General features: G+C 70.9%; 51 protein-coding genes and 2 pseudogenes (2 of these 53 only partly in view). 20 read left to right on the top strand and 33 right to left on the bottom strand.

Annotation, left to right across the window (positions count from 1 at the left end):
• On the top strand, window positions 1-2,918 hold the 3' portion of the coding sequence (locus AC069K_RS22695; RefSeq protein WP_478619078.1) for an AfsR/SARP family transcriptional regulator. It extends 418 nt beyond the left edge of the window; the window shows 2,918 of its 3,336 coding nt (coding positions 419-3,336); its start codon lies off the left edge, out of view; the stop codon is at window positions 2,916-2,918.
• Between the two features lie 13 nt (window positions 2,919-2,931).
• On the opposite strand, the gene AC069K_RS22690 is transcribed toward AC069K_RS22695, so the two are convergent.
• From AC069K_RS22690 to panB, 3 genes are all read right to left on the bottom strand, one after another.
• Entirely contained in the window at window positions 2,932-3,786 is an 855-nt protein-coding gene (locus AC069K_RS22690) for an ABC transporter permease (RefSeq protein WP_358834613.1), read from the bottom strand.
• Window positions 3,783-4,808: an ATP-binding cassette domain-containing protein gene (locus AC069K_RS22685; protein ID WP_358834612.1), complete on the bottom strand. Its 1,026-nt coding sequence runs from the start codon at window positions 4,806-4,808 to the stop codon at window positions 3,783-3,785. Before AC069K_RS22685 ends, AC069K_RS22690 begins: the two co-directional genes overlap by 4 nt.
• Window positions 4,809-4,939: 131 nt before the next feature.
• A complete protein-coding gene (panB, locus tag AC069K_RS22680; RefSeq protein WP_365112535.1) occupies window positions 4,940-5,818 on the bottom strand; it encodes a 3-methyl-2-oxobutanoate hydroxymethyltransferase in 879 nt (292 codons plus the stop codon).
• 306 nt (window positions 5,819-6,124) lie between these two features.
• On the opposite strand from panB, the gene AC069K_RS22675 reads away from it, so the two are divergent.
• Window positions 6,125-7,147, top strand: coding sequence for an endonuclease/exonuclease/phosphatase family protein (locus AC069K_RS22675; protein ID WP_478619072.1), 1,023 nt, complete (start codon window positions 6,125-6,127; stop codon window positions 7,145-7,147).
• A gap of 18 nt (window positions 7,148-7,165) precedes the next feature.
• Here AC069K_RS22675 and AC069K_RS22670 read toward each other — a convergent pair whose 3' ends face one another.
• From AC069K_RS22670 to AC069K_RS22660, 3 genes are all read right to left on the bottom strand, one after another.
• Window positions 7,166-8,914, bottom strand: coding sequence for an NAD+ synthase (locus tag AC069K_RS22670; RefSeq protein WP_478619069.1), 1,749 nt, complete (start codon window positions 8,912-8,914; stop codon window positions 7,166-7,168).
• A 78-nt stretch (window positions 8,915-8,992) separates the two neighbouring features.
• Window positions 8,993-10,660: a multicopper oxidase family protein gene (locus AC069K_RS22665; protein WP_478619066.1), complete on the bottom strand. Its 1,668-nt coding sequence runs from the start codon at window positions 10,658-10,660 to the stop codon at window positions 8,993-8,995.
• A 66-nt stretch (window positions 10,661-10,726) separates the two neighbouring features.
• The gene (locus AC069K_RS22660; RefSeq protein WP_478619063.1) at window positions 10,727-11,254 is read right to left on the bottom strand and encodes a hypothetical protein; all 528 of its coding nucleotides are present in this window, start codon (window positions 11,252-11,254) and stop codon (window positions 10,727-10,729) included.
• A gap of 105 nt (window positions 11,255-11,359) precedes the next feature.
• On the opposite strand from AC069K_RS22660, the gene AC069K_RS22655 reads away from it, so the two are divergent.
• Together AC069K_RS22655 and AC069K_RS22650 are read left to right on the top strand one after the other, a co-directional pair.
• Window positions 11,360-12,037 (top strand): DUF998 domain-containing protein, encoded by a 678-nt coding sequence (locus AC069K_RS22655; RefSeq protein WP_365112522.1) that lies wholly within the window; start codon window positions 11,360-11,362, stop codon window positions 12,035-12,037.
• Window positions 12,034-12,864, top strand: a complete 831-nt coding sequence (locus AC069K_RS22650; protein ID WP_478619059.1) for an alpha/beta fold hydrolase — start codon at window positions 12,034-12,036, stop codon at window positions 12,862-12,864. The genes AC069K_RS22655 and AC069K_RS22650 overlap by 4 nt, the downstream gene beginning before the upstream one ends.
• Before the next feature lie 427 nt (window positions 12,865-13,291).
• Here the strand turns inward: AC069K_RS22650 and AC069K_RS22645 are convergent, their stop codons facing one another.
• The 4 genes from AC069K_RS22645 to AC069K_RS22630 all read right to left on the bottom strand — a co-directional run bounded on the left by AC069K_RS22645 (window position 13,292) and on the right by AC069K_RS22630 (window position 17,216).
• Complete coding sequence (locus AC069K_RS22645) at window positions 13,292-15,220, bottom strand: S53 family peptidase (RefSeq protein ID WP_478619056.1); 1,929 nt, start codon at window positions 15,218-15,220, stop codon at window positions 13,292-13,294.
• Window positions 15,221-15,475: 255 nt separating this feature from the next.
• On the bottom strand, window positions 15,476-16,108 hold the full coding sequence (locus AC069K_RS22640) for a DUF305 domain-containing protein (protein WP_358834603.1): 633 nt from the start codon (window positions 16,106-16,108) through the stop codon (window positions 15,476-15,478).
• Window positions 16,105-16,764: a DUF3105 domain-containing protein gene (locus AC069K_RS22635; protein WP_365112516.1), complete on the bottom strand. Its 660-nt coding sequence runs from the start codon at window positions 16,762-16,764 to the stop codon at window positions 16,105-16,107. The genes AC069K_RS22640 and AC069K_RS22635 overlap by 4 nt, the downstream gene beginning before the upstream one ends.
• Window positions 16,765-16,874: 110 nt before the next feature.
• Window positions 16,875-17,216 (bottom strand): hypothetical protein, encoded by a 342-nt coding sequence (locus tag AC069K_RS22630; protein ID WP_365112514.1) that lies wholly within the window; start codon window positions 17,214-17,216, stop codon window positions 16,875-16,877.
• A gap of 437 nt (window positions 17,217-17,653) precedes the next feature.
• Between AC069K_RS22630 and AC069K_RS22625 the strand changes: the two genes are divergently transcribed.
• Window positions 17,654-19,015, top strand: coding sequence for a glutamine synthetase family protein (locus AC069K_RS22625; protein ID WP_365112511.1), 1,362 nt, complete (start codon window positions 17,654-17,656; stop codon window positions 19,013-19,015).
• Window positions 19,016-19,090: 75 nt separating this feature from the next.
• On the opposite strand, the gene AC069K_RS22620 is transcribed toward AC069K_RS22625, so the two are convergent.
• The 7 genes from AC069K_RS22620 to AC069K_RS22590 all read right to left on the bottom strand — a co-directional run bounded on the left by AC069K_RS22620 (window position 19,091) and on the right by AC069K_RS22590 (window position 24,757).
• Window positions 19,091-20,359, bottom strand: a complete 1,269-nt coding sequence (locus AC069K_RS22620) for a tyrosine-type recombinase/integrase (protein WP_478619049.1) — start codon at window positions 20,357-20,359, stop codon at window positions 19,091-19,093.
• Window positions 20,360-20,440: 81 nt separating this feature from the next.
• A complete protein-coding gene (locus tag AC069K_RS22615) occupies window positions 20,441-20,689 on the bottom strand; it encodes a helix-turn-helix domain-containing protein (protein ID WP_478619046.1) in 249 nt (82 codons plus the stop codon).
• Between the two features lie 88 nt (window positions 20,690-20,777).
• Window positions 20,778-22,184 (bottom strand): DNA primase family protein, encoded by a 1,407-nt coding sequence (locus AC069K_RS22610; protein WP_478619043.1) that lies wholly within the window; start codon window positions 22,182-22,184, stop codon window positions 20,778-20,780.
• Window positions 22,181-22,357, bottom strand: a complete 177-nt coding sequence (locus AC069K_RS22605) for a hypothetical protein (protein WP_478619040.1) — start codon at window positions 22,355-22,357, stop codon at window positions 22,181-22,183. The genes AC069K_RS22610 and AC069K_RS22605 overlap by 4 nt, the downstream gene beginning before the upstream one ends.
• Before the next feature lie 179 nt (window positions 22,358-22,536).
• Window positions 22,537-23,427, bottom strand: coding sequence for a bifunctional DNA primase/polymerase (locus AC069K_RS22600; RefSeq protein WP_478619037.1), 891 nt, complete (start codon window positions 23,425-23,427; stop codon window positions 22,537-22,539).
• Window positions 23,424-24,080, bottom strand: a complete 657-nt coding sequence (locus AC069K_RS22595; RefSeq protein ID WP_478619034.1) for a class I SAM-dependent methyltransferase — start codon at window positions 24,078-24,080, stop codon at window positions 23,424-23,426. Before AC069K_RS22595 ends, AC069K_RS22600 begins: the two co-directional genes overlap by 4 nt.
• Window positions 24,077-24,757: an SAM-dependent methyltransferase gene (locus AC069K_RS22590; RefSeq protein WP_478619031.1), complete on the bottom strand. Its 681-nt coding sequence runs from the start codon at window positions 24,755-24,757 to the stop codon at window positions 24,077-24,079. The genes AC069K_RS22595 and AC069K_RS22590 overlap by 4 nt, the downstream gene beginning before the upstream one ends.
• Before the next feature lie 104 nt (window positions 24,758-24,861).
• Between AC069K_RS22590 and AC069K_RS22585 the strand changes: the two genes are divergently transcribed.
• Entirely contained in the window at window positions 24,862-25,815 is a 954-nt protein-coding gene (locus AC069K_RS22585; protein WP_478619029.1) for an HNH endonuclease, read from the top strand.
• A gap of 108 nt (window positions 25,816-25,923) precedes the next feature.
• Here AC069K_RS22585 and AC069K_RS22580 read toward each other — a convergent pair whose 3' ends face one another.
• From AC069K_RS22580 to AC069K_RS22540, 9 genes are all read right to left on the bottom strand, one after another.
• The gene (locus AC069K_RS22580) at window positions 25,924-26,529 is read right to left on the bottom strand and encodes a hypothetical protein (protein WP_478619026.1); all 606 of its coding nucleotides are present in this window, start codon (window positions 26,527-26,529) and stop codon (window positions 25,924-25,926) included.
• Window positions 26,530-26,539: 10 nt separating this feature from the next.
• Window positions 26,540-26,728, bottom strand: coding sequence for a hypothetical protein (locus AC069K_RS22575; RefSeq protein ID WP_478619023.1), 189 nt, complete (start codon window positions 26,726-26,728; stop codon window positions 26,540-26,542).
• Between the two features lie 3 nt (window positions 26,729-26,731).
• A complete protein-coding gene (locus AC069K_RS22570) occupies window positions 26,732-27,022 on the bottom strand; it encodes a hypothetical protein (RefSeq protein ID WP_478619021.1) in 291 nt (96 codons plus the stop codon).
• A 141-nt stretch (window positions 27,023-27,163) separates the two neighbouring features.
• On the bottom strand, window positions 27,164-29,401 hold the full coding sequence (locus AC069K_RS22565) for a cell division protein FtsK (RefSeq protein WP_478619018.1): 2,238 nt from the start codon (window positions 29,399-29,401) through the stop codon (window positions 27,164-27,166).
• Between the two features lie 126 nt (window positions 29,402-29,527).
• Window positions 29,528-29,914: an RRQRL motif-containing zinc-binding protein gene (locus AC069K_RS22560; protein ID WP_478619015.1), complete on the bottom strand. Its 387-nt coding sequence runs from the start codon at window positions 29,912-29,914 to the stop codon at window positions 29,528-29,530.
• Window positions 29,914-31,002: a conjugal transfer protein gene (locus AC069K_RS22555; protein ID WP_478619012.1), complete on the bottom strand. Its 1,089-nt coding sequence runs from the start codon at window positions 31,000-31,002 to the stop codon at window positions 29,914-29,916. The genes AC069K_RS22560 and AC069K_RS22555 overlap by 1 nt, the downstream gene beginning before the upstream one ends.
• Window positions 30,999-31,268, bottom strand: a complete 270-nt coding sequence (locus tag AC069K_RS22550; protein ID WP_478619009.1) for a DUF6284 family protein — start codon at window positions 31,266-31,268, stop codon at window positions 30,999-31,001. The genes AC069K_RS22555 and AC069K_RS22550 overlap by 4 nt, the downstream gene beginning before the upstream one ends.
• An 87-nt stretch (window positions 31,269-31,355) precedes the next feature.
• Window positions 31,356-31,802, bottom strand: a complete 447-nt coding sequence (locus tag AC069K_RS22545) for a transcriptional regulator (RefSeq protein WP_478619006.1) — start codon at window positions 31,800-31,802, stop codon at window positions 31,356-31,358.
• Between the two features lie 37 nt (window positions 31,803-31,839).
• The gene (locus tag AC069K_RS22540; RefSeq protein WP_478619003.1) at window positions 31,840-32,070 is read right to left on the bottom strand and encodes a hypothetical protein; all 231 of its coding nucleotides are present in this window, start codon (window positions 32,068-32,070) and stop codon (window positions 31,840-31,842) included.
• 324 nt (window positions 32,071-32,394) lie between these two features.
• Between AC069K_RS22540 and AC069K_RS22535 the strand changes: the two genes are divergently transcribed.
• From AC069K_RS22535 to AC069K_RS22495, 9 genes and pseudogenes are all read left to right on the top strand, one after another.
• Window positions 32,395-32,775 carry a GntR family transcriptional regulator gene (locus AC069K_RS22535; RefSeq protein ID WP_478619000.1) on the top strand — a complete coding sequence of 127 codons (381 nt, stop codon included), beginning with the start codon at window positions 32,395-32,397 and terminating at the stop codon, window positions 32,773-32,775.
• Between the two features lie 129 nt (window positions 32,776-32,904).
• Window positions 32,905-34,089 carry a hypothetical protein gene (locus AC069K_RS22530; protein ID WP_478618997.1) on the top strand — a complete coding sequence of 395 codons (1,185 nt, stop codon included), beginning with the start codon at window positions 32,905-32,907 and terminating at the stop codon, window positions 34,087-34,089.
• A gap of 24 nt (window positions 34,090-34,113) precedes the next feature.
• Window positions 34,114-34,836, top strand: a complete 723-nt coding sequence (locus tag AC069K_RS22525) for a creatininase family protein (RefSeq protein WP_478618994.1) — start codon at window positions 34,114-34,116, stop codon at window positions 34,834-34,836.
• 26 nt (window positions 34,837-34,862) lie between these two features.
• Window positions 34,863-36,311: a hypothetical protein gene (locus AC069K_RS22520; protein WP_478618991.1), complete on the top strand. Its 1,449-nt coding sequence runs from the start codon at window positions 34,863-34,865 to the stop codon at window positions 36,309-36,311.
• Between the two features lie 760 nt (window positions 36,312-37,071).
• Complete coding sequence (locus AC069K_RS22515) at window positions 37,072-38,301, top strand: pentapeptide repeat-containing protein (RefSeq protein WP_478618988.1); 1,230 nt, start codon at window positions 37,072-37,074, stop codon at window positions 38,299-38,301.
• 12 nt (window positions 38,302-38,313) lie between these two features.
• Window positions 38,314-38,547 (top strand): annotated as a pseudogene (locus AC069K_RS22510) (DUF6009 family protein); the annotation flags it as partial.
• A gap of 208 nt (window positions 38,548-38,755) precedes the next feature.
• Window positions 38,756-38,842: pseudogene (locus tag AC069K_RS22505) on the top strand (glutamine synthetase); the annotation flags it as partial.
• Between the two features lie 119 nt (window positions 38,843-38,961).
• A complete protein-coding gene (locus tag AC069K_RS22500) occupies window positions 38,962-39,306 on the top strand; it encodes a VOC family protein (protein ID WP_358832850.1) in 345 nt (114 codons plus the stop codon).
• A 111-nt stretch (window positions 39,307-39,417) separates the two neighbouring features.
• Complete coding sequence (locus tag AC069K_RS22495; RefSeq protein WP_478618985.1) at window positions 39,418-39,777, top strand: 5-carboxymethyl-2-hydroxymuconate Delta-isomerase; 360 nt, start codon at window positions 39,418-39,420, stop codon at window positions 39,775-39,777.
• A gap of 26 nt (window positions 39,778-39,803) precedes the next feature.
• Here the strand turns inward: AC069K_RS22495 and AC069K_RS22490 are convergent, their stop codons facing one another.
• The 7 genes from AC069K_RS22490 to AC069K_RS22460 form a co-directional block, all read right to left on the bottom strand.
• Window positions 39,804-40,826: a TolB-like translocation protein gene (locus AC069K_RS22490; protein WP_478618982.1), complete on the bottom strand. Its 1,023-nt coding sequence runs from the start codon at window positions 40,824-40,826 to the stop codon at window positions 39,804-39,806.
• Window positions 40,823-42,091 (bottom strand): MFS transporter, encoded by a 1,269-nt coding sequence (locus tag AC069K_RS22485; protein WP_478618979.1) that lies wholly within the window; start codon window positions 42,089-42,091, stop codon window positions 40,823-40,825. The genes AC069K_RS22490 and AC069K_RS22485 overlap by 4 nt, the downstream gene beginning before the upstream one ends.
• A 1-nt stretch (window position 42,092) precedes the next feature.
• Complete coding sequence (locus AC069K_RS22480) at window positions 42,093-42,980, bottom strand: alkaline phosphatase family protein (RefSeq protein ID WP_365112499.1); 888 nt, start codon at window positions 42,978-42,980, stop codon at window positions 42,093-42,095.
• Window positions 42,981-43,747: 767 nt separating this feature from the next.
• Window positions 43,748-46,738, bottom strand: a complete 2,991-nt coding sequence (locus AC069K_RS22475; protein ID WP_365112497.1) for a bifunctional [glutamine synthetase] adenylyltransferase/[glutamine synthetase]-adenylyl-L-tyrosine phosphorylase — start codon at window positions 46,736-46,738, stop codon at window positions 43,748-43,750.
• A gap of 100 nt (window positions 46,739-46,838) precedes the next feature.
• Window positions 46,839-47,759: a phosphatase PAP2 family protein gene (locus AC069K_RS22470; RefSeq protein WP_478618974.1), complete on the bottom strand. Its 921-nt coding sequence runs from the start codon at window positions 47,757-47,759 to the stop codon at window positions 46,839-46,841.
• Between the two features lie 155 nt (window positions 47,760-47,914).
• Window positions 47,915-48,937: a LacI family DNA-binding transcriptional regulator gene (locus tag AC069K_RS22465; protein WP_478618971.1), complete on the bottom strand. Its 1,023-nt coding sequence runs from the start codon at window positions 48,935-48,937 to the stop codon at window positions 47,915-47,917.
• A gap of 25 nt (window positions 48,938-48,962) precedes the next feature.
• Complete coding sequence (locus AC069K_RS22460) at window positions 48,963-50,594, bottom strand: glycoside hydrolase family 13 protein (RefSeq protein WP_478618968.1); 1,632 nt, start codon at window positions 50,592-50,594, stop codon at window positions 48,963-48,965.
• Between the two features lie 313 nt (window positions 50,595-50,907).
• On the opposite strand from AC069K_RS22460, the gene AC069K_RS22455 reads away from it, so the two are divergent.
• The 5 genes from AC069K_RS22455 to AC069K_RS22435 all read left to right on the top strand — a co-directional run.
• Complete coding sequence (locus AC069K_RS22455) at window positions 50,908-52,182, top strand: extracellular solute-binding protein (RefSeq protein WP_365114548.1); 1,275 nt, start codon at window positions 50,908-50,910, stop codon at window positions 52,180-52,182.
• Window positions 52,183-52,215: 33 nt separating this feature from the next.
• Window positions 52,216-53,223, top strand: coding sequence for a carbohydrate ABC transporter permease (locus AC069K_RS22450; protein WP_478618964.1), 1,008 nt, complete (start codon window positions 52,216-52,218; stop codon window positions 53,221-53,223).
• A 2-nt stretch (window positions 53,224-53,225) separates the two neighbouring features.
• Window positions 53,226-54,092, top strand: coding sequence for a sugar ABC transporter permease (locus AC069K_RS22445; protein WP_358832877.1), 867 nt, complete (start codon window positions 53,226-53,228; stop codon window positions 54,090-54,092).
• A 634-nt stretch (window positions 54,093-54,726) separates the two neighbouring features.
• Window positions 54,727-56,391 (top strand): glycoside hydrolase family 13 protein, encoded by a 1,665-nt coding sequence (locus tag AC069K_RS22440; protein WP_478618960.1) that lies wholly within the window; start codon window positions 54,727-54,729, stop codon window positions 56,389-56,391.
• Window positions 56,376-56,403, top strand: the start of a protein-coding gene (locus tag AC069K_RS22435; protein WP_478618957.1) for a LacI family DNA-binding transcriptional regulator. Its footprint extends 1,010 nt past the window's final position; only the first 28 of its 1,038 coding nucleotides appear in the window; the start codon lies at window positions 56,376-56,378; its stop codon lies off the right edge, out of view. Before AC069K_RS22440 ends, AC069K_RS22435 begins: the two co-directional genes overlap by 16 nt.

The raw sequence follows: 56,403 nt of genomic DNA, 5'->3' as shown, positions 1-56,403 counted from the left end.
CCGACCGGAGCGGCGAGGCCGCCCGCTGGGAAGCCCGCCGCCTGGACGCCCGCCGCGCCCGGCTCGCCGCGGCCCTCGCCCTGGGCCGGGCCGAGGAGGTGCTGCCCGAGCTGGCCGCGCTCTGCGCCGCCCACCCCCTCGACGAGCCGCTGCACACCCTGCGCATCCGCGCCCTGCGTGCGGCGGGCCGCACCGCCGAGGCGCTCGCCGCGTACGAGGAGGTCCGCCGCACCCTCGCCGACCGCCTCGGCGCCGACCCGGGCCCGGAACTGCGGGCGCTGCACGGCGCGTTGCTCCACACCGACGACGCGCCCCCGGCGGGACCGCGGACGTCCGCCGCGGACTCCGCGCCCGCCCGCCCCGCCCCCCTGGGCAATCTGCGCGCCCGCCTCACCTCCTTCGTGGGGCGCGAGGCCGACATCGAGGCGATCCGGGGGGATCTGGGCGCCGCCCGGCTGGTGACGCTGCTCGGGCCCGGCGGGGCGGGCAAGACCCGGCTCTCCCAGGAGGTCGCCGAGGCCGTCGGCGCGGCCGGGGACGGCTGGCCCGACGGGGTGTGGCTGGCCGAGCTCGCCCCGGTGACCGACCCGGCGGCCGTGCCCGCGGCCGTCCTCACCTCGGTCGGGGCCCGCGAGACCGTGCTGCACGGCGCCGGCGCCGAGGAGCTGCGCGCCGCCGACCGCGCCGCGGGCGATCCGCTGGTGCATCTCGCCACGCACTGCGAGCGCCGCCGGATGCTGCTGCTCCTGGACAACTGCGAGCATGTGATCGACGCGGCCGCCGCCCTCGCGGAGCACCTGCTGGCCCGCTGCCCGGGGCTGACCGTCCTCGCCACCAGCCGGGAGCCGCTGGGCGTGCCGGGCGAGGTGGTGCGGCCGGTGGAGCCGCTGCCGGGGCCGGTGGCGCTGCGGCTGCTCGCGGACCGGGGCGCGGCGGCGCGGCCGGGGTTCCGGGTGGAGGACGACCCGGGCGCGGCGGCCGAGATCTGCCGCCGTCTGGACGGTCTGCCGCTGGCGGTGGAGCTCGCCGCGGCCCGGCTCCGCATGCTGTCGCCACGTCAGATCGCGGACCGGCTCGACGACCGCTTCCGCCTGCTGACCAGCGGCAGCCGGACCGTACTGCCGCGCCAGCAGACCCTGCGCGCGGTCGTCGACTGGTCCTGGGACCTGCTGGAGGACCCCGAGCGCACGGTGCTGCGCCGGCTGTCCGTCTTCGCGGGCGGCTGCGTCCTGGCGGCGGCCGAGGCGGTCTGCGCGGACGGCGAGGGCGTCGCCGCCCGCGACGTCGCCCCGCTTCTGGGCTCCCTCGTCGACAAGTCGCTGGTGGTCGCCGCGCCCGGGGACGGCGGCGAGATGCGCTACCGCCTCCTGGAGACGGTGGCCGAGTACGCGGGCGAGCGCCTGGACGACGCCGGGGACCGGGGCCCCACCGAGCGCCGCCACCTGGTGTACTACCGCGAGCTGGCCCGCACCACCGACCCCGAGCTGCGCGGCTGGGGGCAGCGCGCCGCGGTCGAGCTCCTGGAGCGGGAGTACGAGAACCTGCGCACCGCGCTGCGCAGGGCCGTGGACCTCGCCGACGAGCAGGAGGCGCTGTGCATGGTGCACGCGCTCTCCTCGTACTGGCACATGCGCGATCTGCGCGCCGAGTCCCGCCGCTGGGCCGGGGCGGCGGCGGAGCTCGGCCCCGACCCGTTCGCCCCGCCCGCCGAGCCCGCGCCCCCGGTCTTCGCGCGCTGCACCGACAGCCCGCCGCCCATGGATCCCGAGGTGCTCCAGGAGGCCCGGCGCGGGGTGCGGCTGTTCCTGCTCGCCTCCATGGACCACACCGGCGACGACTGGACGACGCCCGAGGCCGAGGCGCGGCTGCGCGCCATCGTGGGCGTCTACCGGCCGGGGCTGCCGCAGACCTGCCGGATGCCCGGCGCGCTCTGGTTCTTCCCGGTGATCATGACCAGCGACGCCCAGGCGCTCCGGGAGCTGCTGGACGCGACGGTCGCGGCCTGCGAGGAGTTCGGTTACGAGTGGGAGCTCGCCAACGCCCTCCAGATACGGGCCAACGTCCTGGCCAACCGCGGCGACTGGGCCGGTGAGGCCACCCGCGACGCCGAGGCCGGGCTGGACATCTTCCGCCGCCTCGGCGACGACTGGGGAGCAGCCGAGGCCCTGTCGGCGCGCGGCGAGGCCCGCGAGCGGCGCGGGGAGTACGCGCTGGCGGGTGAGGACTACGGCGAGGCCGTGCGGTACGCCGAACGGCTCGGCGCCCAGGGCCAGGTGTCGCTCCTGAAGGCGCGGCTCGCCTCGGTGCTGCTGGAGACCGGGGAGGCCGAGCGGGGCGAGGCGATGCTGCGCGAGATCGTCGCCGCGGGCCGCCAGGCGGGGTACGAGGCGCAGCCCGTCGCCCGGATGTTCCTGGCGATGTGGCTGGGCCGCACCGGGCGCCCTGCGGAGGCGCGCGAGCAGGTCGCGGTGATGCTGGAGGAGTTCAGGGCCAGCAACCTCGCGCTCTTCGAGGGCTTCGTGATCGGCATCCGGGCCTGGCTGGAGAACCTGGAGGGCGCCTACGACAAGGCCCTGGTGGACTCCCGCTCGGCGCTCACCCGGTCCGTGACGCCGATGGCCCTGATGGTCGCGCCCCAGATGGTGCCGGTGCACCTGCTCTCCGTCGCCTGGGCGTGGGCCGGACTGGCCGAGCCCGGCACGGAGGCGGCCCGTGACGCCGCGCGGCTGATCGGCGCGCACGACGTCCTGATGCCGGCGATCCACTTCGCCTCCTCGATGGAGGTGGAGGTGCGGGAGAAGGTGGAGGCGCTGGTCCGCCCGCTGCTCGACGAGGCCGTCTACGCCGCCGCGTACGCCGAGGGCGGCCGCCTCTCTCTGGAGGAGGCCGCCGCCCTGGCGCAGGGGGAGCGGAGCTGACGCCCCGTCATCATCACGTCCGCTTGCGGAACTTGGCGACCGCGAGCGGCGCCGTCACCACGGTGATCGCCACCGCCCAGCCCAGCGTCATCAGCGCCGAGTGGGCGACCGGGCCGCCGTTGACCAGGTTGCGGGCGGCGTCCGCGAGGTTGGAGAGCGGGTTGTAGTCCGTGAAGGTCTGGAGCCAGCCCGGCATGGTGGTCGGCTTGGCGAAGATCGACGAGCCGAACTGCAGCGGCATCAGCACGAGCATCGCCACTCCCTGGACGGCCTGGGCCGTCTTCATGGTGAGACCCAGCAGGATGAAGATCCACATCAGCGAGGCACCGAACACCAGCGACAGACCGACCGCCGCGAGCAGTTCGAGGACGGAGGTGTGGATGGACAGACCGAGGATGAAGCCCATGATCAGCAGGATCGTGGTGGCGACGATCATGCGGCCGATCTCGACCACGATCTTGGCTATCAGCACCGACGACCGCGCGATGGGCATGGTCCGGAACCGGTCCATCACCCCCTTCTTGAAGTCGTCGTTGATGCCGGTGCCGACCGCCATCGCGATGTTCAGGCCCTGCATCGCCATCAGGCCCGGGATCAGGTAGTTGACGTACGCGTCCTGGTTGCCCTTGCCGGAGACCGCGCCGCCGAACACGTACACGAACAGCAGCGTGAAGATGATCGGCATGAACACGGCGTCGAACATCGACTCCGGGTCCTGCTTGATCTGGAGCGCGTTGCGGCGCACCAGGGCGCCGATGTGCCGCAGATTGGCGCGCGGGCCGATCCGGGCGTCGGCGTCCATGACGGGCGGGCGGATGCCGGTCGGCTGCTTCGCGGGGGCCGCCTGGGCGGTGGTGGCGGTGCTCATGCCGCGACCTCCTCGGTCGTGTCGTCGCTCTCGGAGTCCTGGAGGGTGGGCTTCTGGCCGGTGATGGCCAGGAACACCTCGTCCAGGCTGGGCAGGTGGGTGCCGATGTGGGCGATGGCGAAGCCGCGGGCGCCCAGCAGGCCGACCACGGCGGTCAGCTGCTCGTCGCTGAGGATCGGCACGTTCAGCAGGCCCTCGTCGGGGACCGCCTGGGTGCCGGAGACCCCGTCGAGACCGGCCTCGGTGATGGCCCGCGCCATCGCGCCCAGCTGCGCCGGGTCGGCGGGGCGGATCTGGAGGGTGCGGCCGCCGACCTTCGCCTTCAGGTCGTTGATGCCGCCCTTGGCGACGACCTTGCCGCGGTCGATGACCGTCAGCTCGCTCGCCAACTGCTCGGCCTCCTCCATGTACTGGGTGGTGAGCAGCACGGTGGCGCCCTCGGCGACCATCCGCTGGACCTCGTCCCACACCTCGTTGCGGGTGCGGGGGTCGAGGCCCGTGGTCGGCTCGTCCAGGTAGAGCACGGCCGGCTTGCCGATCATCGAGGCGGCGAGATCGAGCCGGCGGCGCATACCGCCCGAGTAGTTCATCGCGGGCCGCTTCGCCGCCTCGGTGAGCGAGAAGCGCTCCAGCAGCTCGTCGGCGCGGGCCCGGGCGTCCCTGCGGGACAGGTCGAGCAGCCGCCCGATCATGTACAGGTTCTCCCAGCCGGACAGCTTCTCGTCCACCGAGGCGTACTGCCCGGTGAGGCCGATGGTCCGGCGCAGCTGGCGGGGCTGGCGCACCACGTCGTACCCGGCGACGTGGGCGGTGCCGGCGTCCGGCACGATCAGGGTGGACAGGCAGCGGACGAGGGTGGTCTTGCCGGCGCCGTTGGGGCCCAGGACTCCGAGGACCGTGCCCTCGCGTACGTCCAGGTCCACGCCGTCCAGCGCCTTGGTGTCGCCGAAGTGCTTCACCAGCCCCCGCACCGTGACGGCGTTGGCCGCGCCGCCTTCGGGGTTGTCGTCGATTCGCGTCATGCCCACAAGGTGCCAGGCCCCACCGACAATCCACCGACATCCCGCCTACAGACGCCGACAGCCCGCCGACAGAAGATGCCGACGGGCTGCCCTGCCCTCGCGGGCGGCGCGGAACGGTCACGCGCTCGCGTCTAGTGGAACGTGTGCTCCTCCGCCGGGAACCGCGCCCCGATCACCTCGTCGGCGAACGCCTTCGCCGCGTCGCCGAGGACGCCGCGCACGTTCGCGTACTGCTTGGTGAAGCGCGGCACCTTCCCGCCGGTGAGCCCCACCATGTCGGTGTACACCAGCACCTGCGCGTCGCACGACACCCCGGCGCCGATCCCGACCGTCGGGATGTGCAGCGAGCGTGTGATCTCGGCGGCCACCTCGGCCGGGACGAGCTCCAGGACCACCGCGAACGCGCCCGCGGACTCCGCGGCCTTGGCGTCGCGCAGCAGCTGGTGGGCGGCCTCGTCGGAGCGGCCCTGCACCCGGTAGCCCATCGCGTTCACGGACTGCGGGGTCAGGCCCAGGTGGGCCATGACCGGGATGCCGGACTGCACGAGCAGCTCCGTCTGGGCCAGCGAGCGCTCGCCGCCCTCCAGCTTCACGGCCCCGACGCCCGCCTCCTTGACCAGGCGGGTCGCGCTGCGCAGCGCCTGCACCGGACCCTCCTGGTACGTGCCGAACGGCAGGTCCGCGACGACGAGGGCGCGCCTGGTGCCCCGGACGACCGCGGCGGAGAGCATGGCGATCTCGTCGAGCGTGACCGGGACGGTCGTCTCGTAACCCAGGTGGCAGTTGCCCATCGAGTCGCCCACGAGCAGGACCGGGATGCCGGCCTCGTCGAAGACGGACGCGGTCATCGCGTCGTACGCGGTGAGCATGGGCCACTTCTCGCCCCGCGCCTTGGCGGAGGCGATGTCGTGGATGGTGACGCGGCGCGTGGAGGTGCCCCCGTACAGCGCCTTGCTGCTGTCGGAACGTTCTGCGGGCGGATTCTGCGCAGCCTTGATCTGTTGCGTCATCGCAACGGCTCCTGTTCGTCATCTCGAAGCGCCCTGACGGCGTCTCCGGACCACTTCCATGGTGGCATCCCACCCCCGTCGACGGGAAGTGGGTGGCACGGTCACGTAATTGGATGAGCTTTAAACCACTCTGGGCCGCAAATATGCGCGTTTTGTCACAGCCGCCCCCCTGGCCGTGACCCGCGGGAACCCGGCACGGCGTGCGGTCGTCATCGAGGCAGTACGACAGCAGGGAAAGGCACCCTCCATCGCCTAGGGTCATCAGAGGCGACGGTGTGCGAACAGCAAGGCAGTGAGGACAGCGGTATGACGCGGGCGTACGTGGCGGAGACGGGGAGCGGCAGCGCGGAGGGCGAGCGCTCCGGATCCCGGGTCCGGCGCCTGCTGGACGGCTGGAGGAACGATCCCGGCATCTGGCGGCGCGGCCTGGTCCTGGCCGGGGCCGCGGTGCTGATCGCCCTGGTCATGCTGGTGCACGCCAAGATCCCCAACCGGATCGGCAACCTCGGCAGCCTGACGGAAACCTTCCTGCCGTGGCTGGGCCTCTTCGTCCCGGTGCTCCTCGGCCTCGCCCTGTGGCGCCGCTCGGCCACCGCGCTGATCGCCCTGGTGCTGCCGGCGGTGGTCTGGCTCAACCTCTTCGGCGGGCTGCTCACCGACAAGGAGAGCAAGGGCGGCAACCTCGTCGTCGCCACCCACAACGTGAACGCCGACAACCCCGACCCGGCCGGCACCGCCCGCGAGCTCATCGCCTCCCGCGCCGACGTCCTCGCCCTGGAGGAGCTGCCCGGCAACAGCGTCGGCGCGTACGAGAAGGCGCTGGCCGCGGCCTATCCGCACCACTCGGTGCAGGGCACGGTGGGCCTGTGGTCCCGGTTCCCGCTGAGCGACGCCGAGCCGGTCGACATCAAGATGGGCTGGACCCGCGCCATGCGGGCCACCGTCAGCACCCCGGCCGGACAGGTGAAGGTGTACGTGGCGCACATGCCCTCGGTCCGGGTGAAGCTGAGCGCCGGGTTCACCGCGCGCCAGCGGGACGCCAGCGCGGACGCCCTGGGCGACGCGATCGCGGGCGAGCCGCTGAGGAAGGTGGTCCTGCTCGGCGACCTCAACGGCACCATGAACGACCGCGCCCTGAACAACATCACCTCGCAGATGCGCTCCACCCAGGGCGCGGCGGGCAACGGCTTCGGCTTCACCTGGCCCGCGTCGTTCCCGATGGCCCGGATCGACCAGATCATGGTCAAGGGCGTCGAGCCGAAGTCGTCGTGGACGCTGGGCCGCACCCCCAGCGACCACCTGCCGATCGCGGCCAGGCTGAAGGTCTGAGCGGCGCCCCGCCCCGGGTCAGACCGACTCGCGCCACCGGTTGGTGATCGGCAGCCGCCGGTCCTTGCCGAAGCCCTTCGCGGAGATCTTGGTGCCCGGTGGGTACTGCCGCCGCTTGTACTCGGCGGCGTCCACCATCCGCAGCGTCCTCGCCACCAGCTCCGCGTCGAACCCGGCCGCCACGATCGCCTCGCGGCCCTGGTCGCGGTCGACGTACAGGGACAGGATCGCGTCCAGGACCGGGTAGTCCGGCAGCGAGTCCGTGTCGACCTGGCCCGGGCGCAGCTCGGCGCTGGGCGGCTTGCTGATGGAGTTCTCCGGGATGGGCGCGACCTCGCCGCGCTCCTCCGCCGCCCGGTTGCGCCACCGGGCGAGGCGGAAGACGGCCGTCTTGTAGACGTCCTTGATCGGCCCGTACCCGCCGACGGAGTCGCCGTACAGCGTCGAGTACCCCACCGCCAGCTCGGACTTGTTGCCCGGCGCGAGGACGAGATGGCCCTCCTGGTTGGAGATCGCCATCAGCATGGTGCCGCGCAGCCGCGACTGGAGGTTCTCCTCGGCCAGCCCGGTCAGCCCCAGCGAGTCCATGTACGCGGTGAACATCGGCTCGATGCTCACCGTGCGCAGGTTCAGACCGGTGCGGCGGGCGAGCTCGGCCGCGTCGCCCTTGGAGTGCTCGGAGGAGTACGCGGAGGGCATCGACACGCCGTACACGTTCTCCGCGCCCACCGCGTCGCAGGCGATCGCGGCGACCAGCGCCGAGTCGATCCCGCCGGAGAGCCCGATCAGGACGGACCGGAAGCCGTTCTTGACGACGTACGCGCGCAGCCCCGCGACCAGCGCCGAGTAGACCTCCTCGTCGTCGTCGAGCCGCTCCGCCTGCCCGCCGGTGTGCTCCGGCTCGTACGCGGGGACGGGCTCGCCCGACAGCGTCACGTGCTCGATCCGCAGACCGTCGTCGACCGTCCCGGACGGGACCGGGCCCGCCGCCGGCAGCTCCAGGTCGAGCAGCACACAGCCCTCGGTGAACTGCGGGGCGCGGGCGACGACCTCGCCGCGTCCGTCGACGACGATCGAGTCGCCGTCGAAGACCAGGTCGTCCTGGCCGCCCGACATCGCCAGATAGGCGGTGGTGCACCCGGCCTCCTGGGCGCGCTTGCGGACCAGCTCCAGCCGGGTGTCGTCCTTGTTCTGCTCGTACGGCGAGGCGTTGATCGAGAGCAGCAGCCCGGCCCCGGCGGAGCGGGTGGCCGGGACCCGGCCGCCGTCCTGCCAGAGGTCCTCGCAGATCGCCAGGGCCACGTCCACGCCGTGGACCCGGATCACCGGCAGGGTGTCGCCCGGCACGAAGTAGCGGAACTCGTCGAAGACGCCGTAGTTGGGCAGATGGTGCTTGGCGTACCGGAGCACGACCTCGCCCCGGTGCAGCACGGCGCCCCCGTTGCGGGGCGCGCCCGCGGGCTGGCCGTAGCGGGCGCGGTCCGGGGACCGGTCGAGATAGCCGACCACGACCGGCAGCTCGCCGAGGCCCTCGGCGGCCAGCCGCGCCGCCAGGTCCGTCAGCGCCCGCCGGGACGCCTCGACGAACGAGGACCGCAGGGCCAGGTCCTCCACGGGGTAGCCGGTGAGCATCATCTCGGGGAAGGCGGCGAGGTGCGCGCCCTGCTCGGCGCAGTGCCGGGTCCAGTGCACGATCGCCTCGGCGTTCGCGGCGATGTCGCCGACGGTCGAGTCGATCTGATTCAGAGCGAGACGTAGGTGAGGCACCCCGCCAGTGTAATCGTCAAAGCGACGCGATGGGGGGTGGAGCGCGGCGCGGCGCCCCACTCCCTCCCCCTCACCGGCCTACTTCCGGTAGCCCAGGACCGTCATCATCCCGGCCTCGGCGTGGTAGACGTTGTGGCAGTGGACCATCCACAGCCCCGGGTTGTCCGCGTCGAAGTCCACGGTCAGCGTCTTTCCCGGCAGGACGAGCGCGGTGTCCTTGCGGGCCCCGGCCGCGCCGCCCGCGCCGCCGGCCAACGCGAAGGTGTGGCCGTGCAGATGCACCGGGTGCCACATCGCGGTCGTATTGGCGAAGACCAGCCGCACCCGCTCGCCCGCGCGGACCGGATGCAGCGCGTCGGGCCGGTAGGGCCGTCCGTCGAAGCCCCAGTCGTACCTCGCCATCCCGCCGGTCAGCGTGAGCCTCACGGTCCGGTCCGGCGCCTTCGCGGGCAGCGCCACGGACGCGTCCGGCGCGAGCCGGTCGGCCGTGAGCAGCCGCCCGGTCAGCTCCTTGGGGCGTACGGAGGCGTCGGGTGCGGCGCCTCCGCCCGTGCGCAGCACCGCGAGCGCCGCCGCGTCCTTCCCCTCGGCCAGCGCCACCAGCGGGAACACCCCGTCGCCGGCCGTGACCAGCACGTCGTACCGCTCGCCCATGCCGATCAGCAGCGCGTCCGTCGGCGTGTGCCGCACGGGGAAGCCGTCCGTGTGGGTCACGGTCAGCTCGTGGCCGCCGAGCGCCACCCGGAAGGCGGTGTCACCGCCCGCGTTGACGATCCGCAGCCGGATGCGGTCGCCCGGCCGGGCCGTGAAGGAGGAAGGGGCCTGCGGGATACGGCCGTTGACGAGGTAGTACGGATACGCGACGTCGCCCGCGTCCCCGCCGAGCAGGGGGCTGGTGGCGCCCATGAGCATGCGGGAGGGGCCGGCGTGGGCCGTCGGGCGGGGTGACGGCGCCGCCGTCCCGGGCATGGCGTGACCGGAGTGGTCCATGCCGCCCATGCCGCCGGTGCCGCCTGTGCTGCCTGGGCCACCGGTGCTGTCCCCGCTGTCCCCGGGGGCGCCGCCCATCCCGGCGCGCAGCTCCGCGAGGACCGCGTCCGGGGTGGAGCCGTCCACCCCGTCCACCCAGTCGTCCAGGACCACGACCCACTCCCGGTCGTACCGCAGCGGCTCCTTCGGGTCCTCGACGATCAGCGGGGCGTAGAGCCCCCGGTCCTGCTGGACGCCCGCGTGGGGGTGGAACCAGTAGGTGCCGGGGTGGGTGACGGCGAACCGGTAGGCGAAGGACGCGCCCGGCGCGACGGGCCGCTGGGTCAGGCCCGGCACGCCGTCCATGTCGTTGCGCAGGGCGAGGCCGTGCCAGTGCAGCGAGGTCGGCTCGGGGAGGTGGTTGGCGAGGGTCAGCGCGAGCGTGTCACCCGCGGTGACCCGCACCTCCTGCCCCGGCAGCCGGTCGCCGTACGCCCAGGACCGGACGGCAGGGCCGCCCAGGTCGAGCGGGGTCGCGGTGGCGGTGAGCCGGACGTCGCGGACGCGCCCGGAGCCGCGCCGGGCCTCGGCGGCGACGACCTCGGGCCCGGCCGGGTCGACGAAGCCGCCGGGGGCGGCCGACGGCCCGGTGCCGTGGCCCGCGCCGTGGTCCATGCCGTCCATGGAGCCGGATCCCGAGCAGGCGGCGAGCAGGGCGCCGCCCGCGACGGCGGTGGTGGCGCCGAGCACGGCGCGTCGGGTGGGGTGTGCGGACATGACGGGGTGCACCTCGTGGTGTGGGTGTGCGAACGGGTAGGGGCGCGTCTCCTGCTCCGCGCGCTCCTACTGGCGCAGTACCGACAAGGCGGCGACGGAACTCCCGTACGGGGGAGGGGGGTCGGGCCACAGGGGGCGCGGGATCCGGCCGCGTGCGACGGCCGCGCCGGTCGTCCGCCCGCGCGCCGACACCAGCCGTGCGGCGAGCAGGGCGAGGCCCCACACGCCGAGAACGGCGAGACACACGGACCCCGGGTCCATGCCGGGCAGGTGGTGGCGGGGGTGCGGGGTGGCGGCGGCGGGGCGCTCCCCGTGCGCCGCGTGAGGGGTCCCGCCGGCCACCGCGGAGTGCTCCACGACCGCCATCGGGAGCGAGGCCATCGAGGGAGGAGCCGACGAGACCATCGGGTGAGAGGCCATGGAGGCGGAGGCCACGGAGGCGGAGACCACCGAGGGGGAGGTCATCGAGACGGAGGCCATCGAGGGGGAGTGCTCCGCCGGATGCCCGACCGTGTGCATCGTAAAGATGCCGAGGAGCAGCGCGGCGCAGAGCAGCACCTGCCCGTACGCCGTGGTCCTCCGCACGCTCCCCATGGACCGCACCTTACCCCCACCCGGTATACGCCGACGTGCGGGGCCGGGGCGCCCCGGTGAGCATGGCCCCATGAGGAGACGGCGATAAGTACCATCGGCGCCACCATGTCCCCAGTCGGTTCACGCGTCCGGCCCGCCGTGATCCTGCTGGCGCTCGGCGCGCTCTCGTACACCGCGTGGGTGCTCGAAGTGGTCCTGCACACCGGGCTCGACCCCGTCCAGACGTACGTGAGCGAACTCGCCGCGGCCGACCAGCCGCTCGGCGGACTCTTCCGGGCCACCGACCTGACGGCCGGGGTCCTGGTGCTGGCCGGGGCGGGGTGGGCGCTGTGCCGGGGAGACCGGCGAATCCTGTTGGTAGCCGGGTGGTCGGGACTCGTGCTGTTCGGCGCGGCGACCGTGGCCGACTCCCGGCTCCCGCTGAGCTGCGCGCCGACCGCCGACCCCGAGTGCGCGGCCCGTGAGACGGCCGGACTGGTCCCGGCCACGCACACCGCGCACACGGTGAGCAGCGGCCTCGCGATGACCGGCGCGCTGGTCGCCGTCGTGGCGCTCACGGTCGCCGCCCGCCGCTACGGGCGCTGGGCGCCGCTGGCCCGGTCCGGGCCGTTCCTGGTGGCGCTGGAACTGGCCGCCACGGTGTGGACGCTGGGGGCCGTCGCCGCGTTCGAGGCCGGGCGCGGCACCTGGTGGCTGGGGGCGGGGCAGCGGGCGCAGGTGCTGGTCGTGGCGGTGTGGCTGGGGGTGCTCGCGTACGCGGTCGCGCGCGAGAATCGGGTATGACCTTCGTACGGATCGACGGGGTGCCGCACCACGTGGTGGTGGCGGGGGACGGTCCGCCCGTGCTGCTCAGCGCGGGCCTGGGCATGGCCTGGTTCGACTGGGACGAGGTGGCCGCGCTGCTCGCCCCGCACCGCACGGTCGTCCGCTTCGACCGCCCCGGCCACGGCCTCTCCGGCTCGGTGCCCGCGCCCCCGACGGCCTCGGGGGAGGCCGACCGGATCGCGGCGGTGCTGGACGCGGTGGGGGTGGCCGGGCCGGTGACGGTGGTGGGCCACTCGATCGCGGGCTTCCACGCCGAGGCCTTCGCCCGGCTGCACCCGGACCGCACGGCCGCGCTGGTTTTGGTGGACTCCAGCGTGGAGCCGGACGTGCGGGTGCCGGTGGCGGCGGGGGCGCGGGTGGCGTCGGCGCGGGCGGCCGGGGCGGTGCTGGCGGCGTCCGGTATGCCGGCGGCGGTCGGCCCGCTGCTGCGGCGGGGGGCGGTGCGGCTGGCGCGGACGGGCGGGGGTGATCCGGCGGGGCGGGCGCTGGTGCGGGCGTGTTACCGAACGTCGCGGGTGTGGCGGGGCGTACTCCTGGAGAACGCCCGCTACCTCCACGTAGCCGCGGAACTCCTCACCCTCCGCGACCGCTTCCCGCTGCCCCCCGTCCCGGTGACGGTCCTGGCGGGCGGCGCGGGGGGCCCGCGGTGGCTGACGCGGCAGCGGGAGTTGGCGGATGTGCTGGGCGGGGGGCTGGTGGTGGTGGAGCGGGCGGGGCATCTGGTGATGCTGGATGCGCCGGGAACGGTGGCGGAGGGCGTGCTGCGCCCCTCCCCGCACCCCTGAGGGGTGGGGGCGCGCGCTGCGGCGTGGTGATCTGCGGGCCGGTGGGGCTTGCCCGCGCAGTTCCCCGCGCCCCTTTGAAGCTCGGGGCTGCGCCCCTGCGCGGTGTGGTGGGGTGATCTGCGGCCCGGTGGGGGCCGGCCGCGCAGTTCCCCGCGCCCCTTGAAGCTCGGGGCTGCGCCCCTTGCGCCGTGCTGTGTGGTGATCTGCGGGCCGGTGGAGGGTTGCTCGCGCAGTTCCCCGCGCCCCTCAAGGGGCCGGCGCGTTTGAAGGGGGAGGCCGGGGCGCAGCCCCAGGCCTCAGGGGCGCGGGGAACTGCGCGAGCACCCCCACCGGCCCGCAGGTGAGGACCGGGCCCGATCAGGGGCGCGGGGACCGTGCGGGCGGCCGTGGGCGGCTCGCCGGTAGTGCCCCCGCGCCCCGACCCGAACTACCGGCGGAAGCCGTATCCGTATCCGTATCCGTACGACGCCACATAACCCCGCGACGGCGTACCGACCCCCGTCACATCGTCATAGCCGCGCACCGCGTGCAGCGAACTGTCCGCCCCCAGCGTCCGCACCGACGTGGCGAGGCCACCCGACGCGTCGACCCCGTTGACGAAGTCCACCCGTGCCACCGCGAGGCCACGCGCACCCAGCGGGTGGTCCGTGACGTCGTGGTACAGGGGCGAGCCGTAGCGCGCGTAGATCGACGGGTTCGCGAACCCGATCGGGAAGTGCCGCGCCTGCTGCGCCAGCGCCTGCACACCCGCGATCACCGGCGCCGCCAGCGACGTACCACCGATGCGGTACTCGTCGTACCGCACCGACGCGTCCGGGAACGTCTGCGTCTGGCCGACCAGGAACCCCGTGTTGGGGTCCGCGACCGCCGCGATGTCCGGGACCGTGCGCATCCGCGCCGCCCCGTTCGCCCTGGCGAGCGCGTCGGGCACGACGCCCCGCTGGTAGAACGGCTGCTTCACGGTCGAGCTGGTGCCGCCGCCCGCACCGGAGGTGTACGCCCCGGGGAAGTCCGTCCAGCTCTTGCCGTCGGCCGACAGGGTGGACTTCAGCGTGCCCCAGCCCGTCTCGAACTTGTACGTGTCGCCCTTGCCGACCGCCAGCGAGGTGCCGCCCACCGCCGTCACCCACGCCGAGTTGGCCGGGGTGTCGACCTGCTTCTTGCCGGTGTTGGCGACCTCGTCGCCGTCGTCGCCGGAGGAGAAGTAGAAGCCGATGCCCTCGACCGCGCCCAGCTTGAACGTCTGGTCGTAGGCCGCGGCCACGTCCGGCGTCTCGTTGGCCTCGATGTCGCCCCACGAGTTGGAGACGATGTCGGCGAGACGGTGATCGACGATCTTGTTGAGGGCGTCGAGCAGATCCGGGTCGTTGCAGGACGCGCCCGCCACGTACACGATGTCCGCGTCCGGCGCGACCGCGTGCACGGCCTCGACGTCCAGCGACTCCTCGCCGTACCAGCCGGCCGCGTCGCACGCCTCCACGCTGTTGTAGTCGGCGGGCTTCACCTCGCGGTACTGACCGCGCCTGTACGCCTTGTCGCCGTTGCGCAGCGCGTACCGCTGGGCGTCCTTCGCCATCGTCGGCGAGGCGTACGCGTCGGTGATCGCGACCGTCACGCCCTTGCCGGTGTAGCGGCCCGCGCCGTACGCCGCGCGCAGCTGCTTGCCGGTGTACCCCTTGACCGCGTACGGGACCTTCGTGCCGTACGCGTCCGGCAGGGTGGTCGCGATGTTCGAGCCGTAGTACGTCGAGAACGGCCCGGAGTTCTTGAAGGCGGGGCCGGGCCCGGGCAGCGTCTCGTGGTGCGTCGCCTTGTGCGGGGCGTTGTCCAGGCCCGTCACGGTGAGCACCGCGCGGGCCAGCGCGCCCGGCGCGGAGGCGGTCTTCACCGGGGCGCGGTAGGTGCGGGCGCCCTTGCGGTAGTTGTGCAGCTCGGTGGCGAACGCCTTCTCGGCCGCGGCGACGTCACCGGAGACCGAGACGTAGTGCTGGTTGGTGCCCGTGACGGTCAGCCCGGCCGACTTCAGCCAGCCGGTGACCGCCGCGACCTGCTCCTCGGTCGCCCCGAAGCGCTGCTGCGTCTGCGCGGCGCTCAGGTACTTCCCGTACGACGGCGAGTGCGGGTCCGACACGGCCGCGGCGTACGCGGCGAGCCCCTCGGCGTCGCGGCCGGCGAGGTAGACCCGCGCGTCGACCTTGTTCGTGTCCGCCGTGGCGCCCTGGTCGGCGGCGCCGGTGGCCCACGCGGGCTTGGTGCCCGTGAGGGCGGCCCGCCCGGACGGCACGGGGTCCGCCGCGTGGGCGGACGGTATGCCGAGAGCGAGCGCGCCGGCGAGCAGAGGCAGTGTCGCTGCCATGCTCACGGCACGCCGCCTGGTGCGGCTTGTTCTCAATGTGACCCCCTGCATGAGGCTCTTCACCTGGGAGGCATGCGCAACTTGATCTGCACATGCACAGCGTCACTCTGGTGAGGAACGGTTCATGCCGGGGACATGCGAAGCCCAAGAGAAACCCAAGTCCCGCCACGGTGGCGGGACTTGGGTCCTTTTGGTGGCGCAAATGCCGACTCGGACGGTTTGCGTACGCCGCCAGGCCCGGAGCCGCTCACCGCGTTACGTACGCGGTGCGGCCCCCCGCGCCTTCAGCATCTGCGCCATCAGGTCGATCTCGGACCGCTGGGAGTCGACCATGCCCTGCGCCAGGGCGCGCTCCACCTCGGTCGTACACCGCTGGGCGCACCCCTGGGCCATGTGGACACCGCCCTTGTGGTGCTCGGTCATCAGCCGGAGGTAGAGGACCTCCGCCTGCCTGCCGTCGGCGGCGCGCAGCCGGTCGAGCTCGGTGTTGGTCGCCATGCCGGGCATCAGCGCGCCGTCCGCGCCCGGCTCGGCGCCCATGCCCATCCAGGCCATCGGCAGCCGCTCCGGCTCCGTCTTCGGCAGCCCCCACAGATCCAGCCAGCCGAGCAGCATGCCGCGCTGGTTGGCCTGGGTGTTGGCGATGTCGTAGGCGAGCCGGCGGACCTCCTCGTCCTTCGTGCGGTCGCGCACGATGAACGACATCTCCACCGCCTGCTGGTGGTGGACGGCCATGTCACGGGCGAACCCGGCGTCCGCCGAGGCCGCCACGGGGGTGTGCGCGGCGGGCCCGGAGTCCCCGCCGGTGGCGCTCGCGACCGTGGCCACGGTCGCGAACACCAGGGCCGCCACGACCGCCGCGAGCGACGCCCAGTAGGCGCGGTTCACTTCTGGTCCAGCCCGCCCGTGCAGGCCGCGCCCGGCTCAGGGGTCTGCGGGCCCTGCACGTACTTGGCGAAGAACTGGTTGACCCGCGGGTCGTCCGCGCTGGTCACCGTGACCTGCTTGCCCCAGGCGCTGAGCATGATCGAGCCGGACTGGGCCTTGTACGGGCTCATCAGCGAGTACGGCGTCTTGGAGACCTTGTCGGAGAGCTTCTGCACATCGGCGGCGGGCGCCTTGTCGTTGTACGTCACCCACACCGCGCCGTGCTCCAGGGAGTGCACCGCGTTCATGTCCGGGACCGGCTTCTTGTAGACCTCGCCGCCGCAGTTCATCCAGACCTGGTCGTGGTCGCCGCCGACCGGGGGCTTCATCGGGTACGACACCGTCTTGGTGACGTGGTTGCGGGTGAGCTTCTTGGCGTCCCAGTCCTTCTCGCCCGCGATGGTCGCCTTGGCGTCGGCGGCCTTCTGCGCCTGCTGCTTGTCCTTGTCGTCGGACTCCTTGTTCAGCAGGTACGCGCCGACACCGACGAGCCCGGCCACGATCGCCACGGACGCCGTGATGGCGACGATCTTGTTGCGCCGCTCGCGGGCCTGCTCGGCGCGGCGCATCTCGGCTATGCGCGCCTGGCGCGAGTTCTTGGATTCCTTGGTGGCCATGGTGGCTCAAGTCCTTCTGGTGAGGGAGAGGTCGGGGAGGTTCCGCGGACCCCGCGGGGTCCGGTGCCGCTTCGGGGCGCGGCCGGGACGGCCGGGCCCGCCGTGCGCGCTCAGGACCTCAGCACCTGAAGGACGTGGAGATCGGGGGCCCGGGGCCGGGCCCCGCCGCGTACCGGCGCCCCCGGGGGAAGGACCGTCGCGGCCCGTACGGTGTGGGCGCCCCCCGGCGCCGGGGCGTCGAGCGGCGGCGGAGCCGTGAGGACGGCCGGGTCGGCGTGCGGGAAGAGCCCGCAGTCGCCGCGGTCGTCCGGACAGCTGTACTGCGCCGCCCCGCCCGCCACCAGGGCGTGGTGGGCCCGGGGAGCGGCCGCGTCCGGGCTCGCGCCGCCGCCGGCGGTCAGGCACAGGAAGAGCGCGGCGAGGAGCGTCGCCATGGCGCTCACCAGCGCCATGGGACGTGTGATGCGAAGGCCTCGCACTCGCACTCCCCCCATAGGCGCAGATGCTAGGCGAGGAAGCGCGGCGGACGGCAGGGCGGGGTCGGCCAAGATCCGGCCACCGGGCCGGAACCGGTCCACGGGGGCCGGGCGCCGACCCGGGCGCCCCGGGTCGGCGCCCGGGGCGGACCCCGCCCGTACTCGTGCGGGTGAACGGGCCCGTACCCGGGCAGCCGTGAGAGGCCGTCGCCGGAACGTTTCCGCGGGGGGCGGACGACGCGAGTCCCCCACGGTCTCGCCCCGCGCGGCACCCGGTGCGAGGGTGGGGAGGCGACATGCGGCAGCCGATTCCGGGTGCGTAATGTGTCGGTAATCCCGGGCCCTGATACTGATGTCTCCCCCTCATGCCCGGGCGGTGGTGCACAGACCGTCTGAACTGCAAGGATGTGGCTATGGACAAGCAGCAGGAGTTCGTGCTCCGCACTCTCGAAGAGCGTGACATCCGGTTCGTGCGCCTGTGGTTCACCGATGTGCTCGGCTTCCTGAAGTCGGTCGCGGTGGCCCCCGCCGAGCTGGAGCAGGCGTTCGACGAGGGCATCGGCTTCGACGGCTCGGCCATCGAGGGCTTCGCCCGGGTGTACGAGTCCGACATGATCGCCAAGCCGGACCCCAGCACGTTCCAGATCCTGCCGTGGCGCGCCGAGGCCCCGGGCACCGCGCGGATGTTCTGCGACATCCTGATGCCCGACGGCTCCCCGTCCTTCGCGGACCCGCGCTTCGTCCTCAAGCGCATCCTCGCCAAGACCTCGGACCTGGGCTTCACCTTCTACACCCACCCCGAGATCGAGTTCTTCCTGCTGAAGGACAAGCCGCTGGACGGCACCCGCCCGGTGCCCGCCGACAACTCCGGCTACTTCGACCACACCCCGCAGAACGTCGGCATGGACTTCCGCCGCCAGGCGATCACCATGCTGGAGTCGATGGGCATCTCGGTCGAGTTCAGCCACCACGAGGGCGCTCCGGGCCAGCAGGAGATCGACCTGCGGTACGCCGACGCCCTCTCCACGGCCGACAACATCATGACCTTCCGCCTGGTGATGAAGCAGGTGGCGCTGGAGCAGGGGGTGCAGGCGACCTTCATGCCCAAGCCCTTCTCGGAGTTCCCCGGCTCCGGCATGCACACCCACCTCTCCCTCTTCGAGGGCGACCGCAACGCGTTCTACGAGTCGGGCGCCGAGTACCAGCTCTCCAAGGTCGGCCGCTCCTTCATCGCGGGCCTGCTCAAGCACGCCGCCGAGATCTCGGCCGTCACCAACCAGTGGGTCAACTCCTACAAGCGCATCTGGGGCGGCTCCGAGCGCACGGCGGGCGCGGGCGGCGAGGCCCCTTCGTACATCTGCTGGGGCCACAACAACCGCTCCGCGCTGATCCGCGTCCCGATGTACAAGCCCGGCAAGACCGGCTCCGCCCGCGTCGAGGTCCGCTCCCTGGACTCCGGCTGCAACCCCTACCTGGCGTACTCCCTGCTCCTCGCGGCGGGCCTGAAGGGCATCGAGGAGGGCTACGAGCTCCCGGCGGGCGCCGACGACGACGTCTGGGCCCTGTCGGACTCCGAGCGCCGCGCGATGGGCATCGAGCCGCTGCCGCAGAACCTGGGCGAGGCGATCTCCCTGATGGAACGCAGCGAACTGGTCGCCGAGACGCTCGGCGAGCACGTCTTCGACTTCTTCCTGCGCAACAAGAAGCAGGAGTGGGAGGAGTACCGCTCCGAGGTCACCGCGTTCGAGCTGCGGAAGAATCTGCCGGTGCTGTAGGCGCAGGTCAGCGTACTTTTCCTGCCGAACGGCGAGTGGGGCCCACGGTCGATGACCGCGGGCCCCACTCCCGTCTCACGAGCCCTGGGCCGTCTGTGGGCCGTCCGGCGCGGAACCGGTGCCCTCGTACAGGCTGTCCACGGCGCTCCGGGTCCGCCCCTCACTGCTCGGTAGCAGGTGGGTGTAGACCCGGAGGGTGAACCCCGGGTCCGTGTGCCCCAGGTATGTGCTGAGCGCTTTGATGTGCTCCCCAGCATCCAGGAGCACCGACGCGTAAAAGTGCCTGAGCGCGTGCATGCCGTGCTCGCGTGCCGCTTGGTGGCGCTCGCCCCGCTGGGGCTGGGGAATGACTCCGGCCGCGACGAGAGCGGGCTTCCAGTAGCGCGTGTTGAAGTCCGTTCGGCGTACGGCCCCGTCACCGGCCGGCCGGGCGAACAGCAGCCGCTTGGTCTTCGGCTCACCGTCCGGCCTTAACCAAGGCAACGTGACCTCAATCGGCGGATGCGCCTCCATGTGCTGTTTGAGGACGTGGGCCACCCGATCAGGCAACGGCACGTCCCGCTCCTTATCGCGCTTGGGCGGGGCGAACACGAGTTTCCCGCCAGCGACCTTCACTTGATAGGCGACGTGCAGCCAGCCGGTGTCAAAGCCGATTTCGTCGACGGGGAGCCCGAAGATTTCACCTTGCCGCAAGCCACAGCCGCCTCCGAGGTCGACGGCCGCCTGGTACTGGGACGGGAGCGCTGCACGCACCGCGAACGTGCGCTGGGCCGTCCAGGGGACGACACGTCGATTGTTGGGCGACGGTGCACGTACGGTGCTGGCCTTGCACGGATTCCGGTGCAGATAGTCGTCCTCCACGGCCGCACTGAAGATGGCCGACACGCTCGCGAAAATGACGCGCCGGTACGACGAAGCGGGCACCGCGCGCTCCAGCTCGCTAAGCCAGTCCCGGATGTGCTCCGGCTTGAACGATCCGAGCGGGCGCGGGCCCATGTACGGGATCGCGTGCCGCCGGATCTGTACGTCCACGGAGTCCCGCGTCGTGATGTCCGTGGTCTGGGAGCAGAGCCACTTTTCCGCGTACTGGCGGAACGTGGTCCGGCTCGCATCTGGATCGATGTACCGGCCGCTGTCCATGTCGGACTCGATTTTGGTGAGCCACTTCTCAGCGAGCCGCTTCTGTCCGTCGGGGTAGCTCTTGGACTTCTCTGTCCCGTCTGGGCCGATGTAGCGGGCCCGGTACCTCTTGCCGGTGCCGTAGCGCTCGCTCCGGACGCGGTGAGGCTTGCCGTGGGCGTCGGTCTCGGTCTTGTACCAGCGGTCTTGGATGTGGCCTGCCATGGGGCGGCGTTCCCTTCTGGGCATGGCGAAGGGAGGGCCACGACGTGGCCCTCCCTGGGGGCATTGCGGGGTCCGGCCGAGTCAGGCGGCGGACCGGTCGACGCTCTTGCGTTCGCTGACGTAGGCGCGTACGTCAGCGGGGTCGTAGCGGAGGTGCTTGCCGATGCGGAAGCCGGGCGGACCGGTCCGCTTCTTTCGCCACTGATAGACCGTCTCGATGGGCACCTCGAAGATCTCGGCAATGTCCTCGGGCTTGAGGTACCGGTCGGGGAGACCGCCCCGGAGGATGGAGCGGGGGTCGGCCTCCGTGGGGGCGGGGAGTAAGGCCACTGCGTCCTCCACGGTTGGAGTCACATTGCTCTGAGTCGCGACTCATCGCGACTCAGAGCGGGTTGGCGGGGGCTTGAGTCGCGATGAGTCACGACTCAGGCAAATGTGGGTCGACCTGGTTGAGGGTGATCCCGTTGTAGGTGGCGACCTGTCGGCCGTACTGGTCACGAGGGCGTGTCCGGTTGAGCTGCGGGACGACCGAGAGCAGGTTGCGGCCGAAGACCTGCTTGGTGCCGGCGCGGACGCCGTTGTCCTCGGCCCAGTCGCGCCAGACGGCCCACAGAGTGTCCACAGGCACGCTGCACGTCGGCCCGGTGGTGCAGCGCTCCCGCAGGAACGCGGACGTGGGCGAGGCGGTGTCCTGCATGGTGGTGACCGCCTCACGGCTGGAGACGGGTTCCGTGATGCGCCTTTTGGTCTCCAGGCGGGCCAGTCCGTCAAGGGCCCAGTTGATGATGCCTGGCATCTCCGCGATGAGCTTGTCCGTGAGGGCGGGGTCTTCCTTGCCCAGCCACGAGACCGTCATGTTGAGCAGGATGAAACGGCGGGCGATGACCCCGGAGGAGTCCCCGAAGTGCGGCAGCTCGTTGGACAGAATCATCAGCCGGGTGGGCAGCTTCCCCGTCCAGGGCTGCCGGTACTTGCGGTCGATATCGATCGTGTCCTCACCAGAGATGGTGAGCAGCCGCTCCACGACCTGGCTGTTGTCGTTGCCGGACAGCCGGGCATCGGAGATCACCGCGAGCGGCTTGCCTACCAACGTGGACAGCCCGAAGTTCGTGCCGAGGCCAGCGAGGGTCGGACCAGCCAGGTTCTCCTTACCGACCAGCATCTTCAACACCCGGGCGATGGTCCCCTTGCCGGAGCGGGACGGGCCGACCATGAGCAGGATCTTCTGCTGGTCGGTCCGGCCGGACAAGACGTAGCCGAACCACTCCTGAAGAGCCGCGATGGCGTCCGAGGCGTCCGGCCAGATCTGTCCGAGGAATCGTTCCCAGGTCGGCGCGGTCGCCACGGGGTCGTAAGGGAAGGGCACAGAGACGAGGTTGAAGAAGCCGGGCCCATGGGGCAGTAGCGTTCGGTCCCGGATGCGCAGCAGCCCGTTCTGACACGCGACGATGGGGCCGTAGTCCCGCCCAGTGTCACCCTGGTCATCGATCCACGCTGGGGCGTCCGTGTCGGTCGGTAGGAGCGTGATGGCTCCCAGGGCGTCGAGCAGGTTGCCGATCTTCTGCTTCGTTGGTGCCCAGGCGTGCTCCTCGGGCTTCCCGTTCTTGCCTGGGGTGAGGTAGATGGCGTGTTCCAGGCGGGCGTACATGGCGGCGCGCACCTGCGCCTCGTCCAGCTCGCGCCAGCAGGTGCCGGTCCAGCGCATCCACGAGGCACGCCAGCGCCGACACACGAGGCTCTTGTCTGCGGTCTGCCAGTCCGGCAGGAGCCGCCGCGCGACCGCCAACGGGTTGGACGGGGAGGGCAGTTCCTCCAGGTCGTTCATGCCGCGTCCCTCCCTTCCTCGGGACGTTGGAGCGGGCAGCGCTCCCGGTGGGCTTCGTGGTCGGTGATCAGGGCCAGCACGCGCCGCTTGCCGACGGCGCTGCGGTCACGGCCGCAGTCGCAGCGCGACGTGGCCGTCGGGACCGCGCCCCGGGGCGCGACGATGTGAAGCATGGCGACTATGCGGCGCCCGTCGCTGGTGGGGTGCGGGTCAGGGCGACAGGCTGAAAGGACGCCCTGACGGGCGACGCCCTTCGGCTCGCCCACGGCCGCCGGGACAACCGGTTGAACGGCGGGGTGCAGCGGGCCTGGGGCGGGGGTGGGGCAATCCAGGGCGGGGGGAGTGGGGGTGCTCATGCGGCACTCCGGGGTGTGGCGTGGCTGATGACCCAGTCCAGGGCGCTGCGGATGGTGGTGCGGCACTCGGTCGGCGGCAGTCCCGTCGACTCTCCCGCCCCCTGGATTGCTTCCTCCACCACGTGCCGGGGGATGTCGCCCCACGCCACGAACCGGGCCACCTTGCATGCGCTCTTGTGCAGCGTGCTGTTACGCCCGTTCGGCCCGCCTTCGGAGGCAGCGGCGATGACCGCGCACTCACGCTCCAGCGCGGCCCGTGCCGCCCGCGTCCCGTCATACAGGTGAACCGGGACCGCGACCGGCCGGGACGCCTCCAAGAGCAGCGCGCACAGCCATGCAGGGAGTTCAGCAACAGGGGCGTTGTCGGTGACCGTGTAGGAGCCGTCGGGGGTGGTGCTGCCTGGGGCGACGACGTATCCGCCCCAGGCCCGGGTGTCGATGTGCGGTCCCAGCCGGTCGACGCTGCACTTCAGCCGGACGCCGGCGGGGGAGGTGAAGTAAAGGTGCACACCGCGGGCGGTCCGCACCCGGTAGGTAGTGGGGACGGCCTGCCCGGCGCGCTCGCAGAGCGCTTGCAATGAAGTGGCGCCGTCAGGCGCTCCTTTCGGCTCTCCGGGCTTGCGCGGGTCCAGGTCGAGGACCAGCAGTCCGGCGGGGCCGGTCGCGATGCCGACGTTGTAGGGACGGTGCGCCCACGCGGCCCGGATCAACTCTGGGTCGGTGGTCGCCCGTTCCTCCGGTGTCTGGTGCCTACCGGTGCACCGGCCGGTGCCGGGGCAGGAGCGCTCGGGGTGACCGGCCGGGCGCTTGCTGCCCGGGTGCAGGGGAATGACCGGCCAGCCCCGTGCGGCCGCTTCCAACGCGGCGTTCAGCAGGATCTCGTTCATGCGGCTGCCCTTCCTTCGAGGGCGAGGAACTGTGCGGCGATCCAGCGGGTGTACGCGGGGGGTACGGCCTTGCGAGCTTCGAGGTTGGTCATCCAGGTGCAGCCCATGGCGTCGGCGTAGGCACGCTCGCCCTTGTGCTCGAAGGCGAGCAGTCCTTTGCGATGCCAGCACGGGGGCACTAGGTCGCCGCCCCCGCCCCAGGACGTCTCGAAGACGCGGTGGCGGCGGACGTTGAGGCCGAACTGGGTCCCGCACAGCAGGTAGTCCGGACGCAGCAGTCCGGCTGTGGCGGTCTCGTGGACGTTCTCGATGACCCAAGGCCGTCCGGCGGCCTGCATGACCTGCCGCCCGGGGCCGATCAGGTCGGGGTGGGCGTCGGGGTTGCCGCGCCAGCGGGTGACGGTGGCATAGCGCTCGCACGGCCAGGAGCCGTGGACCAAGTCGTACTCGTGGCCGTGGCTGGCGCAGTACTCAAGGCCGTCGGCGTGGATGAACGGGAACGGGTAGTTCGGCATCGGTGAGATGTCCACGCCGGTGACGTCGAAGCCGGCCAGGTAGTAGCCCATGGAGAGGCCGCCCGCCCCGCAGCACAGGTCCAGCAGTCGCAGTCCGTTCGGGCGGCGCAGGGGCAGGGGCAGCACACGGTGACTCACGCCGCCACCTCCCACGCAGGGGCAAGGGCCGTGAGTGCTGCGCGGCCGATCCACTGGGTGTAGGCGGGCGGGATGCATTCGCGGATGCCGTCCCGGTTCATCCACGGCACCCGCAGGACGCGGCGGGCCAGGGCGACGCCGGAGAAGTTCCCGACGAACTGCCCGTAGTGGCCGGGCGGGACGGGGCGGCCCATCTTGGCCTGCGGCACCAGGTGCGCCGGGTGGTCGGGCTGCGTGAGGCACAAGCCGCCGCCGGTCTCGAAGAACCTGTGCCGGTAGACCTCCAGCCCGAACATCGTGCCGCACAGCATGACCGGGGCTTTCAGCTTGGGCACGGCACCGCGGACGTTCTCCAGTACCCATGGCAGACGTGACGATTCGAGAGCGGCGCGGGTGGGCGCGATCAGGTCGGGATGGGTGTTGCCCTGGATGCGCTGGCACTCGCTGTCGTACTGGCAGGGAGGGGAGGCGTGGATTACGTCGAATTCGCCTCCGTGAGCGCGGATGAACGCCACAGCTTCGGCCTGGATGAACCGGTAGGGATAGCGCGGCTGCGGGCGGATGTCGATGCCCGTCACGTCGAAGCCCGCTGCCTCGTATCCGGCGGCGGCACCGCCTTGGCAGCAGAACGCGTCCAAGAGCCGCGGTCGGCGTCGGATGTCAGTGGGGTGAGTCATGCTGGTTGTCTCCAGTTCTGCGACGGACTTGGAGGAGAGGGGCAGCCGCTTTCCCGTCCAAAGGCAGCGGCTGCCCCGGCTTGTGGACACCAGGGGAGGGTGCGATGACGACTGCGTGGGTGATGCTGTCTGTTGGCGACGAACGCCAGCACGGGGGAAACGACGGGTACGACGACAGCCCGCGGGAGCACTACAGCTGGGACGACACGGTCCCCAACCACGCCAAGGTCGCTGTCGGTGACGTCATAGCGCTGTGGGACAAGAAGGAGCTGGTCGGCTTCTCTGTCATCGAAGCGATAGACACGGCGACGGCGCAGAAGGCCGTGTACTCCTGCCCGGAGTGCGGCAAGGCCGACTTCAAGTTCCGCAAGACGCGCATCCCGCCTTGGCGGTGCAACAAGTGCGAGGCGTGCTTCGACCAGCCCGTTGAGAAGATCAAGACGGTGACGACCTACCGCTCACGCCATGGCCGGAACTGGCGCGACGGCCGCGGTCTGCTGACCGGTGCCCAGGTCAGGGCCCTGTGCGACTCGCCGAAGTCACAGCTGAGCATGCGGCCGGCTCGCTGGGAGAGGCTGCGGGAAGCTCTCGCGGCCAGCAAGAACCCGGACATCGCCGCCGCCATGGTGATCAGCGGTGAGTCCCAGAGGCGCAGGACGCGGCGTGGCCGGCTGGCCGGAGGGCACCGCATCGGCAAGACCCGTACCCGGGTGGGCCAGCAGGCGTTCAGGGAACGGCTGCTGGACGAGCAGGGAGAGAACTGTGCCTTCACCGGCCCCGCGCCCGCATGCGTTCTAGATGCCGCGCACCTGTACAGCTATGCCGACAGCGGCGAACACCACGAATTCGGCGGTCTGCTCCTGCGCCGCGACATTCACCGGCTCTTCGACCTGGGCCACATCACCGTGGACCCGGACATCGGCCAGCTGGACGTAATCGGCCTGGACGACTACCCCCTCTATGCGGGCCTCCACGGGGCGCCTGTGCTTGCTGATCTGCACGATGAGCACCGTGTCTGGCTCGACGCACACTGGGCCGAACACCGCGGCCAGGCCTGACCTGGCCACGGCCGCAGGACACTCAAGCAGCCGCTCTCCAGCTGTCCTTGACGTAGCTGGAGGCGGAGACCGGGGCCAATGCAGGTGCCCACGGTCACAGGACGGTGCTCACGTGCTCCTTTCTTCGCTGGCGGGGAGCTGGGGCAGGCCCGCGTCGATGAGCGCGGTCGGATTGAAGCCGGGCAGGCTCGCGCGGGTGATCAGCGCCGTGGCGAGCTGTTCGGCGTAGGCCGCGCCGGCACGGGCGGATTCGATCTGCGCCCCGGCCCGCAGCGCTTCGACCCGTTCAACGTGCGCGTGCTCCGCGCTCCGCTCGCCCATGTGCCGCTCGTGAGCGACGGTTGCACGGCGGTCGGTGCGCCAGTGGCGGGCGGCGATGCCGTACGCGGCCACCGTCGCCAGCACCCACAGCAGGAGGGGCAGGGACCAGCCGTCGGCGTATCCGGCGACCCCGGCCAGCGCGAGACCCCCAGAGGTGGCGAACGCGGTTCCGGCGATGACGCTGTCTCCGGCCCATCCGGTGGACGCGAAGGCCCCGGCGGCGCCGGATGCGGCGGTGAGGGCGACCATCAGCGCGGCGTTGCCGAGGGAGTGTTCGGCGCCGTTGGCGTTCCAGATCCGCCCCAGGATCAGCACTGTGGACGTGGCCACGGCGGGGGCGGCCTTGGGCGCGGCGAGGGTGAGCCAGTGGCGGGCCACGATGGGTTGGTTCACGACTGGCCTCCTAGAGGTTGCTGAGGGCTTGCACGACAGCGGTGGTCAGGTCGGTGACGGGCTGGGCGGCGCCGGTGGACGAGAGGTGGAAGCCGAACATGACAGCGATGAAGGCCGAGCCGTAGCCGAGGGTCTTGGAGCGGAGCAGGAAGAACAGAACCAGCCCGAACAGGGCCACGAGCGAGACGGTGATGGCCATGGGTCATCCCTTCGGTAACGGCTTGGTGGGCGTGCTCGCGGGCGCGGTGGTGCCCTGGCGGTAGGTGCGGGCCCACAGGTTGTAGAGGTGGCGCCCGAGGCGTATGCGAATGCCGTGGCCGTCGCAGCGTCGGCAGTGCTTGCCGCGCTTCATACGGCCTTTGCGGTCGGTCTTCATCGCGAAGCCGAAGCCGCGGCACTTACGGCACCGGCCGAACGGCGAGGCGGCACACACCGCGGCGTAACACACCGTGATGATGGCGAGCAGGGAGATAGTGAGCAGGGCAGAGGGCATGACGGGCCCTTCCAGACGTGGTTGAGGGGTTTACGCAGGCAGGCCGCTATCCGTTAGCGGCCTGATCAGGGCGTTGCTGGGGTGCTAGCGGAGCCGCTATCGATAGCGGGGTCTCCTGCTATCGATAGCGGCTCCGGACCGTCAGCCCGCGTCCCGCTTTCCGTCACGCTCCGCGATCGCAGCGACGATGTGGGAGCGGTCGATGCCTCGCTTGTTGGTGAACTTGCCTTCGATCCGCCGACCCACTTGCACGGTGGTGACGCCGTGCGGCTTCAGCGCCACAGCGAGCCCCTCGGGGTCCCAGCCCTCATACACCTCGGGGCGCAGCTCAGCAAGGCGTGCCACAACGGTCTCCGACCACGCCTTGGGCTCACCGGCCGGGACGACGGCGAGGATGTCGGCCAGCAGGTCATACGCCGCGCCGTCTTCGGCTTCCGGCTCCTGTCCCAGCGCGTGACCGGACAGGGTGCCGGCGGCTTCCCGGAGCTTGCGGGCGCGCGCGGCGATGCTCTCCGCGTGCGGAGCGTCCACGTACACCGAGCCGACGATGCGGGCATCCGCACCCTCACCAACGAAGTAGTGGATGCCCTTGTCGCCCCAGGAGAACATGGTGGCGCGCACGCCCCGCTTGTAGGCGGAGGTACCCAGCACCATGTCGTTTTCCAACTGGCCCATGACCTTCAGGCAGAACCGGGCCGAGGCGTTCGCGGAGATGCCCGTCGGCAGGGCTTTGGCGTCCGGGCGCTGGGTGGCGAGCAGCAGCACGATCCCGGTGGCCGGGCCGCGCTTGACGAGGTCGGTGCAGATCTCTTCGAGTTCCTTGCCGTACTTGTCGTGCTCGAACCAGACCTGGCACTCATCCACCCCGACCACGATCGGGTGCAGCCCCAGTGACTTCTTGTTCGCCAGCTCGGACGTCACCTTGGATTCGGGGCAGATGTCCCGCGGCAGGGAGCGGATCATCTTCGCCCGGCGGCGCAGTTCCTCGCGCAGTGCCCGCAGGTCCCGCACCGCGTAGGCGATGTCCTCTTCCTCGTCGCCCGCGCGGTGGCGGTGGGCGACGCGCTCGCCGACCGGGTCCAGGTCGCCGGTGCCCTTCAGGTCGTAGGTGTGCAGCTCGGCCCGCGGATCGAGTGCGGCGATGAGCAGCAACAGCCGCAGGAGGAAGGTCTTGCCCATGCGGGGGATCGCGCCGATGACGGCGGCGATGTACATGAGGGTGATCTCGACCCAGCGCCCGCGCTGGTCGGTGCCGAACGCGACCGGCTTGAACAGGTCCGTGCTGCCCGCCTTCAGCAGCGGCCAGACGGGCTTCTTCGCCTTGGACATGTCCTGGTCCCCGACCCACAGCACCAGGTGCCCGGTGTGCTGGTCCGGCACAGCTTCGGGCCACACGCACCCCAGCGGGCGGCGCAGACCCGAGGCGAGGCGTTCGCGCCGCTCGATGATGTCCGTCACGGTCACGCCGTAGGGAAGGTTGCCCTCCGCCCGCCAGCCGGGGCCGTCCCGGGTGATGGGGGCGGTGAACTCGAACCCGTCACGGCCCTTGCCCTGCGCCTGATTGATCGCAGGGATACCAAGGGAGCCGAGCGCCCGCAGCACGATGTCCGAGGTGAGCTTGACCGCCTTCGGCATCTCTACCGCCCGGTGGATGACCGGGTCATCCGCCTTACGGCCGACCATCCCGAGCGCCATCACGACCGCGCCGACGGAGACGGCCTGAAGCCACGCGGGCGCCAGCACATACAGGGCGAGCGCCAGGGCGAGCCCGATGAAGAGGGCGAGGACGGAGACGAGGGTGCGTAGGCGAACCCGGCCGTCGCGCTGGCGCGACAGCTTCAGGTACTCGCCCGCATCCTCACGCCGTACCGCGGCGAGCCGGACCGCTTCACCTTCGCGGTCGGCCACCCATCGCATGCTGCCGCCGATGAACTTCGCGGCACCGGCCGGTGCTTGGAGCGCGAGCCGGGCGGTGTAGACCGGGGTGCGCAGCGCGTGGTAGCCCACGGAGTGCGCGTAGTGGCGCGCCACCCAGGCCGCGGCGGTCTTCAGCTCCGCCGTCGACTTCAGCCACGCCGGAACGACCGGACGGCGCTGCGCTGCCAGCAGCCGACCGAGGTAACCCGGTCCGGTCACAGTCGGGGTCGGCTGGTCGACCATCACGCGCTCGTCCGGGTCGGCCGATCCGGGTAACGGCGCGACGTCGGGGACGTCCTCGGCCGCGTGCATCGAGTCGGGGTCGGGGCGTGCGTTCGGGTCGGTCGGCTCGCCGCGGGCCGACCGCGCCTTGTCGAGGTCGAGCACGTCGCCCCCGGAGGTGGCGCTCATCTCCGCTTCGAGTCGGTTGAACAGTTCGTTGTCGTCGTCGGGATGCTTCACTGAGGGGTCCTTCCGAAAGGGAGGGATGAGCGGGCCCGTCCGGCGCTGTGGAAGGTGAGCGGCCGGGCCCGCGGTTCAGATCGTCGGCCCCCAAAAGGGGCCCAGCTATCACGGCCTTGTGACAGCTCAGGCCACGCCTTGACCCTCGGGGTAGGCGCAGGTCACGCACATGCCGAGCGAGCGCGGGATGCAGTAGTCCGCGACCGTGCCGCAGGCGGGGCAGGTGCGGCGGGCGAGCATCGCCAGCGCGAGCGCACCCCATTTGCGCGACGTCATCGGCCGCACCGGCAACGCCCGGTCAACGCGGTACAGGTACGCCACGCTCACCCCCGCCTTACGGCGGCACGAGACTCGCATGACCTGCGCGGCCACCGGCTGACCGCCGGGGCGTAAGCCCTGGGTGCGGAGCTGTCGGCGGGTGGCGTAGCCCTCCGGCGCAAAGCGCCACGGGAACGTCGGGATGCCGTAGCGGGCACCGGAGGGGTCGAAGCACTTGCCGAACGCGGCGGACATCAGGCGACCGCCTCAGAAGCGGCGCGCTCTGCACGCAGCGTGTCCCGCAGCGCGCGGGCGTTGGCCGGGGAGGTGTGCAGCGCCCGGCGGATGCCTTCAGCCGTCAGCTCCGCATCCGGCCAGTCGGCCACCAGCGCCCGCGCCTCGGTCAGGAGTTGCTCCGGGGTGCGGCGCGGCCGAGTCGACCGCGCCGACTGCGGAACACGGCCTGTCGCCCGGCGCGGCCGGATCGACTGCGCGGGCAGCGTCTGCCCGATCGGGGCGAGCACGGTCGAGGGGACGGGCTTGGACGGGATCATCGGCTTGAGGAAGCCGACCTGCACCGCCGCAGGAATCCGGGTCGGGTTGACAGGGGCGGGCGCCGGGCCCGATTCGGGCAGGCCAGCCGTAGACCGCTTTACAGTGGTCTCAGACGGTTCATCCTCATTTGCGTCCGCCGGGGTGGGGGCGGTGAACATGGCTCCCAGCGCGGCATCGGCGCCGGCGGTAACTCGATCCCGCTGCACGTCCAGCAGCCGCGCTCCCAGGGCGTGGTCGCCGTGGCCGATCCTGCGGGCGAGCTTCCACGCGGTCCGCTCCGACTTCCCCCGCGCCTTCTCGTCGGGGTGGTTGGCGGCTACAGCCCGGTGATAGGCCAGCTGGCGTACCAGGGCGGCGGCGCGGGCTTCGGCTTCGGCGTCGCGGCCGTCGGTGTGGACCACGATCCGCCGGGCGAGGAACGCCATGCCTTCCGCCGACGCGCACATGCCCATCGGGGTCACGGCGTAGATGACGGTACGGCCCGCGTCCGGTGCCGCCATGGCGGCCATGGCGGATGCGGCGGCGGGCAGCGCCCACAGGCCGATCCGCACCGGCCACGGGGAGGACTGCCCCAGCATGGTCAGCCCGAGCAGCACCAACGCCAGTACCGCCGTGGCACCTTCACCGGCCGCCACCGCCCCCAGCGCCGTTCCGGACCCGTAGGCGTGACTGATGTTGCTGTACGTCCCCACACCACCGGCAGCTCCGGTGGCCACCATGGGCACGAACGCGACCCCGAGCACGATCTTCTGCGCCCGCGTCAACGGCGTACGGTCCGGGGCGCTCATGCGGCACCGCCCGGCAGGCTCACACCGGCCGCGCGGTTGAGCAGCGCGATCCGCGCGGCCAGCGCCCGGCGCCGGGCCCGGCGGATGCGGTGGGCGTCCAGCTCGGTCGGCGTGCGGTCCAGGGTCATGATGTGCGCGTCGAGCAGGTCGACGTCTGCGAGGATCACGGGCATTTCCCGCTCGATGGCGTCCAGTTCCGCATCCGTCGGCTCGATCCAGTCCGCGAACGCGGTAACAGCGTCCTGGACTGTGGCAATGTGGTTCATGAGTCGTCTCTCTCCCTAGCAGGTAGTCACGGCTCACAGCGGCCCCGGAGGTGCAACTCCGGGGCCGCGCGCCGTTGGATGGTCGGTTCAGACGGTGGCGATGATCAGGGCAGCGACCAGAAGCCACAGGTGGTGGAAGGACTGATCCAGCGCGTAGGCGCCGGTACCGAGGTGCGCGGCGGGCGCGCCGTTCGCGGTACTCGGGTGGGCGGGGTGGGCACCGGTACCGAGGCTGTAGAACTCGGCCTTACCGGCGACCCTGGCCAACCACGCCAACGTGCTGCGCCAATCCGCCCACCAGTGCGCCACCGCGTCCACACCCAGCCCGGCGACCATGCCGGGCACAGACAGACGCAGATCGAGCAGGAACGCGACGAGCAGGAGCAACGCGACCTTCGTGGCGGTCAGGGTGGCGACGTGCCGGGCGTCCGCGAGACGGCCGACCCACCCGGGACGGCCCTTGTCGGCCGACTGGCGGGAGGTCTGCACCCAGTGATCGCCCACGCTGTGCGCGACGTACAGGGCAACGAACACAGCGGCGAAGGTGACAGCGGCCTGAGAGCCCACCAGGTCACCGGCTCTCGTCGCGGTACTGCACGAGCTGAATGACCATGCGCGGGAAGTCGCCGATGCCGTCGAAGTGCGCGAACCGCACCCCATGCAGCTCGGCCGCCTGCACCATGTCGCGCAGGATCGCCGCAGCGTCAGCCACCTGCCGGGCAGTCGGGCGGTGCCTAGGAGCGAACTCCAACGCCGCAGACGCGATGCGGTGGGCGATGTCGTCGAGGTCGTTCTGATTCACAGCTCATCCACTCCTGAAACAGTCGGGATGGAGCGGTTCCGGCTCCCTGCCACCCCGCCCGTACGACCACACGGGCCGGACGGGCGGAGGAGGCAACCGGCCGCAGCGCAGGACGCGCCGCGAAACGGATTGAAGATCTTTCGGCTCACTGTTGAGTTCTCAAGGAACGGCCGGCGAGGGGCTCACGACTGAGCCGTGAGCAATCCCTAACCAGAGAACAACCTAGGTTGCTTCTCTGTAGCCATGAAGCTACCTAGGTAGCTTCATGGCGTCAAGAGGGCTGCACCAAGTCGAAAATGACCTAGGTTAGATACGCTCTAGGGCATGGATTGGACGCAGGAAACTCCCCCAAGCGCCAAGGACATCGCGGCCAGCTTCAGAGCTGAGATCGCGAACGGCGCGTACAGTCCAGGCGCTCGGCTGCCGGGCGCTCAAGGGCTCGCCAAGAAGCTGGGGGTAGCTCTCATGACCGTGCAGAACGCCTACCGGCAGCTCGCCGACGACGGACTAGTGGAGGGTCGTCCAGGAAGCGGGACGTACGTTCTCGACGCGAAGCGCGGGACGCCCAGCGCTCAATCGTCGGCGGCCAGCCTTCGCGACCTTCAGGATCAGATGAAGCACGTCACCTCCCTGCTCTCAGAACTTCACGATCGGGTTGACCGGCTTGAGGGCGGTCGACCCGGCCGTGCTGACGAGAACAAGTAGGCCGCACTTCTGGCCGAACCGCAGTGGACAGGGTTAACAGGGCACCCCTGTTACCTGTTAACTCCCCACGTCAGTCGATGTGTTGGGCATGATGAGAGTCCAACGCATCGCCTGGCCCCTGGGGGAGCGATGAAGACGAAGCTTCAAGCCGCCCGCATAGCTCGGGGGTGGTCACAAGTCGAGTTGATGGACGCAATGGACGACGCGGCGGAACGGCTCGGGACCGAGTTGCCTTCGCGGTCAAGCCTCAAGACTCAGATCTCCATGTTCGAGAACGGGCGTCGCCCCCCAGGGGACGACTACCAAGCGATCTTCTGCGAGGTCTACCACGCGACCCGACTCGATTTGGGCCTGGTTGCCGAGACCGCCCCATCCCAGCTCGACAGTCTCCCAACCCTCCCCAGCCCTCGCCTTGCCACCCCCCAAGCCAACCCGGAGATCCTCGGCTACCTGGGGTCGGTGTTCGTCCAGCACCTACATGCTGAGCCCTTGGTGGGGCCGCGCTTTCTCGTACCGCCGGTACAGAGTCAGATGCCGCTCATCGAGCAGTTATGCAAGGAAGCGTCGGGGCCCGCCCGAGCCGACGTCCTTCGTGTTGGGGCGCGCTACTCAGAGTTCCTTGGCTGGCTGTACCAAGACACCGGCGATTCCCAAGCCGCGATGCTATGGACCAACCGGGCCCTCGATTACGCCTACGAGTTGGACGATCCGGCGCTCAGCGCGTACATCTTCCAGCGACGCAGCAACATCGCGGCGGAAGCCGGGCAGGCTGGGTACGCAATCGGGCTGGCGAATGCCGCGCTCAAGGAGGAGGGGAAGATCCCCGGCGATGTCCGAGCAGTGGCCCTACGAGCCCGCGCCAACTCGTACGCCATCCTCGGGCAGGCTGACGAGTGCGCTCGCGCGATCGACGCGGCCCGCACTCTGGCGGATGCGACGCGATTAGACGAAGCCAGCCTGGCGCCTTACTGCTCTGTCTCGTACATCGACATGGAAGCCGCGAGCTGCGCTCTCCAGCTCCAGCGCCCAGAGGAAGCGGTGCGCACCCTGGAGGCGAGCTTGACGCAGTGGCCGGCTGAACAGCAGCGGGACCGTGGACTGTGCCTGGCGCGTCTGGCCACGGCGTACGCCCAGCTTGAGGACGTCGAAGCGGCGTACGGCGCCGCTTCAGAAGCAGCGGCCATCGCTCAGTCCACCGGTTCAGCGCGCATCCTCGCGGAGCTGGGAAGGCTGCAAACCCACCTCGGTCGTTGGCGGAAGCTGGTTGAGATCGCAGAGTTGAACCGGCTGTTGGGCAGTATGAAGGGGAGCTGAGCCCGGACAAGCCCAAGGAGAGCTGTGAATCTGCTGCCCACGATCACCACAACCGACGTGCAGGAACAGACCCCCAGCGTGGCAGTGCTCCCAATCGGTTCGTACGAGCAGCACGGAGCCCACCTGCCACTCATCACGGACACCGCTATCGCGTGTGTCATCGCTCGCGAGGTCGCTGCGGCCTACCCCGTGCTGCAACTGCCGCCCATCAGCATCGCGTGCAGCCATGAGCACGGGACATGGCCCGGAACGGTCAGCATCAGCGCCCGCACGCTGCACGCCGTGATCGGGGACATTGCGCAATCGCTAGAGTCTTCCGGCATCCGAAAACTCGTACTCATCAACGCTCATGGCGGGAACTACGTGCTCTCGAACATCGTGCAGGAAGCCAACCTGACCGAGCCACGCATGAGCTTGTTCCCGCTGAGCCGCGAGTGGAGCCGGGCACGTCAAGGCGCTGGGCTGGTCTCGGACGCACACGGCGACATGCATGCGGGTGAGATCGAGACGTCGATCCTGCTCCATGCGGAGCCCTCTCTCGTGCGTCCCGGCTTCGAGGCCGCCGACCATGACGGGGGTGAGCGCCCGTTCCTCCTTATCGAAGGAATGAAGGCCTACACCCAGACAGGAGTGATCGGCTTCCCCTCGTACGCCACGGCGGACAAGGGCAAGGCTGTGATCGCGAGCCTTGTCGAAGACTTCGCCACCCACCTTCAGGTGCTCGACGCCCAGGATCAAAGCCACTGAGCCCTTTCAGCGTCCATGCTGGGTGAATGAATGACATCGACAGCCGCCTGCGAGAGACGGGGCGAGCATTCCTGGCCGTTGCATGGGCTCGGCTTCAGGAGGAACGGGTGGTTCCGCCGCCAGCCTTTCACCCTTACCTAGAGGTCGGGCGTGACTACTTCGGGGACTCTGTCATGCCGCTGGCCGAGTACCAAGCGCTTGAAGATGCGATTGTGGCTGCACATCCCCGGTTCGGCGCTGACAAGCCACTGGACGAGCGGTTGTTCCCCGGCGGGCTGATCTTCAGCTTCCTGGAGACGTTCATCGCCCGTCTGACACGTGCGCATGCGGCGTTCTCTCCCCACGGGCCAGCCGCACAGCAGTCGCTGCGTGACCTCATCCAGGCAGTCCGCTCAGACGCCCACGAGGTGGCGTGTTGCCGAGTGATTTCCCATATGACGACTGAAGGCGGCCAGCCAGTCGAGTTCACCGACGTCCGTGTCGAGCCGGTGATCGCGGAAGCAGCCGATCACTTTAGAGAGCTGCATCGGATCATCTCGGCGGTGATCCCCGGAGCGACGAGCGTCTACGGCCGAAGCCGACCGCACGATTTCGCGCCGCCAGAGAGCGTCATCATCGCACGGGACAGCGGCCCGCAGCTGTACGACCTGGCCGTGCCGCTGTCTCAGCGGATCGAACGATTTCTGTTGCTGGTACGGCTATTGAAGCCGGGTACCGGCGAGTCGATGCTGGAGATCCGAGGGGCGACTCACACGGTCCGAGACTTTAAGCCCACCGTGCACCGCTTCCGGGGCGCGGGGCCCGGGTTCGCCTCTCCGACGCAGCGAGCTGCCCGGGTGATCACCCTCTGCCCGGATGATGCCAGCCGCGTAGACGGCCTTGGGCAACTCCTTGCCGCCGCGGAGCAGCCGCGAACAGACATGGCATTCACTTCGTTCAGAATGGCGCTCGACAAGTTCCTCATGTCCTTCCACGCGTACGGATGGCCTGAGCAGATCGTCGACCTGGCGACCGCCTTCGAAGCAGCACTGTCTGGAAAGGATAAGGACGACGTCACGCTGCGGCTGAAGGCCCGCGCGGCAACGCTTCTGTCCACTGACCTTGATCCAGCGGACCAGATCTTCAAAGACGTGGGTGTGATCTACGGGCTCCGATCCGTACTCGTCCATGGCGGCGCCATGTCGGAGAAGGCTCTCCTCAGGGAGATTCGGAAGATCTCGGGCGTTCCCGAGGGCCTACGTGATGGACGAGCGATCGCGCACGCCGTGGAGCGGTTGCGCGACCTCGTCCGCCGCAGCCTGCTTGCCCGCATCTGCCTCGCAGCCGGCGACGCTCCGCTGTGGCCCCTGGACGCGGATACGGGCGTCGACGGGGCCATGGTCGACGACCTCCGCCGCAAGGCATGGCGGGCAGCATGGCGGGACACTCTCACCGGGATCGACGCCATCGCCAGCGCTGAGCCATCTCACGCCTAGGACGCCGAGTTCCCCTCGCGCCCAGGGGGACGATCGCGGTCCGGACCGCGATCAGCACCCAGCGCCGGTCGCGGGGGCCATTGAAGTCCCTGGGCAGGGACATGGCGGACCGCGTGGTCCTCGCGGGACCGCGACGCCGCTGATGTACACGTGGTGGTGGCGAAGTCTCCCGTTCCGGCCAGCGACCGCACGGAACTCACCGAGTGCGCCTCCCGGCGCCACGGGTGCCTGGAGGGTGAGGTAGCCGAACATGGCCGAGAAGATCATGCGCGAGCTGAAGGGGATCGGCTGTGCGCCCGGGTTATCCAGGACGGCAACCAGTGGCTAGCCCCGGTCCTGCAAGCCCTTGAGCTGACTGCCACATTCATGATTATTCTTCGGATCGGAGTCAGCGCCTCGTCCAACGGCCGCACCATGGGCTGGATCGGCAGAGCGTCCGCCAACACGCCGCGTTGCCGCTCCAGAGTGAGGGCGGCTGCCCTGAAGGAGCTCACTTTCTCGCTGCCATGCGTGCCAGGGGCTGCGTCCAGGGAGACGACGCACCTGCTCTCGGACCCCAGTACCCACGCCGACCAATCCAAACGCGCCGGACAGTGGGCTCTGTAACGGCCCCTCTCGGGGAGTAGCAAAGTTGCCCTGCCGCCATTCTTCGCTCGGTAAGCTCCGTGCTATGCAGCTACCCCATCACCGAAAGCCGAGGAAGACGCAGCCCCGCGGGGGGCGAGCAAAGAAACAGGACGCGGGGAGACATACGCCGCGGATGCCTGGCTTCCCCCTCACTTTGGCCATTTCCTTCGCTACGGCAACTACAGCAGCGTGGGCCATATTCGTTGGATTTGCCGAACTGACGGGAGCGCACATCGGCCTTTGGCCCGGGAAATCCGCATCACTGCCAAAGGAGAGGCTTTTCGACCTAACGAGAAGCACCGTAACGGCAGCCGGCCTCTTGGCCGGAGTCTTTGCAATCGTCTACGCATATCGGAAACAAAGGATAGAGGAGGCAGCAAGCCATCGAGAAGATGCCGCAGGCCTCGGGGCTCGCTACCAAGCTGCAGCCGAGCAGCTCGGACACGAAAGTGCGGCCGTCAGGCTCGCCGGAATTTACGCTCTTTCAAAATTGTCTGACGACGATAGCGCCCAACGAGAGACCATTTGCCGCCTATTGTGCGCCTATCTCCGCATGCCTTACAGCCCGGAGGCCGCACCCCCAGGCGAAAAGGAGGTGCGATTCACAGCCATCAAGGTAATCACAGAACACCTGCAAGACCCCGGCCAGGAAACCACATGGTGTGGGTTTGACCTGGACTTCAGTGGCGCAAAATTCGATGGCGGGTCATTTTCCGGCTGCCATTTCACGTCGGGAGAGGTTGACTTCTCCGGCTGTCAATTCATCGACGGAACCATATCTTTCGATGGCGCCCACTTCACTGGCGCGCATGTAAATTTCGGAAGCGGCGAAGATCCACCAGCCGCATTCCTTGGGGCGCAGGTTCTTTTCACCGGCGCCCACTTCATGGACGGAATAGTTTCTTTCACCTTCTCGCAATTCAGAGGAGGCGAAGTCGCCTTCGGGGGAGCATTCTTCGTTGGCAGTAGAGTTACGTTCGGGAGCTGCGTAATTGATGATGACGGAGAGCTGACATTCGGGGGGCCTGTTTGGCTAGGGGCTAATTTCATGGGTGGCGAAGTTTGGTTCTCGGGGGCCGAATTGAGAGGCGGATTCCTAAGCTTCATGGGTGCAGAATTTTGCGGATCATCGGTCGACTTCGACATACACCTGATCGGAACATCGGTCCTGTTTGATGAGGCTTACTTCATGTCCGGGACCGTATCTCTCGCAGAAGCCGAAATTGAAGGTGGACGCCTCTCCTTCAAAGACGCATACACACCAGAGAAAGTCGTGACTCCCTGGCCTGTCCCAAATCTTGCGTCCCATCAACCCGCTCACCGAAGGCATTGGCGAAGAATGCGCCGCTTGTGGCGAAATTGAAAGTTGCCCTGAGTGCTGCCCTCTCATTGTCCCGACTGTCCGACTCGCAATTGGGTACTCCGTACTGCGCACCGACGCTCCAAGTGCGACGTAGCCGACAGATTTGTGCGGCGCGTCTTCTGGATCAAGGAGCATGACCGATCCGAGCAGCCGGACGGCACGTACAAGACCACCGCACCGAGTGAGGCTGTAGACCCACGAACCGTCGTCCCCAGGGTCTGGGGTGAACTCACCGAGCGAGCCTGGGGCCCGGCCTCCCGACGCATGAGTCGACGGCGACGTGAGGGTGAGTTCGGGCCCGGGCGATTGGCTTCTGGCCCACACTGCCCTGGGCCGTCCCTGGGCCGTCAAGCGGTGGCCAGCAATGCCCAACAACAACCAATGACGGCCTCTCCCTTGCAGGTCACGGGCGTCGCGCGAGGGGTTCCCCGAAGCCGTGTCCGAGCCGCCCAACTTCCTGCGCAACAAGAAGCAGGAGTGGGAGGAGTACCGCAGCGAGGTCACGGCCTTCGAGCTGCGGAAGAACCTGCCGGTGCTGTAGGGGCGTACGTACGGGTCCGGCATTCGGGTGGTCCCGGGGGGCGGGTGCGGGCGGCGGGGTGTGTCATGGCAGGGGCGGCCGTACGCCGCCCCGCGCCATGCACTGCGAGGAGCACCCCCATGACCCAAGGCCTGAAGACGATCATCTACCCCGTCAAGGACATCGCCGCCGCGAAGGCCCTGTTCGGCGGGCTGCTCGGGGCCGAGCCCGTGATGGACGAGCCGTACTACGTGCAGTTCGACGCGGCCGGGCAGGAAGTGGGGCTCGACCCCAACGGCCACGGCAAGGGGATGACGGGACCGGTCCCGTACTGGCACGTCGACGACATCGACAAGACCGTGAAGGCCCTGCTCGACGCGGGCGCCGAGTCGCTCCAGCCCGTCCAGGACGTCGGCGGCGGCCGGCTGACGGCCCTGGTCAAGGACGCCGACGGCAATGCGATCGGGCTGGTCCAGCCCTCCTGAGGCACCGCACGGCGGGCCCGCCCCCGCACGGGGGCGGGAATACCGTCCGGCGGGGGCCGGTTGCGGCTGCTGAGAGCCAGCCGGTTCTGCCGTGCGACCTAAGGATTGAGCATGCCGTTCGTCCATGTCGAGTACTCGGAACGTCTCAGGCCGACCTTCGACCGCCAGGCCTTCGCGCGCGAGGTGCACGCCACCGCGCCGACCGTCATCGACGCCCCGAGCGCGGGTTTCAAGACGCGCTTCCGGCAGATCGAGGAGTCCTGTTTCGGCGAGGGCGACGACACCGTCGACGCCGTCTTCATAGAGCTCTCGATCCTCAGCGGCCGCACTCGGGAGACCCGCGCGAAGCTGGCCGAGACGGTCCGCGACATCGCCGTCCGGCACGCGAAGGCCTCCGAGGGCCACCAGCTCCAGGTCATGGTCGAGGTCCGCGAGATGGAGCGGGAGTCCTACCGCTCGCACAAGGACTGACCCGGCCGGCCTGCTCCGCACGCCGCTCAGCCCAGGAACACCGGCGCCAGTCCCGCCGTCAGCAGGCGGTGGGGGCTGCCCGTGCCGTTGGCGGGGAGGGTGTAGAGGTCGGCTCCGTAGTCGCCCGGCAGGGAGTACGTCACCGTCCTGTCGTCCTGCCACACCAGCTGGTCGTCCACGCTGCGCGGCTCGGCCAGCGGGGTTTCGCGCATCGTGGCCAGGTCCAGGACGTACAGCCGCCAGGGCGCGTCCGCCGGGAGGCCCGGGACGCGTTTCTTGAAGGCGAGGCGGGTGCCGTCGGGGGAGAGGGACGGGCACTCCAGGTTGGTGCGGAGGGTGGTGACCCGGCGGGACGGCAGGTCACCGCGGACCAGATAGGTCTTCCCGGCCGTCGCCATCGTCGCGTAGAAGCGGGTGTCGTCGGCGAAGGTGACACCCCAGAAGTTCACGTCCGAGGCGCGGTACGGGTGGCCGTCGCGCTCGATCGCGAAGTCCTCCAGGGTCCTGGTGAGCGTGCCGGTGCGGGTGTCGAGGATCGCCGTACGGGTGGAGAAGTTCGTGCCCGCGTACGAGTCGCCGCCCACGAAGACCGTCCAGGCGGCCAGGTGCCCGGACGGGGAGACCCGCGCCCGGGTCGGGATGCCCGGCAGGCCGTAGCGGGCCCGCTCCTTCAGCTCCGCGTCCAGGATCACCGCCCGGTAGCCGTCCCGCACCGCGCCCCGCTCGGCCTGGAGGCACACCCCGGTGCCCCCGGCCGCGTGGAAGCGCAGGCACTTCACCCCGGACGCGGTGCGCGGCCCCGAGGGGGCGGCGGCCGGGACCGTGGCCAGTTCGTCGCGGTGCGGGCCCCAGGACATGGTGCGGAAGACGATCCGGCGCCCGGCGCCGGGGGCGAGCGAGACCTCGCCGCCGCGCACGGTCGGGCCGCCCGCCCGGACCTGGTTCCTGCGGTCCTCACGGCCCACCGCGTGCCGTACGGACGCGGTGGCCACGCCCGCGAGCACGACCAGGGCCGTGACCAGGACGATCAGCTTGTGGCGCAGGGTCATGCCGGTGTCCTCCCGTCGGTGCGGGCCGGTTCGGCCGGGCCCAGCAGCATCGCGCCGGCCGCGCAGACCGCCAGCGCCACCGCCGCCGTGCCCAGCGCCGTCCGGTCGCCCCACGCCGTCCAGGCCGCGCCGAACGCGATCGAGCAGACGAAACGGGCCGACGCCTGGCCGGTCTGGATCAACGCCAGGCCGCTGGAGCGCAGGGGGGCGGGGACGGCGCCCGCCGCCGCGGCCATCAGGACGCCGTCGGTCGCCGCGTAGAACAGGCCGTGCAGGGCGAGGACGACGTACGGCAGCGCCGCCCCGGGCCGGCCCGGCAGCAGCAGGGCGTACGCGCACAGCAGGGCCGCGTGGCCGCCGAGGAAGACCTGCCAGCGGCCCACCCGGTCGGCGAGACGGCCCAGCGGCACGGCCAGCAGCAGGAACGCCGCCGCCGTGCCGAGCGGCAGCAGCGCGAACCAGCGGTCGGGGACGTCCAGGCGCCGCTGGAGCAGGAGGTAGACGAAGGAGTCGCTGACCGTGGCCAGGCCCAGCAGCAGGGCGCAGAGCGCCAGTCGGCGCACCTCGCGCTCGCCGAGCAGCGCGAGCGCCGCCTTCAGCGAGGCGCGCGGGGCGTCCGGGGCGTGCTCGGCGGCGGTGCGCCCGGGCACGAACAGGACCAGGACCAGGACGCCGGCCGCCGCCACGCAGAAGCTGACCGTGAACACCGCGTCGTACCCGTCCACGGCCTGACGAAGGATCAGAAACGCGGCCAGGGGCCCCAGGAGGGCTCCCGCCGTGTCCATCGCGCGGTGCAACCCGAACGCCCGCCCGCGCGCCTCGGGCGCCGAGGCCAGCGAGATCATCGCGTCGCGCGGGGCCGTACGCAGCCCCTTGCCCGTACGGTCGACGGCGAGCACCGCGCCGATCACCGGCAGCGAACCCGCCACCAGGAGCAGGGGTTTGCACACCGCGGAGAGGCCGTAGCCGAGGACCGCGACGGACTTGTGGCGCCCGCCCCGGTCGGCCAGATGGCCTCCGACGAGGCGGACGAGCGCGCTGAAGCCGTTGTAGACGCCGTCGAGCAGACCGAACCCGAGCGGGGACAGGCCGAGGCCCGTGACCAGGTAGAGCGGCAGGACGGCGGTGACCATCTCCGAGGAGACGTCGGTGACCAGGCTGACCGCGCCCAGGGCCAGCACGGTCGGTGCCACGGCGGACCGCCGCCCGGGGGTGAGCCGGGCGGCGGGGGCCGCGGGGGTGCCGCGGCTGTCTGCTACGTACACGTCAGGAGGCCCAGATGCCCGTGATGTCCGAGGCGTTGGCGGCCTGGCCGGCGTGCGTGGTGCCGTACATGTCCTCGATCGTGCGGAGCAGGTTGTAGTGGTTGTACGTGGTCGAGGAGGTCGAGCCGGGGACGACCGGCTGGCCGTAGAGGACGGTCGCGATCTTGTTGCCGGCGAGCCGGTTGTCCTCGTCGAAGGTGACGACGAGCAGGCTGTTGTGGGTTGTGGCCCAGTCCGCGTACGCCTTCAGGTTGGTCTTCAGCCAGGTGTCGCCGGTCGAGACCGAGCAGTCGTGCATGTCGCTGCACAGGTTCGGCACGACGTAGCTGACGGTGGGCAGCGTGGTGAAGTCCGTCGGGAACTGCGCGAGGGTCTTGGCGCTGGACGTCGGCACGTTGGAGAAGCCGAACCACGGGTTGTGCTTCTGCGCGTACTTGCCGCTGCCGCACGTGGTCGAGCCCTGGCTGGGCAGCGACTCGTTGTAGCTGGCCCAGGTCCTGCCCCTGGCGATGATCTCGGACGCCAGGTTGGGCGCGGAGGAGAAGCCGACCTTGACGCAGCTGTCGCTCGTGACGCCCTGCGTGGAGCCGGAGAACATCGCGTAGTAGTTGGGCTGGCTCGGGTGGGTCTCGGCGTACGACTGCGTGAGGTTGGCGCCGCCGCTCCTGAGGGAGTTGATGTACGGGGCGCTGGAGCTGCCGATGACCTGGTTGTAGGCGTGGTTCTCGAAGACCACGACCACGGTGTGGTCGGGGGTGGGGACCGTCGCCGTCGTCGAGGCGGCGGACGTGCCGCCGAGCCCCGCCCACAGGCCGGCGGAAGCGGCGGCGAGACCGAGGGCGGTGACGAGGGCGGTGCGGGTGCGGCGAGGTATGGACCAGCCGGACACGGCGGTACCTCCGGGGTGGGGGAATGTGGGGGGCGGTGCACCGTGAGGGTAGGGCGGGCCGTTGAAGACGGGAAGATCCTTGCGGGTGAAGGAAGCGGGAACGGTTGGGGTGCGGGTTTTGTCCGCGGGCCGTCTGTGGCCACTCGCGCAGTTCCCCGCGCCCCTTGGGGGCTCGGGCTTTGTCTGCGGGTGGGTGGTGGGTTGCTCGCGCAGTTCCCCGCGCCCCTATACGGCCCGGGGTTTGTCTGCGGGTGGGTGGTGGGCTGGTCGCGCAGTTCCCCGCGCCCCTTCAGGGCTTGGGCTTTGTCTGCGGGTGGGTGATGGGCTGGTCGCGCAGTTCCCCGCGCCCCTATACGGCCCGGGTTTTGTCTGTGGGTGGGTGGTGGGCTGGTCGCGCAGTTCCCCGCGCCCCTTGGGGGTCGGTCGCAGTCGGGGAACTCAGCTCAGCCACAGACCTCCCAGGGGCGCGGGGAACTGCGCGAGCAACCAGCCACGGTCCGCAGACGAACGACGCTTTTGGGGGCGCGGGGAACTGCGCGAGCAACCGACCACGGTCCGCAGGTGAACGACGCTTTTGGGGGCGCGGGGAACTGCGCGACCAGCCCGCCACGGTCTGCAGACGAAGCCCCGGCCGGCAAGAGGCGCGGGGAACTGCGCGACCAGCCCACTGCGGTCCGCAGGTGAACGACGCCTACAGGGGCGCGGGGAACTGCGCGAGCGGCTACGGACGGCCCGCGGGCGACCCCGGGACGCCGCCCGCCCGAGGGCTACACCCCGTAGAACAACCGCTCCACCACACCCCGCGCCCGCCGCGTAACCCGCCGGTAGTCGTCCAGCATGTCCCCGACGTGGCCCGGCTCGTAGCCCAGGTAGCGGCCGACCGCCGCCAGTTCGCGTCCGTCGGACGGGAACGTGTCGCCGGGGCGGCCCCGCACCAGCATCACCCCGTTCCGCACCCGCGTCGCCAGCACCCACGCCTCGTCCAGCGTCGCCGCGTCCTCGGTGCTGATCAGATCCGCCGCCCGGGCGGCGCGGAGCGCGGTCCGGGTGCGGGTGGTACGCAGGCCCGGCTCGGCCCAGCCGTGGCGCATCTGGAGGAGCTGGATTGTCCACTCGACGTCCGAGAGGCCGCCGCGCCCCAGCTTGGTGTGGAGCGTCGGATCGGCGCCGCGCGGCATCCGCTCGGACTCCATCCGGGCCTTCAGCCGCCGGATCTCCCGCACCGCGTCCTCCCCGAGCCCCTCGGCCGGGTAGCGCAGCGGGTCGACGAGCTCGATGAACCGCCGCCCCAGCTCCGCGTCGCCCGCCATCGGCTCGGCGCGCAGCAGCGCCTGGCTCTCCCACACCAGGGACCAGCGGCGGTAGTACGCGGCGTAGGACGCGAGCGTGCGCACCATCGGGCCGCTCTTGCCCTCCGGGCGCAGATCGGCGTCGATCAGCAACGGCGGGTCGGCGGTGGGCAGTTGGAGCAGTCGGCGCATCTCGGTGACGACCCGGTTGGCGGCCCGGGCGGCCTCCTGCTCGTCGACGCCGTCGCGCGGCTCGTGGACGAACAGGACGTCCGCGTCCGAGCCGTAGCTCAGCTCGTGCCCGCCGAAGCGGCCCATGCCGATGACCGCGAACCGGGTGGGCAGCGTCTCGCCCCACTCCGCCCGCACCGCCGCCCGCAGCGCGCCCGAGAGGGTCGCCGCGTTCAGGTCGGTCACCGCGTTCCCGACCCGGTCGACCAGGGCCCCCGGGTCCTCCTCGGCGGGGTTGTCCTCCGTGCCGTAGCTGCCGATCAGATCGGCGGCCGCAGTGCGGAACAGCTCCCGGCGGCGTACGCCACGGGCCGCCGCGACCGCGCCCTCGGCGCTCTCGGCGCGGTTCACCGCGGCCAGCACCTCCTGCTCCAGCGGCTCGCGCAGCCGGGGCCCGAGGCCCTCCGGGTCGCCCAGGATCGCCACCGCCTCCGGGGCGCGGAGCAGCAGGTCGGGGGCGAGGCGGCCGGCCGAGAGGACCCGGGCCAGGTTCTCCGCCGCCGCGCCCTCGTCGCGCAGCAGCCGCAGGTACCAGGGCGTCTTGCCGAGCGCGTCGGAGACCTTGCGGAAGCCCAGCAGACCGGCGTCCGGGTCCGCGGAGTCGGCGAACCAGCCGAGCAGCACCGGCAGCAGGGTGCGCTGGATGGCGGCCTTGCGGGTCACGCCCGAGGAGAGCGCCTCCAGGTGCCGCAGGGCCGAGGTGGGGTCCGCGTAGCCCAGGGCCTCCAGGCGCTGGCCCGCCGCGCGCGGGCTGAGCCGGGTCTCGCCGGGGGAGAGCTGGGCGACGGCGTCGAGCAGCGGACGGTAGAAGAGCTTCTCGTGCAGCCGCCGCACCACGGAGGCGTGCCTCTTCCACTCCCGGTTGAGGGTGCTCACCGGCTCGGTGCGCAGGCCCAGCGAGCGGCCCAGGCGCCGCAGGTCGGCCTCGTCCTCGGGCACCAGATGGGTGCGGCGCAGCCGGTACAGCTGGATGCGGTGCTCCATCGCGCGCAGGAAGCGGTACGCCTCGTCGAGCTGGGCGGCGTCCGCGCGTCCCACATAGCCGCCCGCGGCGAGCGCGCCGAGGGCGTCCAGGGTGGTGCCGCTGTGCAGGGTGGCGTCGCTGCGGCCGTGCACGAGCTGGAGGAGCTGGACGGCGAACTCGACGTCCCGCAGTCCGCCGGGGCCCAGCTTCAGCTCGCGCTCCACCTGGGCGGCCGGGATGGTGTCGATGACCCGGCGGCGCATCTTCTGCACGTCGGCGACGAAGTTGTCGCGCTCGGCCGCCTGCCACACCAGCGGCGAGACGGCCTCGATGTAGGCGGCTCCCAGCTCCGGGTCCCCGGCCACCGCCCGCGCCTTCAGCAGTGCCTGGAACTCCCAGGTCTTGGCCCAGCGCTGGTAGTAGGCGAGGTGCGAGGAGAGCGTGCGCACCAGCGGGCCGTTGCGGCCCTCGGGGCGCAGGTTGGCGTCGACGGGCCAGATGGTGCCCTCGACGGTGGTCTCCGAGCAGATCCGCATGAGGTGCGAGGCGAGCCGGGTGGCGGCCTGGAGCGCCTTGCGCTCGTCGGCGCCCTCGGCGGGCTCCCCGACGAAGATCACGTCGACGTCGGAGACGTAGTTCAGCTCGTGGCCGCCGCACTTGCCCATCGCGATGACCGCGAGCCGGCACAGGGCGGCGTCCTCGGGTGCCGCGGTCCGGGCGATGGCGAGCGCCGCCCGCAGGGTGGCGGTGGCCAGGTCCGCGAGTTCGGCCGCCGCCTCGGCCACGTCGGTCGTCCCGCACACGTCACGGGCCGCTATGGCCAGCAGGCACCGGCGGTAGGCGATCCGCAGCGCCACCGGGTCGCGGGCCCCGGCCAGGCCCCGCTCGAACTCCGCGACCCCCGGATGCAGGTCCGCGGCCTCGTAGGTGACCAGGGCGTGCCAGTCGCGCGGATGCCGGGCCAGGTGGTCGCCGAGCGCCTCGGAGGCCCCCAGGACCCCCAGCAGCCGGTCCCGCAGCGGTTTGGCGGTGATCAGGGTGTCCAGCAGCGCCCGCCGCTCGGCCGGGTCCTGCGCCTCCACGATCCGTACCAGCCCGGCGAGCGCCAGATCGGGGTCGGCGGTGGCGCCCAGCGCGTCCAGGAGCACCGGGTCGGTCCGTACGGAGGCGAGCTCGGGAACGTCGAGGAGCCGTTCGGCCGCCGACGGGTCGGTGAAGCCGAACCGCAGCAGCCGTGTGAAGGTGCTGCTCCTGCGCCCGGGCACCGCCGTCATTCCGTCGCCTCCTCCTGCCACCGCGCCCGGCTCCGCGCCGGATCAAGGTCGGGAACGAGCCTATCCGGAGCGGGCCGGGCGGGGGCGGGCGAGGCGGGGGTCACGCACGGGCCGTGCCGGTCACCACGCGGCCGCGCGGTGGGGCAGCAACCCGCCGGGGCAGCCGGTGGAAGAGCTTTCCGTACCAGGCGTACGAGAGGAGGAAGCCGAAGGCGAGGCAGAGGACGCCGCCCACCGCGTCCAGCCAGAAGTGGTTGGCCGTCGAGACGATGACGACCAGGGTCGCCGCCGGGTAGAGCAGGCCCAGAACGCGCGCCCAGGGCGCCTTGGCGAGCGCGAAGACGGTCAGACCGCACCACAGCGACCAGCCGATGTGCATCGACGGCATCGCCGCGTACTGGTTCGACATGTTCTTCAGGTCGCCGGAGGCCATCGAGCCCCAGGTGTGGTGGGCCAGGACGGTGTCGACGAACCCCCCGCCGTTCATCAGGCGGGGCGGTGCCAGCGGGTAGAAGTAGTAGCCCACCAGGGCCACGCCGGTGGTGGCGAAGAGGGCGAGGCGGGACGCGGCGTAGCGGCCGGGCTGGCTGCGGAAGAGCCACACCAGGACGCCGATCGTCACCACGAAGTGCAGCGTGGCGTAGTAGTAGTTCATGCCCGTGATCAGCCATGTCACCGAGTTGACGCCGTGGTTGACGGAGCGCTCCACGGCGATGCCCAGGTGCTGCTCGACCGACCAGAGCCAGTCGGTGTTGTCCAGCGCCTGCGTCCGCTGCTCGGGGACGGCGTTGCGGATCAGCGAGTACGTCCAGTAACTCACCGCGATCAGGAGGACTTCGAACCAGATCCGGGGGCGGCGCGGGGTGCGCAGCCGTTGGAGGAGTGAGGCGGGTGCTGCCGGGACCGGCGGCGTCGGCGCTTCGGCGGGGTGTTCTTCCGAGAGGGGTGAGGGCGCAGCCGACGAGGCGGCCGACGGGGTGTCCGCCGTACCTTCCAGAGTCTTCACGGTCATTTCACCCATAGCGAGAGAGTCTGCCAGACGGACCCCCTCCCCGCAGATCGTCCTCCGGTCGGGTTCGGTCCGGATTTCTCCACCCAGTGGAGGACTCCTCAGGGACGAGAGAGTGACTCTTCCCCCGATTTTAGGCCGAAGCGGGCGCCCGCCCCACCGGGGGACTACTTGGGAGCCGGTCCAGAAGCGGTTGAACCGCGAACCACCAGTTCGGGCATGAACACGAACTCGCTGTGCGGCGCGGGCGTACCGCCGATCTCCTCCAGGAGCGCGCGGACCGCCGCCTGCCCCATCGCCGTCACCGGCTTGCGGATCGTGGTCAGCGGGGGGTCGGTGAACGCTATGAGCGGGGAGTCGTCGAAACCGACCACCGAGATGTCCTTCGGCACCTCCAGGCCGGCCTGGCGGGCCGCCCGGATCGCCCCGAGCGCCATCATGTCGCTGGCGCACACCACGGCCGTGCAGCCGGCCGCGATCAGCGCGGTGGTGGCGGCCTGGCCGCCCTCCAGCGTGTACAGCGAGTGCTGGACCAGCGCCTCGGCCTCCAGGGGGGTCAGCCCCAGCGAGTCCTCCATCGCGGCCGTGAAGCCCTCGATCTTGCGCAGCACCGGGACGAACCGCTTGGGGCCCACCGCGAGGCCGATACGGGTGTGGCCGAGCGCGGCGAGGTGGGTGACCGCCAGGCGCATCGCCGCCCGGTCGTCGGGGGAGATGAAGGGCGCCTGCACCTTCGGCGAGAAACCGTCCACCAGCACGTACGGCACGCCCTGGGCGCGCAGCTGCTCGTAGCGGTCCATGTCGGCGGTGGTGTCGGCGTGCAGCCCGGAGACGAAGATGATCCCCGAGACGCCCCGGTCCACCAGCATCTCGGTGAGCTCGTCCTCGGTGGAGCCGCCGGGAGTCTGGGTGGCCAGCACCGGGGTGTACCCCTGGCGGGTCAGGGACTGCCCGATGACCTGGGCGAGCGCCGGGAAGATCGGGTTCTCCAGCTCCGGCGTTATCAGACCGACCAGACCGGCGCTGCGCCTGCGCAGCCGCACCGGCCGCTCGTAGCCGAGGACGTCGAGGGCGGCCAGCACCGACTCACGGGTGCCCGCGGCCACACCGGGCTTGCCGTTGAGCACGCGGCTGACTGTGGCTTCGCTGACCCCCGCCTGGGCTGCGATGTCGGCAAGCCGTGCGGTCACGGGATTGGACTGTACCGGTCGCACGTCAGATTGCCCACCAGACCGCTGATTCGGCGGGGATCGTGACGTTACCGCCCGTGAATTCCAGCGCCGACGTCGACAGCAGCGGCCTTCCCGGGACCATGAGTTGGGCCGCGTCGGCGCCCGTGTTGACCGTGCACACGAACCCCGGCCTGGCGAACGCGAGCACGTCCCGGGGCGCCTCCAGCCACTCCATCTCGCCGTCCCCGAGGCCCGGCAGCTCGCGGCGCAGGGTGAGGGCGGAACGGTAGAGCTCCAGGGTCGAGCGCGGGTCGCCGGACTGCGCCTCGACGGAGAGGCCGCGCCAGGAGTCGGGCTGCGGCAGCCAGCTGCCGCCGCTGCCGAAGCCGTACGAGGGTCCGTCCTCGGTCCACGGGATGGGCACCCGGCAGCCGTCGCGGAAGCCGTCCTGGCCCTCGGCGCGGAAGAAGGACGGGTCCTGGCGCACCTCGTCGGGCAGGTCCGTCACCTCGGGCAGACCCAGCTCCTCGCCCTGGTAGAGGTAGGCGGAGCCGGGCAGCGCCAGCATCAGCAGGGCCGCGGCCCTGGCCCGGCGCAGGCCCCGGGCGCCGCCGCCGTAGCGGGTCGGGTGGCGCACCACGTCGTGGTTGGAGAGCACCCAGGTGGTGGGGGCGCCGACCGCGCGCGTCGCGGCGAGCGAGGCGTCGACGACCGCGCGCATCTCGGCCGCGTCCCACGGGCAGGTGAGGAACTGGAAGTTGAACGCCTGGTGCAGCTCGTCGGGGCGTACGTACAGGGCGAGCCGCTCCGGCGAGGGGGCCCAGGCCTCCGCGACCGCGATGCGCTCCCCCTCGTAGGAGTCGAGGAGCCGGCGCCAGGAGCGGTGGATCTCGTGGACGCCGTCCTGGTCGAAGAAGGGCAGCTCCTGGGCGCCGATGAGCCTGGCCTGCTCGCGGGCGCCGATGTCGGGCAGCCCGGCCGCCTTGACCATGCCGTGCGCCACGTCGATCCGGAAGCCGTCGACGCCGAGGTCGAGCCAGAAGCGCAGCACCGACTCGAACTCGGCCCGCACCTCGGGGTGTTCCCAGTTGAGGTCGGGCTGCTCGGGGGCGAACAGGTGCAGATACCACTCGCCGTCCTCGGTACGGGTCCAGGCCGGGCCGCCGAAGACCGACTCCCAGTCATTGGGGGGCGCGGCGCCGCCCTGGGCGGGCACGGCGCCGCGGCTGCCGGGGTGGAAGTGGTAGCGCTCGCGCTCGGGGCCGCCGGCCAGCGCCGCGCGGAACCAGCTGTGCTGGTCGGAGGTGTGGTTGGGGACGATGTCGACGATCACCCGCAGGCCGAGCCGGTGGGCCTCGCGGACCAGGTCGTCGGCGTCCTGGAGGTCCCCGAAGAGCGGGTCGACGGCCCGGTAGTCGGCCACGTCGTAGCCGCCGTCGGCCTGCGGGGAGGCGTAGAAGGGGGTGAGCCAGACGGCGTCCGCGCCGAGGGCGGCCAGGTGCGGCAGCCGGGCCCGGATGCCGGGCAGGTCGCCGATGCCGTCGCCGTCGCCGTCCGCGAAGGAGCGCACGTACACCTGGTAGATCACGGCGTCGCGCCACCAGCCGGTGCCGCTCGCGGGGGCTCGGTCCGCCCCGTCCGCGACGGCGGTGGTCGTGGTCAGCTCCTGCGTCATGAACGGGGTCCCTCTCCGGTGGCCTGCACGGGGTCCTGCGCCTGTGGGATCAACGCCGCTGCGCCTCGAAGGTAACAGTCCTGCAAGGTCTTGCGGAAGCCTTGCAAGGGCGGTGCCGGCCTCCCGGACGTGCCCATGGAGTACGCAGACCCCCTCTGACAAGGCGCGCATCGGCAACCGTGTGGACACGCGGATGTAACGATCGACCGGCCTTGCAGAAATTCTTCGCAAGGTCTTTCGGTCTTCTTTCATCCTTGTTACGTTCCTGGCGATCCGGCGCCGTGATGGCGCGGCACCCGTTGAAGGAGTTCACATGCGACGTGGCATAGCGGCCACCGCGCTGGTCGCGACCCTGGCGCTCGCGGCGACGGCTTGCGGCGACAGTGACAGCAGTGACAGCGGTGACAAGAAGAGCTCGGGCGAGCTCTCCGGCACCGTCACATGGTGGGACACCTCGAACGACACCGAGAAGGCCACGTTCAAGAAGATCGCCGAGGACTTCCACGCGCAGCACCCCAAGGTCACCGTCAAGTACGTCAACGTGCCCTACGGCGACGCGCAGAACAAGATCAAGAACGCGTTCAGCAGCGGCTCCGACGCGCCGGACGTGATCCGCGCCGACGTCGGCTGGGTCTCCGACTTCGCCTCGCTCGGCTACCTGGACAAGGTCCCGGACGCCAAGGCCAAGGAAGTGGACTCCGCCTTCCTCAAGCAGGCCGCGGCCAGCGGGAGGTACGACGGCCAGATGTACGCCGTCCCGCAGGTCATCGACACCCTCGGCCTCTTCTACAACAAGAAGATGCTCAAGGAGGCCGGCGTCGAGCCGCCGAAGTCCCTGGAGGAGCTGAAGACGGCCGCCGCCGCCATCAAGTCCAAGACCGGCAAGACCGGTCTGTACCTGCGCGGCGACGACTCCTTCTGGTTCCTGCCGTTCATCTACGGCGAGGGCGGCGACCTGGTCGACGCCAAGAACAAGAAGGTCACCGTGGACGGCCCGGCCGGCGTCAAGGCCTTCAAGGCCGCCCGCGACCTGGTCACCTCCGGCGCCGCGATCACCAACGCCACCGACGGGTGGAACAACATGGAGACCGCCTTCAAGTCGGGCAAGGTCGCCATGATGGTCAACGGCCCCTGGTCGGTGGCGGACGTGTACGCGGGCGACGAGTTCAAGGACAAGTCCAACCTCGGCGTCGCCGTCGTCCCGGCGGGTTCGGCCGCCCAGGGCGCCCCGCAGGGCGGCCACGACCTCGCGGTCTACGCGGGCTCCAAGAACCGCGACGCCTCGCACGCCTTCGTCGACTACCTCACCTCGCAGACCGTCCAGGTGCAGACCACCAAGGCGCTCAGCCTGCTGCCGACCCGGACCGCCGCGTACGACCAGCCCGACGTGAAGTCCAACGAGATGGTCAGGTTCTTCAAGCCGGCCGTCGACAAGGCCGTCGAGCGCGCCTGGATCCCCGAGAACGGCGCCCTCTTCGAGCCGCTGAAGCTCCAGTTCACCAAGGCCGTGACCGGCGCCTCCTCGCCCGAGGACGCGGCCAAGGACGCCGCCACCGCCTTCCACAAGATCCTCAAGGACTGGAAGTAGCGGACGGGCAGCGGGAGACGGGTACTGACTGACATGACTGTCCACACCGGCCAGTCGACGGCGAAGGCCGCGGGCGAGAGCGCCCGCGGCCGGGGCCGCGCGACCGGCGAGCGCCCCGGCCGGCTCCGGCGGGCGCTCTCGACGCACTGGTACGCCTGGACCATGGTCGCCCCCGTGGTGATCGTCCTCGGCGTGATCATCGGATGGCCGCTCGGCCGCGGCGTCTACCTGTCGCTGACCGACGCCAACGAGCGCAACGTCGGCCGCACGATCGGCGCCAACCACATCGACGCCACGTACACGTTCGTCGGCCTCGACAACTACGTGGACGTGCTGAACGACCCGGTCTTCATGCAGCGGCTGGTGTGGACCGTGGTGTGGACGGTGTGCTGTGTCTCCACCACGTTCCTGCTCGGCCTGGCGCTGGCGAACATGCTCAACCGGCAGTTCCGGGGCCGCGCCGCCTACCGGATGATGCTCATCCTGCCGTGGGCGGTCCCCGGCTTCGTCTCGGTGTTCGCCTGGCGCTTCCTCTTCAACCGCGACAACGGCCTGCTCAACAAGGTCCTGGACGGCGGCGGCATCGCGGCGGTGCCCTGGCTGGACGACCCGACCTGGGCGAAGTTCTCGGTCATCGCGGTCAACGTCTGGCTGGGCGTCCCCTTCATGATGGTGGCGCTCCTCGGCGGCCTGCAGTCGATCCCCGGCGAGCTGTACGAGGCGGCCGAGATGGACGGGGCCGGGCCCTGGAAGCGGTTCCTCTACATCACGGTCCCGGGCCTGCGGTCGGTGTCCTCGACGGTGATCCTGCTCTCCACGATCTGGACGTTCAACATGTTCCCGGTGATCTTCCTGCTGACGCGGGGCGGTCCCGGTGACTCCACCGAGATCCTGGTGACGCAGGCGTTCCGGCAGGCCTTCGTGGAGAGCCCGCGGGACTTCGCCGGGTCGGCGACGTGGGGCGTGCTGATCCTCGCGGTGCTGATGGTCTTCGCGCTCGTGTACCGGCGCTCGCTTCGCAAGCAGGGAGAGGTGTGGTGACGATGTCGTCGGCACGGGAGTCCGCGCGTACGCGCGGTCCGGTACGGGGCAGGCGCTCGCCGCTCGCCTCCGTCGGGCTGCACGCCACGCTGATCACGGCGTCGGTCATCGCCGTCTTCCCCGTCCTGTGGGTGCTGCTGACCTCGCTGAAGCCGGCGAAGTACGCGATCACCACGGACTTCTTCAAGGACACGACGCTCGACAACTACCGCTATCTGGTGGACAAGACGAGCTTCTTCACCTGGTTCGGGAACTCGGCGCTGATCGCCGGGGTGACGACGCTGCTCGGCGTCTTCATCTCCGCGACCACCGGCTACGCGGTGAGCCGCTTCAAGTTCCCCGGGATGCGGCCGCTGATGTGGACGCTGCTGATCACCCAGATGTTCCCGATGGCGATCCTGATCGTCCCGCTCTACAACCTCATGGGGCAGCTGGGGCTGCTGAACCAGCCGGTGGGTCTGATCATCACGTATCTGACGATCGCGGTCCCGTTCTGCGCCTGGATGATGAAGGGCTTCTTCGACGGCATCCCGGTGGAGATCGACGAGTCGGGGCGGGTGGACGGGCTGAACCCGTTCGGCACGTTCTGGCGGCTGATCCTGCCGCTCGCCAAGCCCGGGCTCGCCGTGACCGCCTTCTACTCCTTCATCACGGCGTGGGGCGAGGTCGCGTACTCGTCGGCGTTCATGGTGGGGGACGAGAACCTGACGCTGGCGGGTGGGCTCCAGACGTTCGTCACGCAGTACACGGCGAACTGGGGTCCGATGACGGCGGCGTCCGTACTGATCGCGGTGCCGGCGGCGGTGTTCTTCCTGTTCGCGCAGAAGCACTTGGTTGCGGGGATGACGGCGGGGGCGACAAAGGGGTGAGGTCTGTTTCCGGGGGGGAAGCCCCCGGACCCCCGGCCGAGGACCACGCCCCCAGCACCCGGGCCGAGGGCTACGCCCCCTGCACCCCGGATCGGGGCGTGCACCCCGGGCCTGCGGCCCCTGGACCCCGGTTCGCGTTCGTCCGCGGGCCGGTGGGGGCTGGTCGCGCAGTTCCCCGCGCCCCTGAAGGCCCGGGGCTCCGCCCCGGCCCCCGCTCCTCAAACGCCGGAGGGGCCCGACTGCCCCGCCCGAGGGCGCAAGCACCCGAAGCCGCCCGACACACGACCACCGGGCCCCCGAAGGGGCGCGGGGAACGGCGCGAGCAACCACCCACCACCCGCAGACGACGACCGGCCCTTGAAGGGGCGCGGGGAACGGCGCGAGCAACCACCCACCACCCGCAGATGACGACCGGGCCCTGAAGGGGCGCGGGGAACGGCGCGAGCAACCACCCGCTACCGGCAGATGACGACCGGGCCCTGAAGGGGCGCGGGGAACGGCGCGACCAGCCCACCACCATCCGCAGACGACGACCGGGCCCAAAAGGGGACCACCCACCATCCGCAGACGACGACCGGGCCCAAAAAGGGCCGCTCAGAGCAACCACCACACCGACCCAGGACCCAGGGACAACATGACCCCGCACCTCACCGCCCCCGCCACCACCCCCACCGGGCCCACCCGCACCGGCTGGTGGCAGGACGCCGTGATCTACCAGGTCTATCCGCGCAGCTTCGCCGACGCCGACGGCGACGGGATGGGTGACCTCAACGGCGTCCGCGCCCGCCTCCCGTACCTGCGCGACCTCGGTGTCGACGCCGTCTGGCTCTCTCCCTTCTACGCCTCCCCGCAGGCCGACGCCGGCTACGACGTCGCCGACTACCGCGCCATCGACCCGATGTTCGGCACCCTGCACGACGCCGACGCCCTGATCCGCGACGCCCACGACCTCGGGCTGCGCATCATCGTCGACCTCGTCCCCAACCACTCCTCCGACCAGCACGAGTGGTTCAAGCGGGCCCTGCGGGAGGGCCCGGGATCGCCGCTGCGGGCGCGGTACCACTTCCGCCCGGGGCGCGGCGACAGCGGCGAGCTGCCGCCCAACGACTGGGAGTCCATCTTCGGCGGGCCGGCGTGGACCCGTACCGAGGACGGCGAGTGGTACCTGCACCTGTTCGCCCCGGAGCAGCCGGACTTCAACTGGGAGCACCCGGCCGTCGCCGACGAGTTCCGCTCGATCCTGCGGTTCTGGCTGGACATGGGCGTCGACGGGTTCCGCGTCGACGTCGCCCACGGGCTGGTCAAGGCGGCCGGGCTGCCCGACATCGGCGGCAGCGAGCAGCTCAAGCTGCTCGGCAACGATGTCATGCCGTTCTTCGACCAGGACGGAGTCCACGAGATCTACCGCTCCTGGCGGCTGATCCTCGACGAGTACCCCGGCGAGCGCATAGCCGTCGCCGAGGCGTGGACGCCCACCGTGGAGCGTACGGCCCATTACGTACGCCCCGACGAGCTCCACCAGGCCTTCAACTTCCAGTACCTGGGCGCCCCGTGGGACGCGGCCGCGCTGCGGGACGTCATCGACGTCTCGCTCGCCGCGATGCGCCCGGTCGGCGCGCCCGCGACCTGGGTGCTCTCCAACCACGACGTCACCCGGCACGCCACCCGCTTCGCCAACCCGCCGGGCCTGGGCACCCAGTTGCGCACGCCGGGCGACCGTGAGCTGGGGCTGCGCCGGGCGCGGGCCGCGACGCTGCTGATGCTGGCGCTGCCCGGCTCCGCCTACCTCTACCAGGGCGAGGAGCTGGGCCTGCCCGACGTCACCGATCTGCCCGACGAGGTGCGCCAGGACCCGTCCTTCTTCCGCGCCGAGGGCCAGGACGGCTTCCGCGACGGCTGCCGGGTGCCCATCCCGTGGACCCAGGAGGGACCCTCGTACGGCTTCGGCAGCGGCGGCAGCTGGCTGCCGCAGCCCGCCGGCTGGGGCGCGCTCTCCGTCGAGGCCCAGACCGGTGACCCCGGCTCCACCCTGGAGCTCTACCGCGCGGCCCTCGCCGCCCGCCGCGCGCACCCGGGCCTCGGCAGGGGCGACGCCGTCCGCTGGCTGGAGGCCCCCGAGGGCGTCCTCGCCTTCGCCCGCGAGGGGTTCGTCTGCACGGTCAACCTCACCGGCGAGCCGGTCCGGCTGCCCGCGCCCGAGAGCGGGAAGGTCCTGCTCTCCAGCGCGGGCGGCGACGTCCTCGTGGAGGGCGAGGAGTTCGTACTCGACGCCGACACCACCGTGTGGTGGGCGGTGTGACCGACGCCGGGC

The organism is Streptomyces sp. NPDC043908 (genome assembly GCF_056435525.1).
This window is presented reverse-complemented; position numbering and strand designations above follow the sequence as displayed.

Excerpts from the sequence above, each read along its gene's own strand:
- AC069K_RS22620 (WP_478619049.1), bottom strand. The coding sequence starts at position 20,359 with ATGGCAGGCCACATCCAAGACCGCTGGTACAAGACCGAGACCGACGCC.
- AC069K_RS22630 (WP_365112514.1), bottom strand. The coding sequence starts at position 17,216 with ATGGCGCTGGTGAGCGCCATGGCGACGCTCCTCGCCGCGCTCTTCCTG.
- AC069K_RS22655 (WP_365112522.1), top strand. The coding sequence starts at position 11,360 with ATGTCCCCAGTCGGTTCACGCGTCCGGCCCGCCGTGATCCTGCTGGCG.
- AC069K_RS22690 (WP_358834613.1), bottom strand. The coding sequence starts at position 3,786 with ATGAGCACCGCCACCACCGCCCAGGCGGCCCCCGCGAAGCAGCCGACC.
- AC069K_RS22605 (WP_478619040.1), bottom strand. The coding sequence starts at position 22,357 with ATGCTTCACATCGTCGCGCCCCGGGGCGCGGTCCCGACGGCCACGTCG.
- AC069K_RS22495 (WP_478618985.1), top strand. The coding sequence starts at position 39,418 with ATGCCGTTCGTCCATGTCGAGTACTCGGAACGTCTCAGGCCGACCTTC.
- AC069K_RS22515 (WP_478618988.1), top strand. The coding sequence starts at position 37,072 with ATGCCTGGCTTCCCCCTCACTTTGGCCATTTCCTTCGCTACGGCAACT.
- AC069K_RS22570 (WP_478619021.1), bottom strand. The coding sequence starts at position 27,022 with ATGCCCTCTGCCCTGCTCACTATCTCCCTGCTCGCCATCATCACGGTG.
- AC069K_RS22530 (WP_478618997.1), top strand. The coding sequence starts at position 32,905 with ATGAAGACGAAGCTTCAAGCCGCCCGCATAGCTCGGGGGTGGTCACAA.
- AC069K_RS22665 (WP_478619066.1), bottom strand. The coding sequence starts at position 10,660 with ATGTCCGCACACCCCACCCGACGCGCCGTGCTCGGCGCCACCACCGCC.
- AC069K_RS22555 (WP_478619012.1), bottom strand. The coding sequence starts at position 31,002 with ATGAGCGCCCCGGACCGTACGCCGTTGACGCGGGCGCAGAAGATCGTG.
- AC069K_RS22490 (WP_478618982.1), bottom strand. The coding sequence starts at position 40,826 with ATGACCCTGCGCCACAAGCTGATCGTCCTGGTCACGGCCCTGGTCGTG.
- panB (WP_365112535.1), bottom strand. The coding sequence starts at position 5,818 with ATGACGCAACAGATCAAGGCTGCGCAGAATCCGCCCGCAGAACGTTCC.
- AC069K_RS22600 (WP_478619037.1), bottom strand. The coding sequence starts at position 23,427 with ATGAACGAGATCCTGCTGAACGCCGCGTTGGAAGCGGCCGCACGGGGC.
- AC069K_RS22450 (WP_478618964.1), top strand. The coding sequence starts at position 52,216 with ATGACTGTCCACACCGGCCAGTCGACGGCGAAGGCCGCGGGCGAGAGC.
- AC069K_RS22645 (WP_478619056.1), bottom strand. The coding sequence starts at position 15,220 with ATGGCAGCGACACTGCCTCTGCTCGCCGGCGCGCTCGCTCTCGGCATA.
- AC069K_RS22650 (WP_478619059.1), top strand. The coding sequence starts at position 12,034 with ATGACCTTCGTACGGATCGACGGGGTGCCGCACCACGTGGTGGTGGCG.
- AC069K_RS22460 (WP_478618968.1), bottom strand. The coding sequence starts at position 50,594 with ATGACGCAGGAGCTGACCACGACCACCGCCGTCGCGGACGGGGCGGAC.
- AC069K_RS22590 (WP_478619031.1), bottom strand. The coding sequence starts at position 24,757 with ATGACTCACCCCACTGACATCCGACGCCGACCGCGGCTCTTGGACGCG.
- AC069K_RS22550 (WP_478619009.1), bottom strand. The coding sequence starts at position 31,268 with ATGAACCACATTGCCACAGTCCAGGACGCTGTTACCGCGTTCGCGGAC.
- AC069K_RS22685 (WP_358834612.1), bottom strand. The coding sequence starts at position 4,808 with ATGACGCGAATCGACGACAACCCCGAAGGCGGCGCGGCCAACGCCGTC.
- AC069K_RS22535 (WP_478619000.1), top strand. The coding sequence starts at position 32,395 with ATGGATTGGACGCAGGAAACTCCCCCAAGCGCCAAGGACATCGCGGCC.
- AC069K_RS22660 (WP_478619063.1), bottom strand. The coding sequence starts at position 11,254 with ATGGGGAGCGTGCGGAGGACCACGGCGTACGGGCAGGTGCTGCTCTGC.
- AC069K_RS22585 (WP_478619029.1), top strand. The coding sequence starts at position 24,862 with ATGACGACTGCGTGGGTGATGCTGTCTGTTGGCGACGAACGCCAGCAC.
- AC069K_RS22520 (WP_478618991.1), top strand. The coding sequence starts at position 34,863 with ATGAATGACATCGACAGCCGCCTGCGAGAGACGGGGCGAGCATTCCTG.
- AC069K_RS22455 (WP_365114548.1), top strand. The coding sequence starts at position 50,908 with ATGCGACGTGGCATAGCGGCCACCGCGCTGGTCGCGACCCTGGCGCTC.
- AC069K_RS22440 (WP_478618960.1), top strand. The coding sequence starts at position 54,727 with ATGACCCCGCACCTCACCGCCCCCGCCACCACCCCCACCGGGCCCACC.
- AC069K_RS22445 (WP_358832877.1), top strand. The coding sequence starts at position 53,226 with ATGTCGTCGGCACGGGAGTCCGCGCGTACGCGCGGTCCGGTACGGGGC.
- AC069K_RS22475 (WP_365112497.1), bottom strand. The coding sequence starts at position 46,738 with ATGACGGCGGTGCCCGGGCGCAGGAGCAGCACCTTCACACGGCTGCTG.
- AC069K_RS22675 (WP_478619072.1), top strand. The coding sequence starts at position 6,125 with ATGACGCGGGCGTACGTGGCGGAGACGGGGAGCGGCAGCGCGGAGGGC.
- AC069K_RS22625 (WP_365112511.1), top strand. The coding sequence starts at position 17,654 with ATGGACAAGCAGCAGGAGTTCGTGCTCCGCACTCTCGAAGAGCGTGAC.
- AC069K_RS22470 (WP_478618974.1), bottom strand. The coding sequence starts at position 47,759 with ATGGGTGAAATGACCGTGAAGACTCTGGAAGGTACGGCGGACACCCCG.
- AC069K_RS22635 (WP_365112516.1), bottom strand. The coding sequence starts at position 16,764 with ATGGCCACCAAGGAATCCAAGAACTCGCGCCAGGCGCGCATAGCCGAG.
- AC069K_RS22610 (WP_478619043.1), bottom strand. The coding sequence starts at position 22,184 with ATGAACGACCTGGAGGAACTGCCCTCCCCGTCCAACCCGTTGGCGGTC.
- AC069K_RS22500 (WP_358832850.1), top strand. The coding sequence starts at position 38,962 with ATGACCCAAGGCCTGAAGACGATCATCTACCCCGTCAAGGACATCGCC.
- AC069K_RS22575 (WP_478619023.1), bottom strand. The coding sequence starts at position 26,728 with ATGGCCATCACCGTCTCGCTCGTGGCCCTGTTCGGGCTGGTTCTGTTC.
- AC069K_RS22560 (WP_478619015.1), bottom strand. The coding sequence starts at position 29,914 with ATGTCCGCCGCGTTCGGCAAGTGCTTCGACCCCTCCGGTGCCCGCTAC.